Source organism: Bacillus sp. 491mf, assembly GCF_900112415.1.
Classification (GTDB): Bacteria; Bacillota; Bacilli; order Bacillales; family Bacillaceae_G; genus Bacillus_A.
Genome location: NZ_FOLV01000028.1, coordinates 1 through 48,162 on the forward strand (window position 1 = coordinate 1; position 48,162 = coordinate 48,162).

Consider the following 48,162-nt stretch of genomic DNA (forward strand, 5'->3'; position numbering starts at 1 on the left):
CTTGCAGACGAATATGGTTGGAGCAAAATTAGCTATAACGGCCGCACTGGCTATATAGGAACTCGTTACTTATCTAAAACACCTGTAAGTGGTGGGCAAGGTAATACTTCAACTCAAAAACCAGCTGAAAACAACAACAATAATAGCAACACTTCAAATCAAGGAAGTGGAGACTATTACGTGAATGCAAGCGCACTAAATGTACGTAGTGGTGCTGGAACAAACTACGGTGTAATCGGTGCACTGCCACAAGGACAAAAAGTACAAGTACTTGCAGACGAATACGGCTGGAGCAAAATTAACTACAACGGCCGCACTGGCTATGTAGGAACTCGCTTCTTATCTAAAACACCTGTAAGTGGTGGACAAAACAATAAGCCAGCTGAAAACAATAACAACAATAATAACAATAACTCTCATGATACTTCATCACTACTTTCATACGCACAATCAATGGAAGGTGTTCCATATGTATGGGGTGGCACTTCTGCAAACGGCGTTGACTGCAGTGGTTACATTTATCATGTATATAAAAAGTTTGGTTATTCAATCAGCCGTCAAAGCGTAGCTGGATATTGGAGCAGCTTCCAACATACATCTAACCCGCAACCAGGCGACTTGATTTTCTTCAAAGACACATATAAATCTGGTCCATCCCATATGGGTATTTACCTTGGTGGCGGCAGATTTATTCAAGCTGGGGACAATGGAGTTAAAGTAGCATCATTAAGTAACTCTTATTGGAGCAGCCATTTCTTAGGATATTCTAAGCCTTATTAATTAATAGTTTAAGAGCCTTCTAGATTACTAGAAGGCTTTTTTGTATAAAAGATTTTAATAGACCTTTTCTTTTAGGGGAAGGCGAGAGCGGCTTAGATATTGAAAGATCTACATACTCCCCTTTTTTAGATGGATGAGAGCATCTGGCCATGCATAGTAGCTTAGATTTTATTCCTTCCACATACATTTTGTTCCGCATGGCTGCACTTATAAAACTGCTTTATATAATATGTTTACTCCAGTATTGTTTTCCTATTCTGACTTATTCGTAGACGTTTGACCTCTGATGTCTGGTGTGATAAGTTACATAAGATAATATTTTCAAGGAAACGGAGCAGTTCTGCTATTTGTAATGTTCCGACAATTCAGAGAGGAGATTTACAAGCATGAATGTTTTATGGGGAATTGGCGGCGTGCTTGGAGTTTTGGTAATCGCAATTTTACTTTCTTCCAATCGCAAAGCTATTAATTGGCGCACAATTTCAATTGCGCTTGCACTTCAAATTACTTTCTCCTTCATCGTTTTAAGATGGGGCGCAGGAAAAGCGGCTTTAAAGCATGCTGCTGACGGCGTACAAACTCTTATTAATTTCTCGTATGAAGGAATTCAATTCGTTGTTGGTGGTTTAGCTAACGCAAAAGGGCCTTGGGGCTTCGTCTTTGTTATTCAAGCATTACTTCCAATTGTATTTATTAGTGCACTCGTAGCCGTATTATATTATTTTGGTATTATGCAATGGTTTATTACGATTATTGGCGGCGGGTTAAGCAAACTTCTTGGAACTTCAAAGACAGAAAGCTTAAATGCTGTTACAACTGTTTTCCTAGGACAATCGGAAGCACCAATTTTAATTAAACCTTACTTAGATCGCGTAACAAATAGTGAATTCTTCACTATTATGGTTAGCGGTATGACATCTGTTGCCGGATCTGTTCTTGTTGGTTATGCGGCAATGGGAATTCCGCTAGAGCATTTACTTGCAGCTGCTATTATGGCTGCACCTTCAAGCTTATTAATTGCAAAACTAATGATGCCTGAAACAGAAGAAGTAAATAATGATGTACAACTTTCTACAGAGCGTACAGATGCAAACGTTATTGACGCAGCAGCGCGCGGTGCATCTGAAGGGATGCAACTTGTTATTAACGTTGCAGCAATGCTTATGGCATTTATCGCGTTAATCGCTGTATTAAACGGTCTACTAGGATGGATCGGTTCTTGGTTTGATATTAAACTAAGCCTTGATCTAATTTTCGGTTACATCCTTTCTCCATTTGCTATACTAATCGGGGTTCCGCCTCATGAAGCGATTCAAGCTGCTGGTTACATCGGACAAAAACTTGCAGTAAATGAATTCGTTGCATACGGAAACTTAGCTAAGCATATGGCAGAGCTTTCTGATAAAACAAACATTATTTTAGCGTTTGCAATTTGCGGATTCGCAAACTTCTCATCTATTGCTATTCAATTAGGTGTGACAGGTACACTTGCACCTTCACGCCGTCAACAAATTGCACAGCTAGGAATTAAAGCGGTAATCGCAGGTACACTTGCAAACTTCTTAAACGCTGCTGTAGCAGGCATGATGTTTTAACTAATAAACAAAATCCATCTTAAGTTGCATTTTTCACTTAAGATGGATTTTTTATTTTCACTTCTTTCTTATATATATCCATTTCATTTTTTCAACATCTAAATCGCTGCTATGCACGGCCAGATGCTCTCGTCCCCTTAAAAAGAAAAGGGTTTTATATTATTACTCAATAAGAAAAAAAATAAGCGCAGAGCTGCCGTATGCCCTGCGCTTATTTTAGCCGTAAAACTTATATATCGAACTAATACCCCTTAGTTGAAAGTTACTTCACGCCCATCCCCCAATGAACGTAATACTTTCTTATCATACTTACGAAAAAAGTGGATACTACTTTTGTGAGACAAGTTGCTTTTCTTGTCCTTCTATAGCTTTCTCCATTTTCTGCTCTGCGTTTTCATGTACCGCTCGATGTGTAGTACGCTTTAAACAAATATGTTTCCACTTTCGTTCGTAACGTTTCATTATTCTTGATGTCCTCCCCTTGATTGCCATGAAACCTAAATTGGAATCGCTTACACGAAATAATATAGCACATTTAAAAAGAAGTAACAACACATTTTCGACAATTTTTTGTCAATATCATGCAAAATTAAATATCCCATGGCTAATGATGCCTCTAACTCGTTCAATCTGCCTTCTCAATTGCAATCATAAAAGACAGTTATTATTTCATTTTGTAACATCGATGCTATGCACAACCCAATACTCTCGTCCTCCTCCAAAAAGAAAGAGGTTTTTAAATCGTTTTTTTAACTTATATATAGAAATATTATTAATTCCCCCCCCTCTCACATACTATTACAGGATTGAAACAAGCCCAATTTGTTCTATGACAGCCTCCTTTTTTGTAACAATTAAATGATGATTTTTCTTAAAATCGGGCTATAAATTGTGAAAAACAACACAAATACGTTATATTTTCATAACTATATTACTTATAAATTAATAAAATCCTTTATTTATGCAACACTCCCATAATAACTTTGTAATATGAGCGAAACACGATTAACCGCTTTGCAATATCTTATTTCTCTTTTCTAATCCGTAAAGATGTAATAGAATCCCTTAAAACATAGGAAAAGAGCGTTTTCTTTATACTTCTTTTCATATTACAAATTATTAATGAACTGTTACGAATGGTTTGTAATTGTGTGATTTCCCATTTTCTCAAAAAATCTGTTGCTATAATGAGGACACGAAAACAAAAGCATTGGAGGCTATTCATGAAAAAGTTACTTGGTATAGCAACAGCAGCAGTTTTTGGTCTTGGGATTTTCACTTCTTCTGCACAGGCAGAAACAGTTGTTACAACAGACGTACTAAACGTACGAGAAAACCCAACTATTGAATCAAAAGTTGTAGGAAAAGTACTAAATGGTAATAAATTAGATGTTAAAAATACAGAAAACGGTTGGCTAAAAGTGAACCTAAATGGTAAAGAAGGATTCGTAAGCGCAGAATTTACGAAAAACATCTATTATGTAACAGCAAACGTATTAAACGTACGTGCTGATGCAAACACAAACTCAGAAATTTTGGGTACATTAAAGAAAGATGATGTGATCGAAACAACACATCAAGTTCAAAACGAATGGTTACAATTTGAATATAACGGAAAAACAGCTTATGTAAATGTTCCTTACTTAACAGGTAATGCACCTGTCGTAACAGCACAAGAACAAGCACCTGCTCCAGCAAAAGCCGGGTCGGCTCAACCAGCTCAAGCCCAAAAAACGCAGGCTGCTACAGAAACAAAAGCTGCTCCAGCTAATGGCCGTGAATTAACAGTTGTTGCAACTGCTTACACAGCTAACCCAAGCGAAAATGGCGGCACACATGGCGGTCGTGTATTAACTGCAATGGGTCATGACCTAACAGCAAATCCAAATATGAAAATGGTTGCTGTTGATCCGAAAGTAATTCCACTTGGATCAAAAATTTGGGTAGAAGGATACGGCGAAGCAGTTGCTGGTGATACTGGCGGTGCAATTAAAGGAAATCGTATCGACGTCCTAGTAGGCTCTGACAGCGCTGCAAACAAATGGGGACGTAAAACTGTAAAAGTGAAAATTTTAAACTAATTACTATTGTTGCTAAAAAGGCGAGCCAGCTCTCATCAGTTGAGAGCTGGCTCTTATTTTATTTATAATAGAAAAAAGGAGGAATTCATATGAATATAAACGCAAACGTTGACTGGATTGGTACACCAACTCCATATATATATAAAGATGCCGTTACATACGATGCAACTGCCATTGATTTTTCATTAGAACATGATGATAACCGCTATAGACTCATCATTTTACAGCGCGGCGAAGACGTAGAATACAAAATCATACAATATGGCGTCAAGCCTGGTAACCAAAAGCCATTTCCAATCGATACTGGCTACCACTTCAAAAATAAAACGATTCCTTTAATCGAAATGATTTTACAAGATCCTTATGTACAAAGCATATTGCAACAAAAGACTACCTCTTCTTAAAAGAGATAGTCTTTTTCGTTGAATGAAAGAGAAAAAATTAGGAGATAACTGCCCATAAGAGCCTAGTTCATTTAACTACTCCCCACCGTGGGAAATGAACAAAACACCCACTGAGGGAAGTTTCACCTTATAATAGAAAAGAAGGAAATCTTTTGCGCGGAGGAACATTATGCTGCAACATTCAATTACGAAAGATGAAATTATGGAAATTGCCAATGAGTTTTTGAAAGGACTCGACCCACAGCAAGCGGCTGACAAAGAACAAGTATCAAATGCACTTCAGCTCTATCGTAGTGGCCTCGTGTATAACGTTGATTTCGATGGATATACATTATCAGGAACAGTCGAACATGACGGGGATATTTATAGTGTAAATATTCCGATTCGAAATGTGTCCGAAAGTTATTGTGATTGTTTTTCACCAACGCAATGTGAGCATATGTTCGCCGTATTACTATATGCAGCTTCAAGCTTTGGGCAAGTGGGAGACATTCTAACTTTATTTAAGAAAAAAACGAGGCCGGTGCTCCCGCCTATTCGCACAGCGCGGCAAATGCTGCAAATGAACGATTTTACGGATACAAATTATGAAAGCTGGCTTCCGTACTTTGAATCTGAGTACGATACATTTGTTAAAGAACACGCACGTCTTTCATACAAACAAATGTATTTTCTGATGAACATTTTCACGGAGTTCTATATGAAACTGGAACGAAAAGCACCGCGGATTGTTGCAGTTCACGAATTATTTAAACTGAGTGCAGCACTCTTTACTTTTCAGAAGCTACTGAAAGAGATTGAAACATTTGAAGCAGATAAAATCTATTCTTATCATCAACAAATCAATATTGTACAACTCTTTGTGAATAAAATAGAGAGTATTGTACAAGATTTGAAAGCTGAACCATTTCAAGATGCACTCCAGCCATTTCTGCACCACATCGCTGAAATGCTGCATACAATATTCTTCTCTGCCCCTTCTTATACACAGGAGCGATTTTTTATTTATCGCCACCTATGGGGAGAGCTGTTCGTAGAACCGGATTGGATACTGGAAGAACAAAAACGGATTGAAACAAAAATACATCCATTATCAAAAGCACTTGCATCCGCTCATCTTCTCTTTCTACAGCGAAAAGATAAAGAGGCAATGGATGTACTAAGAGCACAGCCACCACAAGTTGTTGGCCTTTACTTTGATTGGCTTGAAGATTTATTAAGTTCCATGCAGTGGGAGCGGGCAAAAGGATGGCTGTCCTTCACTTACAAGCGAGTGAAAGAAACGATAACGACCGAGCACGATCCTTACTTTGTGAAAGATGTTGTCCGTTTATTTATGATGATGTATGAAACATATGCAACGCATACGAATGAACAAGCTGGCTATGAGATGATTCTTCAAGAATTATTACCATATAGCTTCACCAGCTATGAGCAATATGTACTCGCTAAAAGACAATATCACACATGGACAGAACTCCATTTACTATATGGATTTGAATCCATTGAATTGTTAAAAGAAGTATTAAAAGAAGTTGAAAAAGAAGCGCCGGAAGCTGCTCTTCCGCTCTATCATTATGCTGCAATGCAAGCGATTGAAGAAAAGAATCGCAAATCGTACCGCAGAGCTGTTCGCTACTTAAAAAAACTAAGAACACTATATAAAAAGCTCAAACGGGTAGATGAATGGGAGTCTTTCATTATGATTATTGCTTCCTCTCACTCACGACTGCGAGCTTTACAAGAAGAACTGCGGAAAGGGAAGTTGATCCATGACAACATTAATTGACATTATCATTCGGCTCGAACGAATGAACCAAAACTGGTTTCTTTGGGCAGAGGATGAAACAGGGAACAGTTTGCCTGTAAGCAGTTGGAAACAACATGCGTTCACATGGCACTCCTCTTCTTTCTATGGAACACTTTTGCAAGAAGGAACATATGAACAGCGGAGCGGTATCATTTTAAACGCTACTCAAGCATTTGAATATATCGCGAAAAAACCGGTAAATTCATTTACGAACTTACAAACAAGTGCAGCCATTAGCGAACTCGCGCCAATGGCCGAAAAAATGTGGGAGGCTTACAGGGTAGGAGACTTCATTCCAGATATAAAGCAATGGCATCAATATCCTTCCTGGAAAACCGCTCATGAAGAAATAGTAGATGAAACGGTGCAAGCCCTGTTTTCAGATGCAATTAATGAAACGCTTCGCCATCAGACTCGTTCTGGCACAGCATGGGAAGATGCACAGCGCTTATATGAGCATTATGACTTTACGATAAGACAGCTTGAAACAGCCATTCATGAAGACGATTGGCTACGTAAAATTGGCTATATCGAAGACGATCTACCATTTACAGTTGGACTTCGTCTTCAAGAACCGGAGAATGATTTTGAAACGTGGCAGCTTGAAACCATATTAACACCAAAGCGCGGCACTCAACGAATATACGTATATACCGATTCTGAATCATTGCCGAAACGATGGTTGAAATATGAAGAACGTATTACGGAAACGCAAGATGGTTTCGGCAAACTCGTACCTTGGTTAATGGAAGACGATCTATTTCGAAGTGAATTACACGAAACGGAAGCATGGCGCTTTTTAACAGAAGCCAGCAATGAATTGCTAGCAGCTGGTATTGATATTTTACTACCATCATGGTGGCAAAATTTAAAAGCCAATAAACCAAAGCTGCGCATCCAAGTGAAACATAATGCAAAGGCAGGGCAAGCATTCTTTGGCATGAATACGCTCGTAGATTTTAACTGGCGTATTTCTACAAACGGCATCAATTTATCAGAGGCCGAATTTCTCGCGCTCATCGAACAAAACAGACGTCTCATTCATATAAACGGACAATGGATGAGGCTTGACCCTGCCTTTATCGAAGAAGTGAAGAAACTGATGAAGAAAGCAGACAAATACGGCCTTGAAATGAAAGACGTTGTGCAGCAGCGATTACTTCGCGGAGCAGAAACAGAAGTAGTTGAAGAAGAAAGTCCATTTGCAGATATGGAAATCGAACTCGATGATTATTATGATAAGTTATTCGACAGATTGCTGCACATTGGAGAGATTCCATCTATACAAATACCAGCTTCCTTGCAAGCAACATTAAGACCATACCAACAGCAAGGAGTTGAGTGGCTCCTCTATTTACGAGAGCTTGGATTTGGTGCGTTATTAGCCGATGATATGGGACTTGGAAAAAGCATCCAGACAATTACTTACTTACTCTATATAAAAGAACACAACCTAAAAACAGGACCCGCACTTATTGTGGCGCCTACATCTGTTCTCGGTAACTGGCAAAAAGAGTTCGAGCGCTTTGCACCGAGCTTACAAGTGAAACTCCATTACGGCGGCAACCGGGCCAAGGGAGAAGATTTGTCCACTTTTATGCAAGATGCCGATGTAATTTTGACATCCTATGCACTCACACAGCTTGATGAAGAAGAGCTCGGCTCACAGCGCTGGGATGCAATTATTCTCGACGAGGCGCAAAATATAAAGAATCCGCATACGAAACAATCGCGTGCTGTTCGAAAGTTGCAAGCAAATCATAAAATCGCTTTAACAGGAACACCGATGGAAAACCGTTTATCAGAATTATGGTCGATCTTTGACTTTCTGAACCATGGCTATCTTGGTAGTTTACCGCAGTTTCAGCGCCGTTTCGTAACGCCGATTGAAAAGGACCGCGATGAAACAAAGATTCAGCAAGTGCAGCGCTTAATCGCACCGTTCTTACTGCGCCGCACGAAACAAGATAAATCAGTTGCCTTGAACTTACCAGATAAACAAGAGCAAAAAGCATATTGTCCGTTAACGGCGGAACAAGCATCGCTTTATGAACAACTCGTTCAAGATACGTTAAAGAATGTGGAAGGATTAACAGGCATTGAGCGCCGCGGTTTTATTTTGCTCATGTTAAATAAACTAAAACAAATTTGTAACCATCCTGCTCTCTATTTAAAAGAAGATGCGCCAACAAACTTAGCCAATCGTTCTATGAAAATAGAAACATTATTAGAACTCGTTGAAAACATACGGGATCAGCATGAAAGCTGCCTCATTTTCACGCAGTATATTCGAATGGGAAATATGCTGAAAACATTGCTTGAAGAACATTTTGGAGAGCGCGTCATCTTCTTGAACGGAAGTGTACCGAAGAAAGAGCGCGATAAAATGATCGAACAGTTCCAAAGCGGACAACATGGCATCTTCCTGCTCTCTTTAAAAGCGGGCGGAACAGGACTAAACTTAACCGCAGCCAACCATGTGATTCATTACGATCGCTGGTGGAACCCTGCCGTTGAAAACCAAGCGACAGACCGCGCTTATCGCATCGGTCAAAAACGATTTGTCCATGTGCATAAACTCATTACAACAGGAACACTTGAAGAAAAAATTGATGAAATGCTCGAGCGAAAACAATCGCTCAATAATGCGATTATCACTAGTGAAAACTGGATTACAGAACTATCCACAAACGAACTGAAAGAACTATTAGGAGTATAGACAATCGTGTCGCACGGTGTCCAAGCACCGTTATATCCAAAAAACGCCACCATATAAAAAGGAGCTGAAATATTAATATTTCAGCTCCTTTTTCTTCTCCAAATAAAACAGCTTATTAGAATACCCGTGAAACCACCACATGTATCTAATACGGAATCTTGCCACATTGGTGTACGGTCACCTGTGAAGGATTGATGAATCTCATCCATGCCCGCATACACAGCAACAAGAAACACGGCCAGCCAAAAAACTTGTTTTCGCTTCAAGCCACACTTCAATAATGCGAAATATGACAATGCCCCCAGAATACCGAACACAATAAAATGAGCTCCTTTACGAATAAAAAATTCGAGAAAACCATCGACCCCTTTGTTCACAATGCTAACAGGAGTACCCCCTCCATAATCAATGGATACCCATGAAAAATGCTCTTTCACAAATTCCACATTCACATATTTTGTGATATCTGGACGTATATCTTGATCCTGATATGGCTGAGAAGATGAATAAAAAATGATCCCCATCCATGCTAAAACGGGAATCCAAAATAACCACTTATGCTTCATGTTTGAAACTCCTTACTTTATTTCTCTTAAGCGTAACAAAAAAAAGGAAAAAATTCACGCCAAAAATGTAACGTTACCACCTATATATATGACGAAAGGGAGGTGAAAGGCATGGCGATTCAAACGATTGTATCTGATATGAGCTTACGTCTTGTCCTAAATGGTGGTACAGACAAAAATGGTAAAGCGATTATGAAAAACAAACAATTTAAAAACGTCAAACCTGATGCAGACTTAAACAAAGTACACGAAGTTGCATCTGCAATTGCTTCACTGCAACAGCAAAAACTTGATTCTGTTCAGCTTGTTAGCACAACTGACGTATCTAACCAATAATAAAAGGAGGGAATAACAAATGGAAGTACTAGAACTTGTTTTCTTAAAAGAAGACGGTAAAACAACTACTTTTTCAATCGAAAATCCTGTTACACCAGTAAACGAACAAACCGTAAATAGCGTCATGGATACCATTCTATCCGCTGGCATTTTCCTAACGCTTGGGCAGCATGCTCGCAAAAAAGGCGCACGTATTGTCGAAAAGAGTATTTCTGAAGTAAAAATTAACATATAAACAAAAAAGAAAGAGGAGTACCAATGCGGTTACTTCTCTTTCTTTTTTGGCATTTCAACTGGTATAAAGATATTTGAAATACCGACTGAAACATATTTATAATTTTCTTTCCCTAGCTGAAACTCCGTTGTATATGTCGAGAAAAAAATATAGTCATTCCGCTTTGTATAATGATCGATTAATAAACCAACTTGCGGCTCTACATAACTCTTCGCTAATTTCTTTCCAATGGTAGCTAATTCACCAAGAAGCCCTTCTTTATCTTCTTGCTCAACTTCCGTCAATTTCTTATGAATATCATTCCTTTTCATAAACTGCTTTGCTGCCCAGTCTGTATATTCCCCTTTACTCGGGTTGCTATTTGCTAAATATACGAAGAGTACTAGAACCAAAGCGAGAAACACATATTTCTTTTTCATATTTCCTCACCGCCTATCCTTTCTATTTTCATATATATGGAATCCTATTGCAAATTAGACAACCTAAATAGCTACAAATTTCTAACAAGGAATCCCTTCCGCATATATCGAGAAAAAACAGTAAATAAATACATTTTTTAACATTAATTTACAAATTCTTTAAATTGTTTTTATATTTTATTCTTATAATAGGAAGTGTAATTCATTACAATATGAGGAGGCTTTTCCATTGACTGACTTAGTTGATTGGTATGAAATTTCCGCGCAAACGATGGCACTTGAGGCGTACGCTCATCCTGTTTATCAAACAAAAATTTGGGAAACGCAAAGAATCATCTTTTCAGTGAAAACACCGCTGCAACTCATTCGTGAAAGTTGCATTATGCGAAACTACTCGACTTATGAAGGAAAACGATTAGCCATTCAAGAATGTTGCCACTTTAAACAAAACGTCCCAATCCCTATTGATCATCAACACTTCATGTGCGCCATTCCTACAAAATCACCTTCATCTTGGCCATGCTCCTGGATATTTTATGCTTACATCGAAAGACTGGAACGTCACGATTCTCGCCACACAAACATCTATTTTCGTAATGGTAAAAATCAAATCTTCCCTATTAGTCCCAATCAAATGGAGAATCAATGGATAAAAGCTGGTCACATTTTAGCTAAACTCAATCTTCTAGATAAAATGAAACTACCAGTAGATCATTCTTTTCCTCCTCTTTGAGTGAACTCTGCATACATATAGAAAAGGGAGGCTATCTGCTCCCTTTTTCTATTCTTTTCCCACTGCATGCAGCCGCATTTTCTTCAGCGCTTGTCTATATATCCAGCGCGTTTGATGATACGTCATCCCGAGCTCAGTTGCAATCTCATGTATTTTCTTCCCACCGTAGAAATGCTCAAATAAGACAAAGCTTTCCTTCTCTTCTAGCATACTCATATACTCAAATGCCTCTTCTTGCTTCTCCTCACCGCCGATATTTTCTAACATATGCCACTCCGTACAAACCTCCTGGTCTTGAACACGACACTCCTTCTTTAACTGCTCTAGCAAATACCCCCGCACCGTCACAAGCGCATATGCCGGAAAACTTCCCTTCTCCTCATCATATTTCTCATACGCTCGCCAAAGTGCAATGAGCCCGCATTGATAATACTCTTCATAATCACGGTAAATACAAAGCTTCTTCATTTGATTTTTAATCATCTTCTCATACAGCGCTACTGTTTCCGTAAAGGTAACTGGCTTCACATTTGACCCATTTCTAAAAGGTATACCTCTTTGTTATTCCGCGGTACCTTTACCTTATAAAAAAACAGCAGCCCCTTCACCGCACTGCATTTCATGATAGACTAGCAAAATTTCAAATTTACCTATGCAACATTTGAAGTTCTGCTAGTCTTATGTGAGATTCCATAGCAATTTTATCGAAACGTTATGCAACATAAAAAAAGGTTGTCGGGAAATTCCCGACAACCTTCTCATCATTTTACTTAAGCACCAAAACCTCTGAAAGCACTAAAAGCAAGAGAAATAAGAAAGAAAATCACAACAAGAATCGTTGCTTGTTTCTTGCTTAAGCCAGCTGTAATGTGCAGTCCTAACCATGTTACAAATAAACCCCAAATTGCAAAGATTTCAATTGAGTTTCCAATCCCAAATGCAGTTGTCCCTTTTTCAAATAAAGGTCCTAAGCTTGTATAGCGTACAGTTCCATCGGTGCCTAGTACAATTGCTAATACAGCATTCACTAATAAACCGATGCAGCTAATGATACCTGAATATACTGTAATAGATAATAATTTCTTATAAGATGTATCATTTCCCATAAACATCATAATAACTTTATACAATGCAGCTCCAATAAAAAACATAATTGCCGTCATAAATAGACCAGTAACAAATGCCCCACCCATTATAAAGTACTTAGCAGTTCCAGTAGGATCCTCTTTAAGCGCTTCTACCATTATAGGGTTGTTTAACGATGCATAGCCAATCGCCATGAATCCAAGTCCACCTAAAAGAACTAATAAGAAAAACGCGCCCCACACCGGTGCATTAGTTCTCATTCTCTCAAACTGCAAACTAGGAGAAGTAATCATTCCAAATAATGATGGCTTCTCTCCACTTACCTTCTGCGTGTTTACGTTCACTTCCATATGTAAAGCCCCCCTTTATTTTATACCCGTTCTAACGGGTGGTGAATCCCCACTTTTTCAAACAGGGATTCACCACCCACAAGAACTGGGTGTGATATATAAATACAAATTGAAAATCAACATAAAATGGCCATGCTTGAAGTGGTCAAGGCCCATTGCTGCCACAGGCAATGTTAAGCGAGCCGTATCACTTTTGTTTTACATAACAACAACTTGGATGTTGAAGAATCAAAATAGATCTATATATTATTCATAACGCAGCGCTTCGATTGGATCTAATTTCGCTGCTTTGTTTGCTGGAATTAATCCGAAAATAATGCCGAGCGTCATCGAGAATAAGACGCCGCCAACGACAACTTCCCATGAAACAAGCGGTGGCCATTTCGCAAAGGTAGAAACGATATAAGCGCCTCCGTATCCAAGGCCAATTCCAATTAAACCGCCAAGAAGTGTTAACATCACAGCTTCGATTAAGAATTGCAGCAAGATTTTCCCGCGCGTTGCACCGAGCGCTTTCCGAACACCAATTTCGCGCGTACGTTCTGTAACAGATACGAGCATAATATTCATAACGCCGATACCTCCAACGACAAGGGAAATACCCGCAATACCGCCGATAATCATCGTCATAATACTCGTTACTTTTGAAATACTTTCTTTCATCTTCTCAATATCGAGAACTTCATATTTCCCTGGAATATCATTTGGTTTGCGGTCGTTTAAAACGCCAACAGCCTTTTTCCCAGCGGATTCCATTTGATCAACATTTTTTACTTGCACTGAAATACTTTGAATTTCATCTTTTCCATATAGTGTTGCCCAAAGCGAAATCGGAATTAATATTTCCGACGGTCCCATGCCCATAAAGCTATTATCTGATTTATACACTCCGATAATTTGCAATGGCTGACCTTTTATCTCGATAATTTTCCCAACAGGATTTTCTTTCGGATAAAACGTCTCCTTCGCTTTCGTACTAATCATTACAACGTTATTGCCCTGCTCAACATCTGATTCATGTAAAGAACGGCCTTCAGTCAATTTTATTTTATTTACCGCAAAATATTCGCTATCAAGTCCAATAATATTAATCATGCTTTTTTTATCATTAATATCGATTGGTTCCATACCCGAATTCGTCGTAACAACATGGCTAATCTCTGGCAATTGTTTCAACGCGAGAATATCTTCTTCTTTTAATTCAGGACGTTCTCCCATTCCCGCTGCATACGGATCATCGATATCCGTTTGAAACTGAAGTGGAATTACATTATTACCGATACCGGCAAATTGAGACTTCAGCATCGCTTCCCCGCCTTGTCCAATTGCAACGACAGTAATAATGGAACCAACACCGATAATAATCCCAAGCATTGTCAGTACGGAGCGCAGCTTATGAGCTAGAATAGAAGAAAGAGCAATTTTAATACTATCTAGTAAACTCATACAGCACACCTTCTATCTTCTGTAATTTTCCCATCTCTGAGCACAATGCGGCGAGATGAATACGCTGCTACTTCCTCTTCATGCGTAACCATTACAATCGTTGTACCTTCTTTGTTTAGCTGGGTGAAAATATTCATAACTTGTTCACCCGATTTTGTATCAAGCGCACCGGTTGGTTCATCGGCCATAATGAATGTTGGATCATTCGCAATCGCACGTGCAATTGCCACACGCTGCTTTTGTCCACCTGATAATTCATTTGGCAAGTGATGGACGCGATCTGCCAATCCAACCTTCCCTAATGCCTCTAATGCCCGCTCGCGGCGCTCCGCTTTCTTTATACCACCGTAAATAAGCGGGAGCTCTACATTCTCCACCGCCGAAAGACGGGGCAGCAAGTTAAAGTGCTGGAACACAAAACCGATATATTCATTTCGAATAAGCGCCAATTTTGACTCATCTGCTGTTAAAACATTCACATCATTCAGCGTATATTCGCCTTCTGTTGGACGATCGAGACAACCGATAATATTCATAAGCGTTGATTTCCCCGATCCAGATGGTCCCATAATCGAAACAAATTCACCGCTATCAATTCTTAAACTAATACCATGTAAAATTGGTACAGCTAAACTTCCTTGATAATATGTTTTATGAATATTGTTTAAGGTAATCATTTTTTCTTCACTTCCATTCCGTTAAACACTTTATCGGAAGGATTTTCAACCACCTTTTGTCCTACTGTTACGCCTTCAACTACTTCAGCCCAATCTCCATCACTTGAACCTTTTTTCACAATTTGTTTGCGAAGCTTTCCTTTATCCTCTACATACACAAATGATTCTTCTTTTTCTGTTACAATACTTTTACTAGGAACAGCAACCATTTTCTTATTTTCTAAGTTTACTTGAATAGACACATGATAACCTGGTGATAATCCATCTTGGGAATCTAATGATGCTTTATATGTATAATAAGACATATTTTGGTTTGCTTCTCCGCCTGCTGAAGCTTGTGTAGTTACTTCTGCACTTGTCGGATATTCGCTTACCTCAGTAATTTTTCCAGTCCACTTCTTCTTTGGCGCTGCCTTTGCCGTCACTGTAATTGTTTGATCTTTTTGGATTTGTGATTTTTGTAGTTCAGTTAATGTACCTTGAATTTGGAATGCATCCTTAGAAGCGATTTGCAAAAATGATTTCCCTTGTCCACCCAATGCTGACGTAGAACCTTGCGAAGCATCTTTATCAAGCTTTTGTACAACACCGGCAAAATTACTATAAACCGTAAGTTCACCTTGTTTTTTCTTTAATTCTTCTATATGAAGATTCACTTTTTCTTTTTCAAGATCAGATGTTTTTTGTTGCAATTCTAATTCATTTAATTGCGATTCTAACGGCTCGATTGCCTCTTTCGTCGCCCCGCTATCCTTCGCTTTCTTAATATCTTGTTTCAATGAATCTATTTTTTTCTTTCCTTGATCAAAGCGCATAGAAGCCACTTTTTGTTCTATTTCTGCTTGCTTCACTTGCAAATTAGTTTCTTCATTATCATAAGAGAACAGCTTGTCCCCTTTCTTCACTTCTTGCCCTTCTTTTACAGCAATATCTTTTACTTTTCCTTTAGTTGCATCCGTATAGAAACTCTCAATATTCCCTGGTTTTACTTGGCCAGAAATGAGTTTTGTATTATTAAGCTGACGCTCTGTTACTTCTGTAAACTTTACATCTGCTGTAGTCCCTTTTTTCTTACCCTGCATAATAAAAATATTAACAGCAGCAACGATAATAATAAGTGCAATAACTCCAATGATGATCCACTTTTTCTTTTTATTCGGAGTACGAACCGTATTTGGTAACATTTTCTCTCTCCTTTTATTTAAATTGTTAATATAATTAAATTATACAAACTTTTCCAAAATATCTCAACAAACATTCGACATTTATTACATTTATATTACATAGTCTGTATATTACAAATTGTATCAAACAATGGCATGTTTTAAAATTCAATATTTTCTAATATGCAAATATGCATATTTTCCTTAAACAAACGTTTGATTAACAGCTCAAAATAACCGTTAATTGTTGACTGTATTGAGTTTAAAATCTCTCAGGCGCCACTTTTAAAAATCCTCTTATAAATCTACATCTGTGGAATTATTTGAAGTAGGTAAATCTTTCGGTACCCCCAGTCTAATTTCATATATATTCTCACCTGTTACAACAATTGCCGTACAACGATAAGTTCTTTCCACTTCAGTCGTAAACATTTGCATATCAACATCTCAACCTTTAAACAAACGTTTGATTAAAAAAAGAGAATCTATCAATTGATAGATTCTCCTCTTCAAAATGATTAAGCAGTTTGCTTCTTAGACGCTTTTCTCTCATGACCAAATTGAACGATGAATAAGAATACAGTAGATAAAATACCACCTGCTATTAATAGAATGAAACAACCATCCCAACCAGAGCGATCAACGATAACACCAATCGCTGCGTTGGCAACTAGGCTTCCGCCTAAATAACCGAACAAGCCGCACATACCTACTGTTGTACCAATTGCGAATTTTGGTACTAATTCCATTGCACTTAAACCAATTAAAAATTGTGGTACGTAGATTAAGCAACCAATAATCGAAACTGCCGCACTTACAACAAGTATGTTAGATGCTTGCCAGTATACGAACGTTCCAATAACAACACCAACCATACTAAACACACATAGTGACATACGTTTCCCTTTGAATAACTTATCACTTAACAAACCAACGATTAATGAACTTGGAATTGCCATAACTTCAAAGATTGAGAACGCTGCATGTGCTTCTGCTTTTGTAAATCCTTTAACTGTTGTTAAATAAATTGGTACCCAGTTAATTACACCGAAACGAATTAAATATACAAATGCGTTCGCAATACATAAATACCAAACAAATTTATTTTTCACTACATATTTCATTAAAATTTCTCTTGGTGACATTTTGCCCGCATTGTCTGCCTTCTCAAGATCTTCATAGTCATTACGATATTCATCAATTGGTGGAAGACCGACAGATTCTGGTGTATCCTTCGCATTGATCCACATAAGAATTGAAATGACCATTGCAATAATCGCCGGGAAGATGAACACGCCAGCTTGCCAATGACTTTCACCGAAAATACCAACACCAATTCCAACAACCGGTGGTACAAGCATCGCGCCGATATTATGTGAAATATTCCAAAGTCCTGTTTTCGTACCGCGTTCTTTCTTCGAGAACCACTTTGCCATTACAGTACTACAAGGCGGAGCCCCCATACCTTGGAAAACATTATTTAATACTAATAATGTTAAAATCATGCCAAATGAAGATGCAAAACCAAAACAAATATTTATAATTGCAGATAAAAATAACCCAACCGCTATAAAGCGCTGAGCATACGCTTTATCTGATAAATTCCCCATAAAGAACTTACTTAGTCCATATACAATCGCCACAACGGAACCTAGTAAACCAATATCCGTTGTAGTAAAACCATATTCTTTCATTAAGTACGTACTAGATAACGTAAAGTTACTACGAACTAAATAATACGCTGCATACCCGACCGAGATTCCAAGTAATACACGAAGACGTAGTAGTTTGTATAATTTGTCGATCATATTCGCTGGCAAACGCTCGATTGCTGGTGCAGGTTTAAGCCAATTAAACATATTATCTCTTCTCCTTTTTTCACTTTTGAGAGAGACGTTGTCTATTCCATAACTCGATGATTCCACTATCTGATACTGATTGATTCGTTCTTCCAACTGGCTGACCTTGCACTTCTTGCTGACGCTTTGCAAGCATCGTTGGTACGCCAAACGAAACTTTTTCTAAAATATGCCCCGCTTCTTCTGATAAACAATAATCAATAAATAAATCCGCTATAATACCACTCGGTGCATGTTGTATTTTAGAAATCGCATTAACAGATAAACCTGTTTGCTTCGGTACCTTACTTACAATTGGAAAGCCTTGCTTTTGCAGCATACGCTGGTCTCCGATGAAATTAATGCCGATAATCGATTCGCCACTCGCAACATATTCCGCAGGCATATAACCATTAACCGTTACCTTTGCAACTTGTTTGGCAAGCCCCACCGCAAATTTGTTTGCTTCTTCTTCTCCAAACGTATCTATTAATGATTGAAACAACGTATACGCTGTTCCTGATACATTCGGATCAGGTATGACAATCTTTCCAGCATAAGCAGGATGTAATAAATCTTTCCATTCCGTGGGATACGAAAGTCCAAGCGGTTCTATTTCCTGTTTCCATCGCTCCTTATTAATAGCAATCGCCAGCTGCTCTACTTCATAACCATACCAATAGCCATCTTTATCTTTTACGGCTTTTGAAATGTTATTAGCATGCTGACTTGTTACAGGAATCGAAATGTCCTTTCGCTTCATCATCTGATGAGCATCTAATGTGCCCCCAATAATAACATCTGCTTTTGGGTTATCAGCTTCCGCTTCTACTCTTCTTAACATTTCCTCTGTAGAAAGACGAATAAATTCATACGTACATCCGCGCGCCCTGCAAAAAGACGATAACAATGCCTCGCCTACCTCTTCACGCGCTGCAACATAAGCAACGAGATGACGATCTTTTAAAATCGGAAGACCGCCTTCATCATATTTAATAGTGGTTGTATCTCGAGAGCAACTAGACATCGCTCCTCCTATTACTAGCAAAAAGAAGAAAAAGGCTATCTTTTTCATGAATGATTCTCCTTTACAAATAACGACGCTAGGGAGCCTTTCATATACATAACATTTCCATTATTATCGCCGAGATATTGAACAACAAAGTAATTTCCATATACAGAAATCGTAAGAATATCCTCGCGCCTATTCTTTACCTGTTTTCCATTTTGATAAGCGGTTATATAAGCGATTGGATCTTTCTGCGCATACAGCAAATTTTGAATTTCGGCATAATCCGTAATTTGTTTCGCTTGCCGGATTCGCGCCAGTATTAGGTCCAAATCAGCAGCACGCACATCATCACCTTGCCGCACAACCACTTCCTTTGCACTCGCAAAGAAATCACTAATTCTCTCAGGCGTATAATATAAACTTAACAAATACGTTTGAAACGCAGAAATCATAGGATCTGTACCATTCTTTCCGTACACATCTGCCTCATACTGAAACAAATCACCTACTGCAAACGTACGCTTATGTCCGTTCAAGTACGTTATTTCTCCAGTAAAAACTTTCTCTAAAATATCTGCATGATTCTTTTCGGTTCGAATCCGATCAAAAAATGAGATAATCGCATGCAGACGAACCTCGTCTGTGACAACTACTTCTCCCCACTTCTCGTGCTTTACTCTTACTTCAATAGGAACAGATTCATTTGCTCCTTTTAAAACAGCTTGCTTGTCATTTACAATAGTAACGCGGTTGTACAACTGCTCTTCAATAAAATAAAACAAAAAAATAAAACAAATCATACAACAGACAAACAAGAGAACTTGAAATGATAGCCTTTTCATTTCTGCCTACCTCCAAGATAAAAAAACGTTGTTTCGAAAATACCGCATAAATGTTTCATAAATGTATCATTTAATCGCTTTCAAATTTTTTATATCTTCCATATACCTTGGCAACAGAAATGTCATGTATATCATCGTTCCCATATCATTACTTTCAATTCGCATGCTTCCACCTTGCTTATTCATAATCTCCTTACAGATCAACAAACCGAAGCCATTCCCATAACTAGAAGATAGCACCTTCTCCTTAGTAGAACGATTCCATTCTGCAAGTACCTCATCATCCATTCCAATTCCATCATCATAAATCAATATTTTTACTTCATGTCCATTTACAACCGCACTTAACCTCATCTGAGAAGCATCACTATATTTAATCGTATTATCAAATATATTTAAGAAAATCTGCTTCGTCTTATCAAAATCAGCAATGACGTACGTAGCATATAATTCATTGCTAACATCTACCTCATATTGCTGCAGGCGCGGCTTTACAATCGAAATGGCTTCATCCGCAATTTGCTTTATATCCACAATCGTCGGTGAAACTTCAAACGTACTCGTTCCATACTTCGAAGATTGCAATAACTCCTCCACTAACGATAATAAACGCTGACTCTCTATCGAAATATAATGAAGACTGTCCTTCACATCGCGCTCATTCTGCAGTTTTGGAATCAAGTCAACATAACCAATAATGGCAGTAAGCGGTGTTTTCAACTCATGCGTAATTCGGTCCAAGAAATCCTTCTGCTTCTCTTTCTCTTCTCGTAATTGCGTCATGTGTAACTCAATTGCATCGGCCATTGCATTAAAAGAAGCCGACAACTGGGCAATTTCCACATACTCTGTTAACTCAATTTTGCTTTTATAATCACCATTAGCAAGGCGCTTTGCCATTTGCCTTAATTGATCAATTGGTTTATGAAGCGAATTTGCCAAACGAATCGCAAAGAAAATGCCGCCTGCCACTAAACAAATCGATGTCACGACAAATGTCCAGCTCACATTCAACAATACTTCCTTTTCATCACGCAGCTCATCTACAAAGCGGATTGCTCCAATCACTTCATTCCCATAATAAACCGGACTCGAAAACAGTAGTAACGGCGCTGGATCACCATCTTCAACAACATAAGCCTTCTTCCCTTGCAGCGAATGCCTAATATCGACATTCCGATAAAGAAGCGCCCCTTTTTGCGTATCCGCCACAACTTCTCCGTTTTTCCCGATCATCTGAACACGGATATCCATCCGCTTTGCTAAATAAGAAGCAATCAATAACGAATTAGGCCCAAGCGTCTCCACTTCCGCCTCCTTCTCCAAATAATTCATCGTATATATTTGGGCTTCCACACTTAACTTCTCGAGCGAACTTGCCGCATTCCGATACATATTCTTTTCAAGTGAAATGTAAATCACCATATAAAGAAGAAACAAAATGGGAATCAATAATCCTACTATACCAAGCACCATATTTCGTTTTAATGACATCCAATCACCTTTAACAATCTAACTTATAGCCAACGCCATAAATCGTTTTAATACTCTCTCCGCTGCTCCCAAGCTTCTTTCGCAGACGCTGCACCATAATATCAACCGCTCTCGTATTGCCGATATATTCAAAACCCCATACTTTCTCTAACAACTCATCTCTCATAAACACGCGCTGAGGATTCATCACAAACAACTGACACAAATTAAACTCACGATACGTCAAATGAATTTCTTGTCCACTCACATGTAGCTTTCGTTCCTTTGGGCAAATCACAAACTCGCTGGCTTGAATCACATCATGATGATAAATTGTTTCCTTCTTCTGCACACGCCGTGCCATATTTTTCACACGTAGAATCAACTCCGCATAATGAAAAGGCTTCGTCACATAATCATCAGCACCGAGCTGCAAACCAAGCAACTTATCATTCATCTGACTCTTCGCCGTTAACATTAACACCGGAATATCATGGTCCTTCTCCCGGAACAACCGAAGAAGTTCATAACCATCTATATCAGGAAGCATCACATCTAAAATCAATACATCGGGCTTCTCTTCCCATCTTTGCAGCGCTTCATTGCCATTCGCAGCTGTCAGTACTTCATATCCTTCCATCTCTAACTGCATCCGAATTAAATTACAAATGCTCGATTCATCATCGACTACGAGTATTTTCATGGAGTTCCCCCTTCCGAAGCTATATAAAAAACGACATAAAAACCTCCTTTTCTTTTTAAGGAGGGCGAGAGCATCCATTCTTGCATAGCATCCCACATGCCAAATTGAAAACAAAGCGAGCATCATTTTGTATTATAGTAACAACTTATTTGTGATTTATATAGTATAACAAACATCAGAAATAGTATAACAAAGATCAAAAATGAAAATAGAGGGAATTATCGACTATATATTGACGACAATTCCCTCTATTACATTCACTAATCATTCTGCTAAGCTATTATTATTTTGTAACAAAATAATTCGTCACATATTGCGCCCAAAGACCATGGGCTATCTCCTTTAGTAGGAATAACCTTTCTGTTTACCTTTTTCAGGCATAGTCTTTTTCATTGCATATGAATTCTAATTTAAATAGATAAAACTTGATCCATTAGGCTTTATTTTAACATATCCAAAATTGCTATTTGGTTAATTACGGAACCGTCAGAAGAAAATTTAAAATCATATTTGTTTGATCGATACACTAACATTAAATTGTCTGTGCTTTTTAATTGCGCTTCGCCTAATTGTTCTATTAATGCCGATTGTAATATATTTGTATTCTTAATATTCACTTGTTTAACAATTAGTTGATCCGTACATATAATATCGACATTTTTATAATGAGTCATTATTCCTTCTGGCAATTTCTCTTCACTTTGAGAAGCCCCTATTATACTAGTTACATCCTCTTTACTTTTACCTAACAAAGCAAGATATTGCTCTAAATTTTGAGAAGTTCCATCTAATTTTTTGAGTTTGTTAACAACACCTTCATACGGTAAAGCATTGCTAAAGGGAATTGCACTCACTACCGCTTCGCTAATCCAACCTTCTTGTCCATTACCATATCGTATCTTTAACCAATTTACTCCAGATTGGTCGTCTTTTTTCTGATCCTTCACTATAAACGATGTCCCAAATGTCATAGTGGTAGCTACTTCACCCTCTAATATTGGCGTACTTCTTACACGAGCTTTTGTAGTATTCACATATCGAACATCTAGATCAGCTAATGGATTTTTTGGCTTTGGAACACCTTTTTTTTCAATAGGTTTTTCTTCATGTTTCTCTTTCGCCTGTAAAGAATGAAATACGTTATTTTTTTTCCAATATACAGTTCCGCCAATAGCTATACATAGCGCTAAACTAATAAAACCAGCGACATATTTAGATATTTTCTTCTTTTTCTTCTTTCTTCTATTTGCTATGGATAAAGAATTAAAAGGAATAGAAGCTTCTTTAGTTTGTACGAAATCTTTTCCCGCCTGTTTCTCTGTTGCTTCCTTTTTAAACTTTTGCTGTTCTTCCTTACTCATTGCCTTATATTCTTTTAAAAAGCTTTCATACTTTGGCATCACTTCTTGAATAGGACCATAATCTTTAACTTCACCATATTCAAGCCACAAAGCCTTTGTGCAAAATGATTTGACTTGTCCTAAAGAATGGCTAACAAAAAATATCGTTTTACCTTGTTCTTTAAATTCATTCATACGTTTTAAACATTTATCAGCAAATGTTTGATCCCCAACTGATAAAGCTTCATCAATTACGAGCACATCCGGATTAATACTCACCGAAATGGCAAATCCTAACCTTGACTTCATCCCGCTAGAATATTTCTTTACTGGCATATCAATAAACTTGCCAATATCCGCAAAATCGATAATTTCAGGTTTCAATTTTTCAATTTTTGCTTTACTTAGCCCCATCATTAAACATTTAAGCTCAATATTTTCTCTACCTGATAATTGATTGTTAAGACCCGCCGCAATAGCAATGAGTGCTACTTTTCCTTTTATATCAACACTTCCAGCTGTTGGTGGAGTAATTCCGGCGATTAGGTTAGACATCGTTGATTTACCCGATCCATTTACTCCAATAATTCCAATCACATCACCTTTATGAGCCTCAAATTCTAAGTTTCTTAATGCATAAAAATCCTCACCGAACCCTCCAGGATATAAAATATCCTTCAACTTATCAGAGTTTTTACTATGCATCTTATACTTTTTTGTTACGTTACGAAACTTCACTGAACAATTCATTTTTACAACCCTCATCATAGATAATCTGCAAAGTGTTTTCTAAACTTTACATGTAATGTCGTACCAATTAGCAACATCAAGAAAACAAGTCCCCAAAAGTACATTCCATACTTTATATCCTCAAAAAACCAACCCGTACCTAAAAAGGCCTTTCTATAACCTTCTACAATATAACACAATGGATTTAATTGCATAATTTTTTGAAGACCAGCTGGTAATCTTTCAGGAGTCCACAAAATAGGTGTTAAATATAACAACATTCGCATAACAGATTGCACAATCATTTGTACATCTCTTACAATGGTAGCTAACGTTGATGTAATTAAGGACAGCGAAAATATAAATAAAATTGTCGCAAACATATAATAAATGAGTTGAATATAATGAATGGAAATTCCTTGACCAGTTACGATAAATAGAATGGTCACAATACCAACGAGTATTACATGTTGATAAAAATTAGACATAATAACATAGCTCGGAATCACACTCATTGGAAAATTCATCTTTGAAATCATATTCAATCTTGTATAAATAGATTTAGAGGCTTGTAGTATTGTTGGGTTTATAAAAAACCATACAACAAGCCCTGCAGATAGCCAATAAATAAACGGGACCCCATCTACCCCATGTCCGCCTCGAATTCCAAGCCCAAATACGAACCAATAAATACTCATTTGAATTAAAGGATTTAACACTTCCCAAACAATTCCTAAATAATTGTTATTGTTCGCACTTTTCACTTCATAAACAGATAACCGCTGAATTAAATACAAGCTATTAATCTGTTCTTTTAAAACCATAATCATTGATTTCATCTTATTGTGCCTCTCCGAAGAATATTTTCTCTACTACTCGCTTAGAAGCAAAACCATCTTCTAAATAACAATAATTATTATAGAAGGTATTATATTTGTCTGCAAACTCACCTAAACCGTTCAATTCGAATTTTAATATTTCTGCTAGTACTCCTTCTGTATTTACAACAACGGGGCCAGGGACTTCTGTCTCTAAATCAAAATAGAGCCCCCTTAGTTTTTCACGATACGAATCAATATCATATGTATAAAAAATAATTGGCCGCTTCAAATTTGCATAGTCAAAAAAGACAGACGAATAATCTGTAATTAACAAATCAGATAATAAGTACAGTTCATTAATGTCTCGGTAATGAGAAAAGTCATATACAAACCCACTATACTGTTCTAAATCAAATTGTTCCGCCACTAAATAATGCATTCTCAACAAAATAATATAATCTGAGCCTAACGTTTCCTGTAAAAGACCTAAATCTAATTGTAAATCTAGCTTATAACGCCCTTTACTATAGAACTGATCATCTCGCCAAGTTGGTGCATATAAAATAATCTTTTTATCTACAGGTAATCCATTTTTTTTCTTTAATGCATGAATGGCCTTAGAGTTATTATTTACATATAAGAAATCGTTTCGAGGATATCCTGCCTCAACAACATCTTTTTGAAATTGGAAAGCCCTCTTAAATATCTTTGTAGAATAAGCATTAGGAGAAAGTAAGTAATCCCAGTTTTGTGCCTCGCGGTAAAAATTATGCTTATACTTTTCTGTTGTTGTACCTGGCATGTGAACCTCTTTCATATCACCGGCCAGCTTCTTAAGAGGTGTACCGTGCCATGTTTGCACATAAGTAGTGTGCTTTGGTTTTGGCAACCAAGTCGGCATCCTACTATTTGTTACCCAATACCGGGCGCGTGCTAGCAATATAAACCAACGAATTGAAAACCTTTTTACATATGGAATATTTGCTTCCTCAAACACCGCTATGCAGTCCTTTTTTACACTCCATACCATTTGAAAATCCATATTATTTTGCAGCATATATTCATACATGGCTCGTGGATTACAACTATATTGCTTTCCGGAAAAACTTTCGAATAGGATTAGATTTTTTTTCGGCGGTAAACAACTAAAGAACAGAAATATTGCCTTACATAAAATTTTTACGATACGATAATTTTTTATTTTTTTAATAAAGCTCATGTCGTTAATACACCTTCTAACTTAATCGCTTTTCTTCGCTTTACACTTCAATTTGATACATTAACGTGACACTTCACCTTTTCCTGTTCGCCCCATTAACGCATCTACTTGTTCTTTTGCATTTTTTCCATTAAATAAAACATTGTATATGGCACCCACAATTGGCATTTCAATATTCATCTTCTCAGCTAAATAGTACGCTGCCTCGGCTGTACGAACACCTTCTACTACCATTCCCATATTCTCTAATACCTCTTCTAAATCATGACCCTTTCCAAGTAAGTTTCCAGCGCGCCAATTTCGGCTATGAACACTAGTACAGGTCACAATTAAATCTCCAACACCTGTTAAGCCGGCAAAAGTAAGTGGATTTGCTCCCATCGCACACCCTAAACGTGTAATCTCAGTTAATCCCCGTGAAATTAATGCCGCTTTTGCATTATCCCCATAGCCAAGTCCATCTGAAATACCTGCTCCGAGGGCAATAATATTCTTTAATGCACCGCCTAATTCAACACCGATTACATCTCGATTTGTATATACACGAAAATTTGTATTCATGAATAAATTTTGTGTTTTCTCAGCAGCCTGTAGATGATATGACGCAGCAGTTACTGTAGTAGGATGACGAAGACCCACCTCTTCTGCATGACTTGGCCCCGAAAGAACAACAACACTTTCTAGCAATTCTTTCGGCATCTCTTCTTCAATCATTTCTGAAATACGTTTAAATGAGCCAGGTTCAATCCCTTTACTAGCGTGAATAATTGTAATTGGCTGTTTTACTATATCTTTTAATTGTTGCATTACACTACGAATTGCTTTCGTAGGAACAACTAATAGTACTGTATTTATTCCTTCCATTGCTTCACTCAGAGATTCATATCCTTTTATTATTTCAGGAAGCTGAATGCCAGGTAAATACGCTTCGTTCGTATGCCTTTCATTAATTTCTCGGATTTGTTCTGATTTATTCCCGAAAATTCTTACTTCATGCCCGTTATCTGCTAGAACCATAGATAATGCTGTTCCCCAACTTCCTGCACCGATGACTGTAATCTGGTTCAAAATAATCCCCCTTTTACCACCTTAACAACATTAAAAAGTTTATCATTTATACAAGAAGCTAAGTGATATAAATACAATTCACTTAGCTTCATTACATACTATTCTTGATTTTCGATTACGCACACTTCATTGTAAAACATTTCAAGCGCATGCTCATTATACTCCTTAAAATCAAACTCTTTAAAATGGAGCTTATTTAAGATGAAAAACTGCATTCCTATAACTAAGCCAACTACATTATTTTCGACTAATTCACCATAACCCTCTTCTAGGATACTTCTTGATCCTGCAATGTCAGTGGCAATAATAGGTTTATTCAATATTAATGCTTCTAATAACACCATTGGTTGTCCTTCGTGATTAGATGAAAGAATAAAGCAATCACATTGATTAATAAGCAAGAACGGATTCTTCATTTGACCAGTAAAGAAGACTTTGTCCTCTAATTTCTTTGCTCTTACTAAACTCGCTAGCTCATCTTTTAAAACTCCATCTCCAATAATATAAAGCCTCACGTTGTCATAGAGCTCAGCAACCTTTGAAAAGGCTTCTATAAGCTTCTTTTGGTCCTTTTCAGGGGATAATCTACCCATATTCACAAAGTTAATGTTCTCTTTCTTTGGCATCTCAATTCCTTGAATATCAAGTCTACCATTTACAGAAATGTTTTCTTTCAATAAATAATCTTGACCTTCATAATTATATATGTCGCCTTCTTCAATCTGTTTAAGCACCTTATTATAATCTATAGAATTATGAACATAAACACCTTGCTTTGGTGTGATATATTCTTTTAAATTCTTTCTATTTAAATTCCTTGTATGCTCTGCTACAGCTACTATTTTGTCAAATTCTTTATACAGTGGGAAAATAATATTCAAATTAGCTTTATGCTTAAATTTACCTTTAATTTTCTTAGAATATTCTGCCCACATATCATTATGTTGATAAATACTCTTCTTTTTAAAATCTCCGAATGCAAACAATAGTGCCCAAAATGGAACATATCCACTAAAATCAATTGCTATATCAAATTTTGCATTACCAAATAGTCTTGCAACTTCACGTTTATATAACTGTTTTGGTAAAACCTTCTGAGCTCGTTCATTCTTTAATCCCATCTTCATGAGATAATTATGTTGATAAGATTCTTTTAAAGTTGTATTCAAGCTACCTACTCGATAAAACTTTTTAACGTTTGAGTTAATTTGACTGAAATTATACCCTGAAACTTCATCATATTTTCCCTTATCAATGACTACTACATTATATTTTGAGTAATCTATATTGTTTAAAAGGTTAATAACCGATGTAGTAATTCCATTATTTAAGAATCCACCGCAGTACATCAAAATATTTTGCTTATTTTCAGTTGTCACTTTATATACATAATTTGTATGCTTTTCTTTAAAAATAATATCAATGGCTCTCGTTGTGGCATTTCCATCATCATGATAACAATATTCTTTTAACATTTCTTTGTATTTAAAATCATAATCATTTCTTACAGTGTCAATATTTACAATACTATCAATAACATCATCTACTGTATAACATAACGGACCTGGCATATCCTCAAGGTTAACGTATAATCCTCGCTCCTCTTCATACGCTTCTTTATCATACGTTAAAAAGATAATTGGTTTTCCAGTTACCATATAATCAAAGAAAATACTAGAGTAATCTGTCACCAAAATATCTACTATTGACATTAATTCATTAGAATCTACCCAATCAGGTATACAAATCTCTCGTAAACTTTCATCATCTTTAATAAACTTGTATGTCAATGTATGAACCTTTAATAGTAATTGATAATCATCAGGCATTTTAGAATGCAGTTTTTTTACAATATTATCAATTTCATCCTTAATATTGTTTACCTGATTTACTCCGCCTCTCCAAGTTGGGGCATATAAAACAATTTTTTTCTTATCATCAATTTCTACAAATTGCTTTAAATACTCCCGTACTTCTTCTGGATTTGTTTGTAGGGTAAGATCAATTCGAGGGTATCCTTCGTCAACAATGTAACCATTATATATCCCTTCTAAATCATGGGAATCTACAATCGTATCGGCAGTAAACTTATTAGGATTTAATATATAGTCACAGTGCATAAAGTTTCTTTGAATATTCTTATGTTGGCCCAGTTCACCTTTCATATCTTTTCCTAATGTCTTAATAGGTGTTCCATGCCACGTATTCACATAAATTTGTCCTTCTTTTTTTTGAAAATAAGGTGGGAACGTAGTGTTATTAATTAAATATTTTGCCTTTGTTAAATACTCCAAGTATTCCTCACTATGAACTTTAACAAATTTAACATTTTTTCTATTTTCATAACGTTTTGCATAAAAGTTATTCGTATCATTTAAAGCCCAAACATGTTTATAATCTTTATACTCCGCATCATCAATAAGTTTCTTGAAAATCGCATACGGACTATCCGTCATACCTTTTCCATGGAAAGATTCATAGATGATAACTTTATCATCTATCACTGATTTTGTATAAAATTCAGTATATTTAAGAACTCGATTAAATCCTGGATCATTTAATTTCTTTTTAATCGGACCCATTAAAAAGTTCATACGGTTTTTCATTCTGTTCATTTGTTTCCTAATTTGCAATCCTAAAACTCCTCTTCAACATATTCATAAAGTATATTTGGAATGACTAACAACATCTTTTTTTTCTTTCGCATATATTGTAGTTCGTCACTAAAAACAATGCATGCATATTAAAATTTACATGATTCAAAATACCAAGGTAATAGGGATTCACTCCTCCCCTTTAAATACCATATTTACAAATCTCTCACTCGCATCGCCTTCCGAATACTGATTCCACTTCAAAGAAAACTTCGTTACGTCCTCTATGTTGAACCGTGCCTGTTTTAATACTTGAATTAAATCGTTCATATTATATACAATTGGTCCTGGAACACTAGATGCATAGTTACCAATGATTCCTCTTTTCTTTGCATATTTTTTTAAATCATATGCAAAAAAGATCATTGGTTTATTCAACAAACAAAACTCAAATGGGATGGAAGAATAATCTGTTATTAATACATCCGTTACTAAAAATAGATCATTAATATTAGAATAAGAAGAATAATCATATAGAAAACCTTCATACTTACCTTCATAATCACATTTATTTCTTATAGCTGGGTGCAGTTTTATTATGAGGACATATTCATGCCCAAATTCTCGATACATTGCATCAATATCTAGATGCAAACCGAAATCTTCCAACTCTTTATCTCTAAAAGTTGGGGCATACAAAATAACCTTCTTACCCTTTAAAGAAGGATTTATTGATAAAATATTGTTTTTAATCTCCCTCTTGCACTGTTCATAAAAAAACAGGTCCGTTCTCGGAATCCCTGTTTTTAATATCCTATCATCCGACAACCCGAAAGCTCCCTTATAGATATTAGCCAATGCATCAGAACCTACAACAATTTTGTGAAAATGATCGTAAACATCGAGAAATCGCTTTTGAGCTCTTGGGCTTCTTTTATAAAAGGCAGATGCTAACATGCCAAACTTTTTAATAGCACCTGCTGCATGCCAAAGTTGAATACATTGTACGCCTTTTTTAAACTTGATTCCTGCAAGAGACCCAAAATAGTTATCAACAATAACATACTGGGAAGTAGACAAGTGATAGGCTGATTGAATCATATGAAAGATATTCTTCGATTCAAATGTATAAGATTTCACATTTGAATAGCTATCCACTTTATATTTACATGTAGGTTTATATAAGAAAATGACTTCATAATCAATTTTTTGGCGTTTCATTTCATCATAAATAAAGATGTGGTTTTCACCATAAGACATAATAAAAGTAACTTTTCTTTGCATAGGAAATAGATTCATCAAGCTATGCAAAAATTTAAATATAATAAGGTATATATCTACTACTAATTCTCTAATCATCTATGTTTATCTAGCAACAAGCACTAGTTCCTTTTTTATTTTTGTAGTAGAAATCCCCGCTGTACGTGGTAAATATACAACTTCACAATAATCACTCAGAAAGTCAAATTCCCCTTCCCAATCATCGCCCATAACAAATACATCTACATCATGCTTCTTGACATCTTTTACCTTTTGTTCCCAATCCTGTTCTGGAATTACTTGATCCACATAACGAATTGCTTCTAAAATCATTTTACGATTTTCATAACTATGGTAAGATTTTTTATTTTTTAATTTATTAAACTCATCTGAAGATACCGCCACAATTAAGTAATCACCTAGGCTTTTTGCTCTTTTCAATAAGTTAATATGGCCCCAATGCAACAAATCAAACGTCCCGTATGTAATTACCTTCCTCAAAATTACGTCTCTCCCTTTCCTCTGAACATTTTTCCACAAATATTTATATAAAAATGCCTTTCTTGCCCCTGTAAATAATTGATTAACACAATTCAATTCTATTTATGTAACCAAAAATAATTTTACATAAACTTCATATAAAATCCATCTAAAATTAACAAAAATATTATATCATACTTTTTACTAAATAAAGTAAAATGCCGTCGTTTTTTGTCATATTTAAACTAAAGAAAATGTTTATATCTTTGATATACCAACAGTTTATTCCCTTTTTCAAACCCCAAAAATATAAAAAACGACATTTCCTTTACATTTTTTTACCGGCTTTGCATATAATAATTATCGCAATAAACCAAATAGTCATTTTTTTATCGTTAAGATATAACCTATCATTAATTATGCCCTAAAAAAATAGATAATACCTTTCTAACCATTATTTTACTAAGTTAATTAAATATCAGAATTAACCAGAAGATGTATTGCATGTATCACCTTCTTCGCAACTTTCTTATTTATGCGTTTTATCCCATTACTAACCTTGCATTACATAATATCAATATAAAACAATAAAAAAATAAATCCAACCATCGTAAGAGTAGTTGGGTTTGAAAGGTTATTTCTTCGGTAACTCAAGGTTTTCCCTTAGCTTATTAGAGATATCTTTGTGTGTTTGATCTGTTACAAAATAGTACCAAATACCATCTTCAGCCTTATGACCATCACCTGGAATTTGGATTTCTTCACTGTTTTTCATACAATCTTTATAATTCTTTTGAATATCAAACATTTGGTCTTGCGTTAAGCTTGTCTTTACATTCTTTTGAATCGCTTGTAATACATCACCGTAGTTCGCAAGTGAAGAAACATTTGCTCCTTTTTTAATTACCGCTTGAATCACTTGACGTTGACGCATTTGACGTCCAAAATCGCCGCGAGGATCTTCGTAGCGCATGCGAGCATATAAAAGAGCCTTATCACCATTTAAATGTAAATCTCCCTTTACAAAATGAACCCCTTCAATTGTAAAGTCCAAATCATTATAAACATCTACACCGCCAACCGCATCTACAATATCTTTAAAACCAACCATGTTTACTTCAATATAGTGATCAACAGGAATATCAAGGAAATTTTCAACTGTTTTCACAGTCATGTCAATTCCGCCAAATGCATAAGCATGATTAATTTTGTCCTTCTTACCTTTACCGATAATTTCTGTGTATGAATCACGTGGAATACTCGTAATTTTCATCGACTTTGTCTTTGGGTTTAACGTAAATAAAATTAAAGAATCCGAACGACTAGCCTCATCTTTTCGTTGGTCACTACCCATTAATAAAATCGAAATCGGCTTTTGATCTGCGACATCTATTTTTCGCTCTCGCTTTTCTGACTTCTCACGTTCTAATGGTTTATGAACTACTTCTAACGTATTTGATACATTAGAATAAATATGATACGCATAAGCCCCTCCAGCAACTAAGAGAAGACCTATAAGGCCCAGAATCCAAAATAAAATTTTCTTTTTCATCTTTTATGCCTTCTTCCCTTCCAATCAACAGAATGTTAACAATATTTATCATAACATGAAAAAATTACATTTTTAAAATTATACGTAATAGAATCTCCCAGTAGTATTCCTTATTGTACACCTAACGGATTTTATTATTCCAAAAGAGTTTCTTCCCTTGCTGAATCCTTAATGTTTATATTTATTACATACAAAGAATCCCATTCTTCTCCACGTATATTACAAATTCAAAATACAAGAAAATGAAGTAGAAAAAAACTTATATTATATAGTAAAATTATTTAGCATGTATTCAACTAATTTATTTATAAATAAATAGAACACAGTGGAGGCTCCTATGAAAAAAAGAAAGAAAATATGGAAGATTATAGGGATCAGTTTTCTAGTAATAATTATCCTTGCTGTAGGCGGAGGCGTGTATGCCTACAAGCAACTGCAGCCTGAAAATCATTTCAAAAATGTTCCTGTAGTCAATGCCAATCCTAATTCTAATAAAAAGGCAGATCCAAGTCAGGACACAAAAATACAAAACGGTGTCTTTAACATTTTATTAATCGGTTCAGATGAGCGAAAAGGCCAAAAAATCGGTCACTCTGATTCTATGATGATTGTCCATATGGATCTAAATAAAAAAGAATATCACGCGATGAGTATTCCTCGTGATACACGCGTACACCTTGATGGCTACGGCTACACAAAATTGACGAGCGTACAATATATTAAGCAAGCAACAGAAGGTCAACAAAAGGGTGTAGAAGCCGCAATACAAGCCATTACCGAACTAACGGGGGTAAATATTAACTACTATGTAGAAACAAACTACCAAGGCTTACAAGGAATGGTCGATGCAATTGGTGGTATTGAAATGAATGTACCGTTTGATGTGAAACTTACACATCCTTGGTACCCAGAAAATAAAAATAAAGTAATAAACGCCGGCACACATTCAGTAGATGGCAAAATGGTAACAGAACTTGTACATGAACGCTACTCTCTTAAAAAAGGTGAATATGACCGCCAAAGGTTACAAGAGGAAGCATTAGTAGGGATTGCAAAGAAAACACTGCAACCTTCAAACATAACGAAACTACCAGATTTTGTTAAACAAATTCCAAACTTCTTAATCTCATCCAATATGACGACAACAGATATGCTAAGCTTGGGAATGGCTGTAAAAGACTTTAATCCTGCAAAACAATTGCAATATCATCAAATTAGCGGCGAATTTAAGTCCATGTATGATGATATTTTAAAGAATAATAACGATCAATTAATAATGGACAAGGAACAAATAAAGCAAGTTGTTTCACAGTACTTTACGAAGTAAATAGTAGAAAATATAAAGGACCACGATTTTGTATATCGTGGTCCTTTATATTTTTCTCTCTACTTGTTTGGTAACCCTTCTTATGTAAGGGATTTTAATTGCATAAGAATCTATTTGTTTCTTATCATATCTAATGTAGCCTTGTGTATCTTCCACTTTATATGTTTACTTATTAAATCTATATTCCCACATTCACTTAGGTTCTTGAGCAAACCTATAAAACCATTCTAATCCTAACTTTTGCATCCAAATCGATGCCCTTTTTGTCACACCGACCACTACATCAAAACTTCTACCTTACTTTTTATACATAAATATTTTCTTTCTGCACCAATTCATTTATATATTTCATCAACTCTTCTTTTAGCTCATCATGCTGAAGTGCCATTTCAATTGTCGTTTTAATAAAGCCAAATTTCTCTCCAACATCATAGCGTGTTCCTTCAAAGTCGTAAGCAAATACTCTTTGAATTTCATTTAAGCGTTGAATTGCATCCGTTAATTGAATTTCTCCGCCTGCACCTGTTTGCTGGTCTTCTAGGAACATGAAGATTTCTGGTGTTAATACGTAACGGCCCATAATTGCTAAGTTTGATGGCGCTGTTCCTTGTGCTGGTTTTTCTACAAATTTACGCACTTGGTAGCGGCGGCCATTTTGCGTAGTTGGGTCGATAATGCCGTAGCGATGTGTTTCGTTGTCTGGTACTGTTTGGACACCGATGACAGAAGCGCTTGTTGCTTCGCACTCATTGATTAGCTGACGTAAGCATGGTGTTTCTGCTTGTACAATGTCATCACCAAGTAATACCGCAAATGGTTCGTTGCCGATAAATTTACGAGCACACCATACTGCGTGTCCTAACCCCTTTGGTTCTTTTTGACGTATGTAATGTATGTTAATCTTTGAAGATTCTTGTACTTTTTCTAAAATTTCATATTTACCTTTTGATAGTAAATTTTCTTCTAGTTCAAAGGAATGATCGAAATGATCTTCAATTGCACGTTTTCCTTTTCCTGTTACGATAATGATGTCTTCAATGCCAGATTCAATTGCTTCTTCTACGATGTATTGAATTGTTGGTTTGTCGACAATTGGTAGCATTTCCTTTGGCATTGCTTTCGTTGCTGGTAAGAATCTTGTTCCCAGTCCAGCTGCTGGAATAATTGCTTTTTTTACTTGTTTCAACATAAATCCCCCTAACTTAACCATTCTCTATTTTATTTATCTATAATAATATTCAAATCATAAGACCCCTAAGCACAAAAAAACATAAGATTTTTATAAAAACCTTTATGCTATTGTCTCTCGTTGTACTTATTATTTTGCAACTAAAAAAAACCCTAACTTAATATTACAAAATCCTATTAAATCTGACAATGTAATTCCATAAATTTTCCACAAAACACCGAGTAATGTTGTAATACATTTTTTTCTTTAGCGCTTGCTCTTTTTCCGTTTTTCCACTGTATCGTACCTTAGCATTGAATTGCAACAACTAAAAAAACCGTCATCATCATGACGGTTTTACTCTTTCTTATCTCCAAGCGCAAATGTAATTTCTGCTTCACATGCGACTTCACCATTTACAGTTGCAACTGCTTTTCCTTTGCCAATCGGGCCGCGTACACGTGTCATTTCTACTTCTAAACGAAGTTGATCACCTGGGCGTACTTGTCTTTTGAAACGGCAGTTGTCAATGCCCGCAAAGAAAGCAAGACGTCCGCGGTTTTCTTCTTTCTTTAAAACAGCAATTGCCCCAACTTGTGCTAATGCTTCTACAATAAGTACACCAGGCATTACTGCGTAATCAGGGAAGTGACCGTTAAAGTATTCTTCATTTGCAGAAACGTTTTTAATACCGACCGCACGTTTTCCTTCTTCTACTTCAAGAACTTGATCAACAAGTAGAAATGGATAGCGATGCGGAATAATTTCTTTAATTTGCTCTATATTTAACATCCTATCTCGCTCCTTTTTTAGATATTAGTCTTAGTACTAGGTTATATATATTATCCCACTTTGTTTATTATTTGTCATTACAAAAAAACGAAGCAGACTTTTCTGCTTCGTGTTATTTCAAAAAAATGCACACACTCTTTCTTCTCTACAAGTTTTGGTATAACAAACATAAGTACAATTTACATGGAGGTAGAAAAAGCGTATGCCCAGTTTAGGGGAAGTCAATATACCAAAGGGCATATTCACCCCATTTGTCGTATTCGAGTTCATTATAATACAATTATTTCTAATATAAAAACGACAAATTTCTACATTTTTTTCGATTTAAACCGAATTTTCTCTCTTTTTCTTTATTTATCTCTACTTTTTGTAGAATCGTTATATTTTTAAAGATAGATAGTCAAATATATAAATTAAAAAAGCGTTAGAATGTTTACCTAACGCCTTTTGTAGCTTGTACAATAACAATACCTCTGTAATTGTGCGAGGCAAATCTAAAAGAAATTCATTTGTTAAAATATAACATTTTTATGATATATAGGAAATACTTTTTTATCTTTCCGCCTTTTCCGCTTCCAGCAATCTCAATTTTTCGTTTCGCAGCTTCTAATTCTCTTCTTGTGTCAGCTAACACAATATTTAAGAATTTACGTGAAAAATCTTGATAGAAAGGCATTTCATAGTGAACATAAAACAGCAGCATTTCCATTCCTTTATCTAAAATTTGATATTGAGATGTCTTTTGAAATAACCATTTCTTATTGGTTATATAACTTTCCACTATTTGCTGTACACCGTAATGCAAATCACCATAAAAATCTATGATTAAGTAGTCTGGTTGGTGTTTTATCATTTCACTAAAGAAACTTTTATTTCATTCCGTAGTGAAATGGTTTGTCTCAAAAGGGGGTAAATTATCTATTAATTTCTCGTCATAAGGAATGGGCTTTGAATTAAGTGAAATCATTGATATTTGATTTTGATGAACAACGCAAGTGGCATAATCATCATAATCAAGGACAAATGCGGAATTAAAATTATCTCTTGAAACACAACTCCCTAATACAGCAACCTTAATCATTCCCCCCCATCAGCCCATTATTACAAACATATCCACATCATGATGTTATGATTATATATAAATTCCTATTCATTATTCTATGTACAAATAGGGTTGTTCTCGCTTATCTATACAGCGGAATTTTTCTTATCATATTTTCACTACACAAAAAGCCGAAAGAAAATTGCTTTCTTTCGGCTTTTTACATTTTATACTTATTCTCTTATCGCAAAGCGCGGCGTGGTAATTTATCAATATTCTCTAACATAACTCCTGTTCCAACCGCTACGCAGTGCATTGGATTTTCCGCAATTAATACAGGTACTTTTAACTCTTCTGCAAGAAGCATGTCAATACCGTGTAATAATGCACCGCCGCCTGTTAAAATAACGCCGCGGTCAATAATATCAGCAGATAATTCTGGTGGTGTACGTTCTAATACACCTTTTGCAGCTTGTACAATGACAGCTGCGTTTTCTTTTAATGCCTCTGTAATTTCTTCAGAGCCTACTGTAATTGTGCGAGGTAAACCAGTTACCATGTCACGACCGCGAATTTCAAGTTCTTCACTACGTGCACCTGGGAACACTGTACCCACTTTAATTTTAATATCTTCTGCTGTACGTTCCCCAATTAATAGCTTATACTTACGTTTAATATAGCTTAAGATCTCCATATCAAACTTATCGCCCGCCATTTTAATGGAAGAGGAGGTAACGATATCGCCCATAGAAAGTACCGCAATATCCGTTGTACCTCCGCCAATATCAACAACCATATTTCCGCTTGGTTGGAAGATTTCCATTCCAGCACCAACAGCAGCTACTTTTGGTTCTTCTTCTAAGTATACTTTCTTACCGCCAGATCTTTCAGCGGCTTCACGAATTGCTTTTTGTTCTACAGACGTGATGTTTGTTGGACAGCAAATTAAAATGCGAGGTTTTGATAAAAAGCCTTTTACGTCAAGTTTGTTGATAAAATGTTTTAACATCGCTTCTGTAATTTCGAAGTCAGCAATTACACCATCTTTAAGCGGACGAATCGCTACAATGTTTCCAGGTGTACGCCCTACCATACGTCTTGCTTCTTCTCCTACCGCTAATACTTTTCCTGTATTGCGGTCAATTGCCACAACAGACGGTTCATTTAATACAATCCCTTTACCTTTTACATGAATTAATACGTTGGCCGTGCCAAGGTCAATTCCAATATCTCTCGCAAACATTCCTGTGTCTTCCTCCTCAATATCCAAATCAGGCTAAACCCGAATTCTTTTGCACCTAATTCCTAATTTTATCATAATCTTTTCTGAAACGTAATATTGAAGAAATGAATTATGCTGAAAAAAAAGTTACTTTTCTTTGGAATGTTTGCTTAATAGCCGATTATTGACGCACGATTTTTTCTGTATCCTCTTTTTGATACTTTTGTTTCGTCGCTTCGCCGCCCCGGAGATGACGGATTGACTTATGATAATCAAGAATTTCTTTCACTTCATTTGCGAGCTCTGGATTAATTTCTGGTAAACGTTCTGTTAAATCTTTATGCACAGTACTTTTTGACACCCCAAATTCCTTCGCAATAACACGAACTGTTTTTCTTGTCTCCACGATATACTTACCAATCTTGATTGTTCTCTCTTTGATGTAATCGTGCACACCACTCGCCTCCCTAAATTGGATGTGAGAAGGGTGAAATGAGACTCGCTGCATGTGACTAAGCTGTAAGTTCGAGTGCTGTTTGTAAGCGCTACACTTTCTAGGATTTATAATGAAATGATCCACGATTTCTCACCTCAAACACTCTCTTTGCTTTGGTTTATAACCATTGTATTGCTCGCATTGTATTTATATGCTACAAGTTCTCTATTTTTGCGGACTATGGTGACAAAAATTACATTTTTTTTTGAGAAATCGGTGAAAAATGAAAGTTTTCCGTTTAAGACAAAACCGAAACAAAAAAAATGACGCCTTCTAAAAGGCGTCATTCTTCTCGATCAAATTCTTCTTCCAAAAGGCTTTGATGGGGGACTTCTTTCTTACTGGTAATCAAATAATATAAGGAAAATAAAACAAATAATAAAATAATTGCAATTGACACAACAAATAATAACGACAAACCAATCCCCTCCTTCTTAGTAATATATATTCGAGAATTCTGTCCAATTTCCTTGCCGTTACAATGTTTTTAAAAACGTTTTATTTTTATATAGGAATAAAACCATCAATCCTCGTATAGAGAGTTGATGGTTTTGTACATTACTCAGCTTGTTCAGGAGATGTTGTTTCGTTCTCTGTTGAACCATTTGTTGATTTTTCTTCTTTTTTCTTGTCATCAGCTGAGCTGTTTGTTGATTTCTCTTCTTTTTGCTTATCGTCAGCTGAGCCGTTTGTTGATTTCTCTTCTTTTTGCTTATCGTCAGCTGGGCTGTTTGTTGATTTTTCTTCTTTTTGCTTATCATCAGCCTGACCGCTTGTTGATTTCTCTTCTTTTTTCTTTTCTTGCTTTTCAACTTTAATATCCGCAATCGATTTGTCAAAGTAACTTTCTGGATTTACAGCAACATTATCTTTACGAACTTCGAAATGAACATGATATCCTGCATCTTTATTCACTTCGCTTAATCCTGCTTTCCCTAACACTTCACCTTGATTAATTTTCGCGCCTTTTTCCACTTTTGCATTTCCTAAGCTTTGGTAAAACGTTTTAATACCATTGCCGCTGTCAACCGTTACAACATAGCCAAGAAGTGGATCTTTTTCCGCTTTTGTAACTGTTCCGCTTATTGCCGCTGTTACATCAAACTCTTTTCCATTTTTCGCTGCGATATCGATTCCTGTATTCGCAGAGTATGTGTTGTTATAAAAAACAAGTGCTTGTTCTTGCTCTTCAGCTGCTGCCTTATCTTCGTAAAACTTCTTCTTTACAACAACTTCTGCACCATTTGCAGTTGGCATCTTCACAACTTCTGAAGATTTGATTACTGGCACTGTTGGATTTTCACTTTGACTTTGCTGCTTCGCTTCATTCTTCTCAGGCATCTTTTTCGTATTCGTTGCCTGATACCATAATGCAACCGTTAAAATGACTGCTGCACACACAATGTATAGTGTCGGGAATACCCAACGCTTTTGAAACAAATGAACTACTTTTCGAGAAGACTTCTTGTTTTCCCTCTCTCTCATTCTATCATCACCTCAGCAATCATTTTGAACAAGATTCATCCATCCTATACAATCTATAACTAATTACTTTTCGACAAAATTTGTAAAAATATGCATCAGAATTACAAAATTTCCGAGGAAATGATAAAAAAAGAAAAAACTGAGCCAAAATGCTCAGTTTTTAGTCTAGTTGTTTCTTTTTGTAGACGAAGAGAAACAGAATAAATGTAATGAAAACCCATATAGAAATATTCATTAGATTTCCACTTAATGAAGAGAAACCTTTTCCTTCTAATGCATCTGTAATTGCATTAAAAATATGATTTGTCGGTACATAATAAAGGATTTTTTTTGCGATTTCATTCTTTACAAAGAGGTGTAGTAAAGGCCCTGCAAAAAAGATCATCATAATCGGTGTGCCAAGTATAGAAACTTGCACTAGGTTTTTAGCTAAAAGACCAATCATTGTCCCTATGATAATAAATAGCAGTACTCCCAATAAGATAATGATCATTAATAAAAAGATATTTCCCTTTAACGTATCTAACACAAATAAGCTTATTATACTTAAAAGAATCGATAAGACCATAATTGGTAAAGACTTTCCTAAAATAACTTCTATAGGAGAAGCTGGTGATAGCATCATAACGCGAAGAGTATGTTTTTCTTTTTCTTCTGCAATCAGGGTCGCTTGTGTAATTGTTGTCACCATACTCAATACCATAACAATTACAATTCCCGCTAAAAACTCTTTTCCGCCCCCCATTTGTTTGTAAAAAAGCGCTAGACCAAGCGGTAAAATCGCCATTAATAATACTTGTGCATTCGTTTTTAAATCTTGCATCTCTTTCCGTAAAATCGCCGAAAACCTCTTCATAGAAAATGTCATCATAATCCCCTCCCAGTTACTTCAATGAAAATATCCCCGAGCGTCGGCTCATAAGAATGAATCGATAGTAACTCCCCTTTTTTCATCCATTCTGAAATACGTTTTGCTCCTAATTCATCTTTTTGCACTGTTTCTTTTTTCTTATCTTTTAACACAACTTCAATTTTGTCTTTTGCGTATTGTAAACGGAGATTTTCTGGCGTATCAAGTGCAACAATTTCTCCCCCGCATAAGAACGCAATGCGGTTGCAAAGTGTTTCTGCCTCATCCATATTGTGCGTTGTTAAGAAAATTGTTGTTCCTTCTTTATTTAAATCCCTTAAGATGTTATGAATGTTTTGAACATTTACCGGATCAAGCGCTGATGTTGGTTCATCTAAGAAGAGAATATCTGGCTTGTGAAGAATCGCCCTCGCTAGCACTACCCGTTGTTTCATTCCTTTTGACAGCTTTTTTACTTGTGTCTTTTTATCATCTAATAAGTTCACTTCTGCTAACACTTCATCAATTCGCTCTTTTTTACAGTCGTATAAGTCACAAAATAATAGTAAGTTATCATAAATGCTAAGTCTTTCATATAGACCGCTATTATCTGTTAAAATACCAACTCGTTTATAATCAATGCTTCCTGATCCTGTAATATCTTGGCCTAACACTTTCACCGTTCCTACACTATGAAGCAACTGCGCAGTTAAAATTTTTACAGTTGTTGTTTTTCCAGATCCACTTGGACCAAGAAACCCGAAGATTTCTCCTTGCTTCACTTCAATATTTACATTACGAAGCGCTGTTTTGCTGTCGAATGTTTTCATTACATCTTTCATTTCAATTGCTAATGTCATTTCGTCATCCCCTTTGCTTTTCGTTTGTTCGTTTCACTTTTCTTGAGTCAATCATATGAAAAACAAAGAGGCTATGCAGTAAAATACCGGTAAAAGGAGTATTTTTACCGGTGAATGGAGCATAGTTTTAACTCATTGAAACACGATAAGAGGCGAATGAAGTAATACTAGGGTTAACGCAACATACATTTACAGTCCGATTACACCTTTTAATTCATCCATCCTTCCCTTTGAAAGTGGAATCGATGTTTTGCGTTCATCATCGAGGATTAAACTATAACTATTTCGCGTCCATGTAATCACTTCTCTTACACGCTGTAAATTCACGAGATAAGAGCGGTGACACCTGAAAAATCCGAACCCTTTTAGTCGTTCCTCTAATTGACTTAATGTAAGCGCACAAATGAAATCACCATCACGCACATGAATATGTGTCGTCCCATTTTGCGTTTCAATAAATTGAATTTCCATTGGATCTATTAAAATGATTTTATCGTTTACTTTTGCCGGGATTCGTTCTAATTTCATTTGCGGAATCATTTCGATTACCTTTTCATCTTCCGCTTCTACCTGTTCTTCTTGTTCAATTTCCACTTTTTTTACGCCATCTTGATGCAATACATACACGTCCTCCGTTAACGATAAAGCATCCGAAAGAAAGGCAGACGTGATAAAGATCGCTTTTCCTTGTTCTTTTAATTTCATAATTGCCTTTCGAATAATGATCGTACTCTCCATATCTACGTTTTGTTCCGGTTCTTCAAATATAATGAGATCTGGGTTATGAATCATGACTCGTCCAATATGAAGACGACGTTTCTCTGAAAATGACAAATTCCTTATTTGGACATTTTTCTTATCAAGTAAACCAACATGCTGAAAGACTTCTTCTATATTCATACTAGATTCATACAATCCAGATAAAAATGCGAAATATTCCTTCACTTCCAAGCGATCATATGCCTCATCTTTTAAAAAACAAAAACCAATACGTGCATACACTTGTTTTTGAATAGGCTTCCCCGCAAATAACACACTTCCTGTCGATGCCTCTTCCTCTCCAATGATAATGCGGTGCAAAACTTTAGCAGTATGGTTATTACATTGCAGCACAACGCATTGACCTTTTTCGAGTTTGAGCTGAATCGTTGGTAATTGATTTGTCTTCCCCAATTGTTTTAGCTCAAGTAGCGCCATATTTTTTCCCCCATGCTATTTTTTTCTATTTATTATAACAAACAAATGCTGGAAAATTATGATACTTATTCAAAAAACAAGCCAACAACCTGATGATAACAGGACGTTGGCTTGTTCATACAATCTTTATTCTGCTTTATAAGCTACTTTCACTTTTGTGCTTTCTTTCATTCCTGCACGCGTTACAGAAACATAAACATAACCTGCTTTTGTTCCTAATTGTTTCACATCTGCTGTAACAGTAGTCCCTGTTGCCTGCGGAGAAGTGACCAAAAGCTTACTGTTTGCATCATACACACGCACTATATCACCTTTAACAATCCCGCTTACTGCTACGCGATCTGCTTTTCCTTTATTATTTGTAATTTTCACTTGGCTTACTTGCAATGAGTTCGATATTTCTCCCGCAAACTTATACGCCGTTCGAGTACTTTCACTCATACCAGGCTTTGTAACAGTCACATATGTCGCTCCTGCCTTCTCACCTAACTGCTGTACACTCACTACCGCTTGTGTGCCTTTTGTAACTTTTACTGTTCCTAATAATTTTCCGCCTGTTGCTTTGTTATATACTTTTACAACGTCGTTTACTTGTAAACCACTTACCGTGATAACATCGGCTTTCCCTTTGTTGTTAGCAACTTTCACCTGACTTGCTTGTAGTGCATTTGTTGGTTCGCCTGCGAATTTATATGATGCTCGTGCACTTTCTAATAAACCAGGTTCTGTTAATGTTACATACACACTACTTGCTTTTTCTCCAATTTGATTCATATTTATAACAGCTTGTGTTCCACTTTTTACTGCCATTGTCCCTAATACTTTTCCGCCTGTTGCTTGATCATATACTTTTACAACACTGCCTTGTTTCACATTACTTACTGTAATAACATCAGCTTTCCCTTTATTATTTACAACTTTCACTTGGCTCGCCTGTAATGCATTTGTTGGTTCACCAGCAAAACTACCAGCTGTACGCACACCTTCTCCCATTCCTGGTTGTGTTAAAGAAACATACACTTTACCAGCTTTCGGTCCAAGTTGCTTTATATTCATACTCACCTGTGTTCCTTTTGTTACTTTAGCCGTTCCTAACAATTTACCACCCGTTGCTTGATCGTACACCTTTATAACATCGTTTACTTTCACACCACTTACTGTAACAACATCGTCTTTCCCTTTATAGTTATTCACTTGTATTTGTTTTTCTGTTAATTGCGGGGAACGATCTAAAACGCTAAATTGATACGGCTTCTCCACCGCACCCTTCCCATTAAATACTGTAATGTAATATTTCCCTTTTGTTAACGTATATGTACGTTCTTCACTTCCAACTCCTTTTGTTCCATATTCAGTTGAGAAGCTACTCATATACTTTTGTTTGGCATCATAAAGCGTTACATCCCAAGAACTTTCTTTAGATCTTTCCATTTTTATATGGATTACTTTTGTTGCATCAATTGAAAATGAATAATAATCACTATCGAGACCATTTCTCGACGATCCTCTATAATTTTTATTTAATTCAATAGAATTAGCTTGCGCAAAGCTGTCATTGAATTCTTTTTCAAAATAGTTACTCGCTTGAAATTTCATTTGAAGTTCATACGGAATATCCATCGCTTTTTGATTATCTTGTATCTCTACATAATATGTTCCTTTTGGCAAACCAATTTGTCTTTCTTCATTGCCATTAGCATTTGCACCATTTCCTGTTGTGAAATATTTGTAAGAGTTCCCCTTGCTATCTGTAATATAGACATACCAACTCGCTGTTTTGCTCTTTTTCATTGAAAATGTTACATTTCCATCAGATGGAAGCGTAAACGTATAATAATCATGATCCCAAGATTCTTGTAATGCCCCTTTATATACTGTATTTAATTGAATTTTATTTGCCGTTTGCTGTGTATTATTGAATTCTTTTTCATACACATCACTCGCTGTAAAGTTCACCCTAAATTTATAATTGTTAGCATAACCATTTTGACCACTCTTTATTTTTATATAATACGTTCCTGCTGGCAGGCCAATCTCTCTTTCTTCATTACCACTTACATTCGCTCCATACTCCGTTTTAAAGCTTTTCAAACTATTCCCTTTCGCATTCATGACATCCACATACCAACTACTCGTTTTATGCTTATTCATCGAAACTTTCACTTTTCCATCTTTCGATAATTTAAACGTATAATGCTGCGCTCCATTCTTTACACTACCTGTATAGTCCTGATTCAGAGCAATAGATGTTGCATTTTGCATGTCTGCAAAAACAGGTGCTTCCATAAATAAGTTCATAAAAATAAAAATAAATGCTGTTAAAAAAGCTATTTTATTACGCCACTTTACCATTTTCTTACTTTCTCCCCTTTTTTTATATATCATTACAATTTCAGAATATTACAATTTAACACTTTTTTCAATTACTATATTTTATAATATATACATATCACTTATTTGCACATAAAAAAGCATAGCACCACCGCGCTATGCTCTCACTCGTTCATTTTGTCTTCCTACTTCACCATATAACTCTTCAACTGATCGCGAAGCGCTCGTTTCAAAAACTTCCCGACAGATGTTTTCGGAATTTCCTCGACAAATAAAATATCGTCGGGCATCCACCATTTTGGAAATTGGCTTTCTAATAGATCATATAGCTCTTCTTGACTGGCCATTTCTCCTTCTTTTAAAACGACACATGCGACAGGACGCTCTTGCCATTTTTCGTGCGGAACAGCAACGACAGATGCCTCTAATACTTTTTCGTGTGTCATTAATGCATTTTCTAAATCAACGGAGGAAATCCATTCGCCGCCGCTTTTAATCAAATCTTTCGTGCGATCAGCAATTTTAATAAAACCTTCCGGGTCCACTGTTACGATATCGCCAGTGTGCAGCCAGCCATCTTTCATCGACTCTTCAGTACGTTCATCATGATAATAACTGCCGGCAATCCATGGCCCGCGGAGGCAAAGCTCTCCCATTTCTTCACCGTCCCATTTTATTTCACCCTCTTGACCAATTACCTTCATTTCAAGGCCTGGGAGTAAATAGCCTTGGCGGGAGCGTAGCTCATAGTACTCTTCTTTCGGTAAATCACGTTGATACGACTTCGGACAATTAATGACAACGGCCGGACTTGTTTCCGTCATGCCGTAGATTTGTCTGAACGCAATTTCATATTTTTCTTCATAAGTACGAACCATACCTTTTGGTGCTGCTGATCCACCTGACCATATCGTCCGAACACTGCTAATATCATACGGGTACTTTTCAAGCTCTTGCAGTAAGCCAATCCAAATTGTTGGAACACCGGCACTAATCGTTACTTTCTCACGTTCAATTAGCTCTGCTAAAATTTTCGGAGTAAAGTGTGGTCCTGGTAAGACGAGCTTTGTACCAAACCACGTACTTGCGAATGGGAGTCCCCATGCATTGACATGGAACATCGGAACAACAGGCATACAAGTGTCTGCTTCTGATATGCCCCCTCCGTCGACAAGCCCAAGCGTATAGCTGTGGAGTGCAATGCTACGGTGCGTGTACACAACGCCTTTCGGTTTCCCTGTCGTTGCGGAAGTATAGCACATACCGGCAGGTGCTTTCTCATCTAAATCTGTTATAAATTGAAATGTTTCATCGCCTTCTTCAAGGAGTTGTTCATAGTGATATGCTGGTGATAGTGTTGTATGAGGTAGTGCATCGTCATCTGTCATAATGATAAATGCTTTCACATGAGGAATTTCGTGTTGAATACTTTCTAATACAGGAACCATATCTTCATCCACCAAAATAATTTTATCTTCGGCGTGGTTAATAATGTAGGAAATGTGGTCTGCCGAAAGGCGTAAATTAATTGTATGTAATACCGCTCCGATTCCGGGAATTGCAAAATATGCTTCTAAATGGCGGTGATGATTCCAGGCGATTGTTCCTACTTTATCTCCTGCCTCAATCCCCATTTTCTTTAATACACTTGCAAGTTTTCTTGTCCTCCTTGCAATTTCTCCGTATGTTAACGTTTGAATACGTGATGCCGTACGCGAGACAACTTCCTTTTTTGAAAAATACTTCTCCGCTCGTTCCATCATTGCCGGAATGAGAAGTGGTACATCCATCATCATCTTTCGTTCCCCCTATCAACATTGTATATCTAAAGATATAACTGTATTATAACACGACAAACCTAGGCAAAAACTAACAACCTTTCTTTCCTTTTCTACAAAGTCTGACAAGGAGTTACATCATACAAGACGATGTTTCGTACCTGTGCTACCGTTTATCCCGCATTAACGGGCAGTAAGACCCCCACCTCAAGATTCAGAGAGAAGCAAAGAAGATAGGTGGGGGATAACTGCCCGTAAAAGCCCGATTGGTTCAACTAACCGT

General features: G+C 36.4%; 45 protein-coding genes and 1 pseudogene. 10 read left to right on the plus strand and 36 right to left on the minus strand.

Annotated elements, in window-relative coordinates; genetic code table 11:
• Together BM211_RS19080 and BM211_RS19085 are read left to right on the plus strand one after the other, a co-directional pair.
• Positions 1-780: C40 family peptidase (locus BM211_RS19080; RefSeq protein ID WP_177206965.1), on the plus strand; the 780-nt coding region annotated here is incomplete at its 5' end.
• A gap of 386 nt (positions 781-1,166) precedes the next feature.
• Positions 1,167-2,375: a NupC/NupG family nucleoside CNT transporter gene (locus BM211_RS19085; RefSeq protein ID WP_035430564.1), complete on the plus strand. Its 1,209-nt coding sequence runs from the start codon at positions 1,167-1,169 to the stop codon at positions 2,373-2,375.
• 327 nt (positions 2,376-2,702) lie between these two features.
• Here BM211_RS19085 and BM211_RS27245 read toward each other — a convergent pair whose 3' ends face one another.
• Entirely contained in the window at positions 2,703-2,837 is a 135-nt protein-coding gene (locus BM211_RS27245) for a hypothetical protein (protein WP_090998998.1), read from the minus strand.
• 761 nt (positions 2,838-3,598) lie between these two features.
• Between BM211_RS27245 and BM211_RS19095 the strand changes: the two genes are divergently transcribed.
• From BM211_RS19095 to BM211_RS19110, 4 genes are all read left to right on the plus strand, one after another.
• The gene (locus BM211_RS19095; protein ID WP_035430565.1) at positions 3,599-4,456 is read left to right on the plus strand and encodes a 3D domain-containing protein; all 858 of its coding nucleotides are present in this window, start codon (positions 3,599-3,601) and stop codon (positions 4,454-4,456) included.
• Between the two features lie 89 nt (positions 4,457-4,545).
• Positions 4,546-4,860 (plus strand): DUF3910 family protein, encoded by a 315-nt coding sequence (locus BM211_RS19100; RefSeq protein ID WP_035430566.1) that lies wholly within the window; start codon positions 4,546-4,548, stop codon positions 4,858-4,860.
• 169 nt (positions 4,861-5,029) lie between these two features.
• Entirely contained in the window at positions 5,030-6,649 is a 1,620-nt protein-coding gene (locus BM211_RS19105) for an SWIM zinc finger family protein (RefSeq protein WP_090999000.1), read from the plus strand.
• On the plus strand, positions 6,633-9,389 hold the full coding sequence (locus BM211_RS19110; protein WP_035430568.1) for a DEAD/DEAH box helicase: 2,757 nt from the start codon (positions 6,633-6,635) through the stop codon (positions 9,387-9,389). Before BM211_RS19105 ends, BM211_RS19110 begins: the two co-directional genes overlap by 17 nt.
• An 80-nt stretch (positions 9,390-9,469) precedes the next feature.
• Here BM211_RS19110 and BM211_RS19115 read toward each other — a convergent pair whose 3' ends face one another.
• Entirely contained in the window at positions 9,470-9,955 is a 486-nt protein-coding gene (locus BM211_RS19115; RefSeq protein ID WP_035430569.1) for a VanZ family protein, read from the minus strand.
• A gap of 111 nt (positions 9,956-10,066) precedes the next feature.
• Here BM211_RS19115 and BM211_RS19120 point away from each other — a divergent pair, with 111 nt between their 5' ends.
• Both BM211_RS19120 and BM211_RS19125 read left to right on the plus strand, forming a co-directional pair.
• Complete coding sequence (locus tag BM211_RS19120; protein WP_035430570.1) at positions 10,067-10,291, plus strand: DUF1659 domain-containing protein; 225 nt, start codon at positions 10,067-10,069, stop codon at positions 10,289-10,291.
• Between the two features lie 19 nt (positions 10,292-10,310).
• On the plus strand, positions 10,311-10,526 hold the full coding sequence (locus BM211_RS19125; protein WP_035430571.1) for a DUF2922 domain-containing protein: 216 nt from the start codon (positions 10,311-10,313) through the stop codon (positions 10,524-10,526).
• Positions 10,527-10,555: 29 nt separating this feature from the next.
• Here BM211_RS19125 and BM211_RS19130 read toward each other — a convergent pair whose 3' ends face one another.
• Entirely contained in the window at positions 10,556-10,945 is a 390-nt protein-coding gene (locus BM211_RS19130) for a DUF4359 domain-containing protein (protein WP_035430572.1), read from the minus strand.
• A 229-nt stretch (positions 10,946-11,174) separates the two neighbouring features.
• Here BM211_RS19130 and BM211_RS19135 point away from each other — a divergent pair, with 229 nt between their 5' ends.
• Positions 11,175-11,678, plus strand: coding sequence for a competence protein ComK (locus BM211_RS19135; RefSeq protein ID WP_035430573.1), 504 nt, complete (start codon positions 11,175-11,177; stop codon positions 11,676-11,678).
• Between the two features lie 48 nt (positions 11,679-11,726).
• Here BM211_RS19135 and BM211_RS19140 read toward each other — a convergent pair whose 3' ends face one another.
• From BM211_RS19140 to BM211_RS19225, 19 genes are all read right to left on the minus strand, one after another.
• A complete protein-coding gene (locus BM211_RS19140; protein WP_090999002.1) occupies positions 11,727-12,206 on the minus strand; it encodes a sigma-70 family RNA polymerase sigma factor in 480 nt (159 codons plus the stop codon).
• A 242-nt stretch (positions 12,207-12,448) separates the two neighbouring features.
• Positions 12,449-13,114 carry a YknW family membrane protein gene (locus BM211_RS19145; protein ID WP_090999004.1) on the minus strand — a complete coding sequence of 222 codons (666 nt, stop codon included), beginning with the start codon at positions 13,112-13,114 and terminating at the stop codon, positions 12,449-12,451.
• A 246-nt stretch (positions 13,115-13,360) separates the two neighbouring features.
• Positions 13,361-14,560, minus strand: coding sequence for an ABC transporter permease (locus BM211_RS19150; protein WP_035430576.1), 1,200 nt, complete (start codon positions 14,558-14,560; stop codon positions 13,361-13,363).
• The gene (locus tag BM211_RS19155) at positions 14,557-15,237 is read right to left on the minus strand and encodes an ABC transporter ATP-binding protein (RefSeq protein WP_035430577.1); all 681 of its coding nucleotides are present in this window, start codon (positions 15,235-15,237) and stop codon (positions 14,557-14,559) included. The genes BM211_RS19150 and BM211_RS19155 overlap by 4 nt, the downstream gene beginning before the upstream one ends.
• A complete protein-coding gene (locus BM211_RS19160) occupies positions 15,234-16,421 on the minus strand; it encodes an efflux RND transporter periplasmic adaptor subunit (protein ID WP_035430578.1) in 1,188 nt (395 codons plus the stop codon). The genes BM211_RS19155 and BM211_RS19160 overlap by 4 nt, the downstream gene beginning before the upstream one ends.
• Positions 16,422-16,697: 276 nt before the next feature.
• Positions 16,698-16,838, minus strand: coding sequence for a hypothetical protein (locus BM211_RS26560; protein ID WP_156107898.1), 141 nt, complete (start codon positions 16,836-16,838; stop codon positions 16,698-16,700).
• 80 nt (positions 16,839-16,918) lie between these two features.
• Entirely contained in the window at positions 16,919-18,259 is a 1,341-nt protein-coding gene (locus BM211_RS19165; protein ID WP_035430579.1) for an MFS transporter, read from the minus strand.
• Between the two features lie 19 nt (positions 18,260-18,278).
• Entirely contained in the window at positions 18,279-19,313 is a 1,035-nt protein-coding gene (locus tag BM211_RS19170) for an ABC transporter substrate-binding protein (protein ID WP_035430580.1), read from the minus strand.
• Entirely contained in the window at positions 19,310-20,092 is a 783-nt protein-coding gene (locus BM211_RS19175) for a DUF3919 family protein (RefSeq protein WP_035430581.1), read from the minus strand. Before BM211_RS19175 ends, BM211_RS19170 begins: the two co-directional genes overlap by 4 nt.
• A 66-nt stretch (positions 20,093-20,158) precedes the next feature.
• Positions 20,159-21,586, minus strand: coding sequence for a sensor histidine kinase (locus BM211_RS19180; RefSeq protein ID WP_035430582.1), 1,428 nt, complete (start codon positions 21,584-21,586; stop codon positions 20,159-20,161).
• Positions 21,587-21,596: 10 nt separating this feature from the next.
• The gene (locus BM211_RS19185) at positions 21,597-22,268 is read right to left on the minus strand and encodes a response regulator transcription factor (RefSeq protein WP_035430583.1); all 672 of its coding nucleotides are present in this window, start codon (positions 22,266-22,268) and stop codon (positions 21,597-21,599) included.
• 440 nt (positions 22,269-22,708) lie between these two features.
• Positions 22,709-24,358 carry a teichoic acids export ABC transporter ATP-binding subunit TagH gene (gene tagH, locus BM211_RS19190; RefSeq protein WP_035430584.1) on the minus strand — a complete coding sequence of 550 codons (1,650 nt, stop codon included), beginning with the start codon at positions 24,356-24,358 and terminating at the stop codon, positions 22,709-22,711.
• A 14-nt stretch (positions 24,359-24,372) separates the two neighbouring features.
• Complete coding sequence (locus BM211_RS19195) at positions 24,373-25,176, minus strand: ABC transporter permease (protein WP_035430585.1); 804 nt, start codon at positions 25,174-25,176, stop codon at positions 24,373-24,375.
• A gap of 1 nt (position 25,177) precedes the next feature.
• Complete coding sequence (locus tag BM211_RS19200) at positions 25,178-26,377, minus strand: CDP-glycerol glycerophosphotransferase family protein (protein WP_035430586.1); 1,200 nt, start codon at positions 26,375-26,377, stop codon at positions 25,178-25,180.
• 60 nt (positions 26,378-26,437) lie between these two features.
• On the minus strand, positions 26,438-27,445 hold the full coding sequence (locus BM211_RS19205) for an NAD(P)H-dependent glycerol-3-phosphate dehydrogenase (RefSeq protein ID WP_035430587.1): 1,008 nt from the start codon (positions 27,443-27,445) through the stop codon (positions 26,438-26,440).
• 98 nt (positions 27,446-27,543) lie between these two features.
• Positions 27,544-30,051 carry a glycosyltransferase gene (locus tag BM211_RS19210; protein ID WP_090999015.1) on the minus strand — a complete coding sequence of 836 codons (2,508 nt, stop codon included), beginning with the start codon at positions 30,049-30,051 and terminating at the stop codon, positions 27,544-27,546.
• A gap of 177 nt (positions 30,052-30,228) precedes the next feature.
• The gene (locus BM211_RS19215; RefSeq protein ID WP_090999006.1) at positions 30,229-31,398 is read right to left on the minus strand and encodes a CDP-glycerol glycerophosphotransferase family protein; all 1,170 of its coding nucleotides are present in this window, start codon (positions 31,396-31,398) and stop codon (positions 30,229-30,231) included.
• A gap of 6 nt (positions 31,399-31,404) precedes the next feature.
• The gene (gene tagD / locus BM211_RS19220) at positions 31,405-31,800 is read right to left on the minus strand and encodes a glycerol-3-phosphate cytidylyltransferase (RefSeq protein WP_035430589.1); all 396 of its coding nucleotides are present in this window, start codon (positions 31,798-31,800) and stop codon (positions 31,405-31,407) included.
• A gap of 613 nt (positions 31,801-32,413) precedes the next feature.
• Positions 32,414-33,331: a polyisoprenyl-teichoic acid--peptidoglycan teichoic acid transferase TagU gene (locus BM211_RS19225; RefSeq protein WP_035430590.1), complete on the minus strand. Its 918-nt coding sequence runs from the start codon at positions 33,329-33,331 to the stop codon at positions 32,414-32,416.
• 337 nt (positions 33,332-33,668) lie between these two features.
• Between BM211_RS19225 and BM211_RS19230 the strand changes: the two genes are divergently transcribed.
• The gene (locus BM211_RS19230; protein ID WP_035430591.1) at positions 33,669-34,658 is read left to right on the plus strand and encodes an LCP family protein; all 990 of its coding nucleotides are present in this window, start codon (positions 33,669-33,671) and stop codon (positions 34,656-34,658) included.
• Positions 34,659-34,853: 195 nt separating this feature from the next.
• On the opposite strand, the pseudogene BM211_RS19235 reads toward BM211_RS19230, so the two are convergent.
• From BM211_RS19235 to BM211_RS19300, 14 genes and pseudogenes are all read right to left on the minus strand, one after another.
• Positions 34,854-34,955: pseudogene (locus BM211_RS19235) on the minus strand (WecB/TagA/CpsF family glycosyltransferase); the annotation flags it as partial.
• 7 nt (positions 34,956-34,962) lie between these two features.
• Complete coding sequence (gene galU / locus BM211_RS19240; RefSeq protein WP_035430681.1) at positions 34,963-35,844, minus strand: UTP--glucose-1-phosphate uridylyltransferase GalU; 882 nt, start codon at positions 35,842-35,844, stop codon at positions 34,963-34,965.
• A 339-nt stretch (positions 35,845-36,183) separates the two neighbouring features.
• A complete protein-coding gene (gene fabZ / locus BM211_RS19245) occupies positions 36,184-36,618 on the minus strand; it encodes a 3-hydroxyacyl-ACP dehydratase FabZ (RefSeq protein WP_035430592.1) in 435 nt (144 codons plus the stop codon).
• A 505-nt stretch (positions 36,619-37,123) separates the two neighbouring features.
• On the minus strand, positions 37,124-37,471 hold the full coding sequence (locus tag BM211_RS19250; protein ID WP_090999008.1) for a hypothetical protein: 348 nt from the start codon (positions 37,469-37,471) through the stop codon (positions 37,124-37,126).
• A gap of 21 nt (positions 37,472-37,492) precedes the next feature.
• Positions 37,493-37,699, minus strand: coding sequence for a hypothetical protein (locus BM211_RS19255; RefSeq protein WP_051957223.1), 207 nt, complete (start codon positions 37,697-37,699; stop codon positions 37,493-37,495).
• 202 nt (positions 37,700-37,901) lie between these two features.
• Positions 37,902-38,903, minus strand: a complete 1,002-nt coding sequence (locus tag BM211_RS19260) for a rod shape-determining protein (RefSeq protein ID WP_035430593.1) — start codon at positions 38,901-38,903, stop codon at positions 37,902-37,904.
• Positions 38,904-39,063: 160 nt separating this feature from the next.
• Complete coding sequence (gene spoIIID / locus BM211_RS19265; protein ID WP_020061467.1) at positions 39,064-39,336, minus strand: sporulation transcriptional regulator SpoIIID; 273 nt, start codon at positions 39,334-39,336, stop codon at positions 39,064-39,066.
• A gap of 325 nt (positions 39,337-39,661) precedes the next feature.
• On the minus strand, positions 39,662-39,796 hold the full coding sequence (locus tag BM211_RS19270) for a hypothetical protein (RefSeq protein ID WP_035430594.1): 135 nt from the start codon (positions 39,794-39,796) through the stop codon (positions 39,662-39,664).
• Positions 39,797-39,936: 140 nt separating this feature from the next.
• Positions 39,937-40,863 carry a stage II sporulation protein SpoIIQ gene (locus BM211_RS19275; RefSeq protein ID WP_090999011.1) on the minus strand — a complete coding sequence of 309 codons (927 nt, stop codon included), beginning with the start codon at positions 40,861-40,863 and terminating at the stop codon, positions 39,937-39,939.
• Positions 40,864-41,023: 160 nt separating this feature from the next.
• Complete coding sequence (locus BM211_RS19280) at positions 41,024-41,731, minus strand: ABC transporter permease (protein ID WP_035430596.1); 708 nt, start codon at positions 41,729-41,731, stop codon at positions 41,024-41,026.
• On the minus strand, positions 41,731-42,573 hold the full coding sequence (locus BM211_RS19285) for an ABC transporter ATP-binding protein (RefSeq protein ID WP_035430597.1): 843 nt from the start codon (positions 42,571-42,573) through the stop codon (positions 41,731-41,733). Before BM211_RS19285 ends, BM211_RS19280 begins: the two co-directional genes overlap by 1 nt.
• Before the next feature lie 189 nt (positions 42,574-42,762).
• Positions 42,763-43,770 carry a LytTR family transcriptional regulator DNA-binding domain-containing protein gene (locus BM211_RS19290; RefSeq protein WP_035430598.1) on the minus strand — a complete coding sequence of 336 codons (1,008 nt, stop codon included), beginning with the start codon at positions 43,768-43,770 and terminating at the stop codon, positions 42,763-42,765.
• Between the two features lie 126 nt (positions 43,771-43,896).
• Positions 43,897-46,122, minus strand: coding sequence for a hypothetical protein (locus BM211_RS19295; protein ID WP_090999013.1), 2,226 nt, complete (start codon positions 46,120-46,122; stop codon positions 43,897-43,899).
• A gap of 164 nt (positions 46,123-46,286) precedes the next feature.
• Positions 46,287-47,897, minus strand: a complete 1,611-nt coding sequence (locus BM211_RS19300) for a long-chain fatty acid--CoA ligase (RefSeq protein ID WP_081904784.1) — start codon at positions 47,895-47,897, stop codon at positions 46,287-46,289.
• Positions 47,898-48,162: the final 265 nt, after the last annotated feature.

What these genes read in the sequence shown, in the direction of transcription:
- BM211_RS19085 (WP_035430564.1), top strand. Translation starts at nt 1,167, where the DNA reads ATGAATGTTTTATGGGGAATTGGCGGCGTGCTTGGAGTTTTGGTAATC.
- BM211_RS27245 (WP_090998998.1), bottom strand. Translation starts at nt 2,837, where the DNA reads ATGAAACGTTACGAACGAAAGTGGAAACATATTTGTTTAAAGCGTACT.
- BM211_RS19095 (WP_035430565.1), top strand. Translation starts at nt 3,599, where the DNA reads ATGAAAAAGTTACTTGGTATAGCAACAGCAGCAGTTTTTGGTCTTGGG.
- BM211_RS19100 (WP_035430566.1), top strand. Translation starts at nt 4,546, where the DNA reads ATGAATATAAACGCAAACGTTGACTGGATTGGTACACCAACTCCATAT.
- BM211_RS19105 (WP_090999000.1), top strand. Translation starts at nt 5,030, where the DNA reads ATGCTGCAACATTCAATTACGAAAGATGAAATTATGGAAATTGCCAAT.
- BM211_RS19110 (WP_035430568.1), top strand. Translation starts at nt 6,633, where the DNA reads ATGACAACATTAATTGACATTATCATTCGGCTCGAACGAATGAACCAA.
- BM211_RS19115 (WP_035430569.1), bottom strand. Translation starts at nt 9,955, where the DNA reads ATGAAGCATAAGTGGTTATTTTGGATTCCCGTTTTAGCATGGATGGGG.
- BM211_RS19120 (WP_035430570.1), top strand. Translation starts at nt 10,067, where the DNA reads ATGGCGATTCAAACGATTGTATCTGATATGAGCTTACGTCTTGTCCTA.
- BM211_RS19125 (WP_035430571.1), top strand. Translation starts at nt 10,311, where the DNA reads ATGGAAGTACTAGAACTTGTTTTCTTAAAAGAAGACGGTAAAACAACT.
- BM211_RS19130 (WP_035430572.1), bottom strand. Translation starts at nt 10,945, where the DNA reads ATGAAAAAGAAATATGTGTTTCTCGCTTTGGTTCTAGTACTCTTCGTA.
- BM211_RS19145 (WP_090999004.1), bottom strand. Translation starts at nt 13,114, where the DNA reads ATGGAAGTGAACGTAAACACGCAGAAGGTAAGTGGAGAGAAGCCATCA.
- BM211_RS19150 (WP_035430576.1), bottom strand. Translation starts at nt 14,560, where the DNA reads ATGAGTTTACTAGATAGTATTAAAATTGCTCTTTCTTCTATTCTAGCT.
- BM211_RS19155 (WP_035430577.1), bottom strand. Translation starts at nt 15,237, where the DNA reads ATGATTACCTTAAACAATATTCATAAAACATATTATCAAGGAAGTTTA.
- BM211_RS19160 (WP_035430578.1), bottom strand. Translation starts at nt 16,421, where the DNA reads ATGTTACCAAATACGGTTCGTACTCCGAATAAAAAGAAAAAGTGGATC.
- BM211_RS26560 (WP_156107898.1), bottom strand. Translation starts at nt 16,838, where the DNA reads ATGCAAATGTTTACGACTGAAGTGGAAAGAACTTATCGTTGTACGGCA.
- BM211_RS19165 (WP_035430579.1), bottom strand. Translation starts at nt 18,259, where the DNA reads ATGTTTAATTGGCTTAAACCTGCACCAGCAATCGAGCGTTTGCCAGCG.
- BM211_RS19170 (WP_035430580.1), bottom strand. Translation starts at nt 19,313, where the DNA reads ATGAAAAAGATAGCCTTTTTCTTCTTTTTGCTAGTAATAGGAGGAGCG.
- BM211_RS19175 (WP_035430581.1), bottom strand. Translation starts at nt 20,092, where the DNA reads ATGAAAAGGCTATCATTTCAAGTTCTCTTGTTTGTCTGTTGTATGATT.
- BM211_RS19180 (WP_035430582.1), bottom strand. Translation starts at nt 21,586, where the DNA reads ATGTCATTAAAACGAAATATGGTGCTTGGTATAGTAGGATTATTGATT.
- BM211_RS19185 (WP_035430583.1), bottom strand. Translation starts at nt 22,268, where the DNA reads ATGAAAATACTCGTAGTCGATGATGAATCGAGCATTTGTAATTTAATT.
- tagH (WP_035430584.1), bottom strand. Translation starts at nt 24,358, where the DNA reads ATGAATTGTTCAGTGAAGTTTCGTAACGTAACAAAAAAGTATAAGATG.
- BM211_RS19195 (WP_035430585.1), bottom strand. Translation starts at nt 25,176, where the DNA reads ATGAAATCAATGATTATGGTTTTAAAAGAACAGATTAATAGCTTGTAT.
- BM211_RS19200 (WP_035430586.1), bottom strand. Translation starts at nt 26,377, where the DNA reads ATGAGCTTTATTAAAAAAATAAAAAATTATCGTATCGTAAAAATTTTA.
- BM211_RS19210 (WP_090999015.1), bottom strand. Translation starts at nt 30,051, where the DNA reads ATGAAAAACCGTATGAACTTTTTAATGGGTCCGATTAAAAAGAAATTA.
- BM211_RS19215 (WP_090999006.1), bottom strand. Translation starts at nt 31,398, where the DNA reads ATGATTAGAGAATTAGTAGTAGATATATACCTTATTATATTTAAATTT.
- BM211_RS19225 (WP_035430590.1), bottom strand. Translation starts at nt 33,331, where the DNA reads ATGAAAAAGAAAATTTTATTTTGGATTCTGGGCCTTATAGGTCTTCTC.
- BM211_RS19230 (WP_035430591.1), top strand. Translation starts at nt 33,669, where the DNA reads ATGAAAAAAAGAAAGAAAATATGGAAGATTATAGGGATCAGTTTTCTA.
- fabZ (WP_035430592.1), bottom strand. Translation starts at nt 36,618, where the DNA reads ATGTTAAATATAGAGCAAATTAAAGAAATTATTCCGCATCGCTATCCA.
- BM211_RS19250 (WP_090999008.1), bottom strand. Translation starts at nt 37,471, where the DNA reads ATGATAAAACACCAACCAGACTACTTAATCATAGATTTTTATGGTGAT.
- BM211_RS19255 (WP_051957223.1), bottom strand. Translation starts at nt 37,699, where the DNA reads ATGATTAAGGTTGCTGTATTAGGGAGTTGTGTTTCAAGAGATAATTTT.
- BM211_RS19260 (WP_035430593.1), bottom strand. Translation starts at nt 38,903, where the DNA reads ATGTTTGCGAGAGATATTGGAATTGACCTTGGCACGGCCAACGTATTA.
- BM211_RS19275 (WP_090999011.1), bottom strand. Translation starts at nt 40,863, where the DNA reads ATGAGAGAGAGGGAAAACAAGAAGTCTTCTCGAAAAGTAGTTCATTTG.
- BM211_RS19280 (WP_035430596.1), bottom strand. Translation starts at nt 41,731, where the DNA reads ATGACATTTTCTATGAAGAGGTTTTCGGCGATTTTACGGAAAGAGATG.
- BM211_RS19285 (WP_035430597.1), bottom strand. Translation starts at nt 42,573, where the DNA reads ATGACATTAGCAATTGAAATGAAAGATGTAATGAAAACATTCGACAGC.
- BM211_RS19290 (WP_035430598.1), bottom strand. Translation starts at nt 43,770, where the DNA reads ATGGCGCTACTTGAGCTAAAACAATTGGGGAAGACAAATCAATTACCA.
- BM211_RS19295 (WP_090999013.1), bottom strand. Translation starts at nt 46,122, where the DNA reads ATGGTAAAGTGGCGTAATAAAATAGCTTTTTTAACAGCATTTATTTTT.
- BM211_RS19300 (WP_081904784.1), bottom strand. Translation starts at nt 47,897, where the DNA reads ATGATGATGGATGTACCACTTCTCATTCCGGCAATGATGGAACGAGCG.